This window comes from Cohnella sp. GbtcB17 (assembly GCF_019091135.1).
In the GTDB taxonomy this organism is placed as follows: Bacteria; Bacillota; Bacilli; order Paenibacillales; family Paenibacillaceae; genus Cohnella.
The window spans coordinates 5,791-63,461 of record NZ_JAGXJW010000011.1; the positions used below are offsets into that span (position 1 = coordinate 5,791).

Sequence of the window (57,671 nt, forward strand, 5' to 3'; positions counted from 1 at the left end):
CGACGCCACCCGCCCAGCCTCGCGCCTGATCGCACCAAAATGGTGCGATTGACGCGCATGCGCGACGCCACCCGCCCAGCCTCGCGCCTGATCGCACCAAAATGGTGCGATTGACGCGCATGCGCGACGCCACCCGCCCGGCCTCGCACCCGATCGCACCAAAATGGTGCGATTGACGCGCATGCGCGACGCCACCCGCCCAGCCCCGCGCCCGATCGCACCAAAATGGTGCAATCGCCACGCATGCACGACGCCACCCGCCTGGTCCCACGCCCGACTGCACTAAAATGGTGCAGTCGCCACGCATGCGCCGCCTCAAAAACAAAAAGAAACCTATCCTAGGCAAAGTGGAGGCACGCCCCGCCACAAACCAAAGGGATAGGTTTCTTTTGTATTCTCGATGACTCTCATAGCTACATTACTTGAGGATAGCCCCCGCCGTCAGCGCGTTTTCGATCTTTTCGTTGCCGATCAGGTATACGATGATCATCGGCAGGCTGGACAGCAGCATACTGGCGCCGATCAGCCCCCAGTCCGCTACTCCCACGTTCACGAAGTAGCTTAGCAAACCCACGGTGAGCGGGCGGAATTGGTCTTTGGAGGCGATGATGAAGGCGAGCGGAAACTCGTTCCATATGCGAATGAAGATGAGCACGCACTGCGTCATGAGCGCCGGCATGACGATCGGAAAAATAATTCTGAAAAAGGTCTGGTACACGTTCGCCCCGTCGATGCAGGACGCTTCCTCCAGCTCCTTCGGCAAGGAACGCAGGAACGCATACAGCATAAGGACACAGGAAGCGATCGCGAACCCCGAATACGGCAGGATTAGACCGAGATAGCTGTTTTTAATATGAAGCTCCTTGATCAGCTGGAATAAAGGGATGACCACGACTTCGATCGGCACGATGAGCCCCAGCGATACGTAGAACAGCGCCGCCGAATTGAACCTCCACTGCATCCGGCTGAGGCAATAGGCCAGCATGCTGCCCGTCGTCAGCGTGAGCGCGATCGTCCCCGCCGTATAGATCAAACTGTTCTGGAAGTAGGTGTAAAAGTGGTACTTGGACAGCGCTTCGCCGAAGTTATGCCAATCCCACGAGGTCGGGATGCCGAACGGATTGGCGTAAGCCTCGTTCTTGGACTTCAAGGACATCGTGATCATCCAGTACAAAGGAAACAAAAACGTACAGCCAACGACCACCCAGAATATTCGGCTCAACACTTTCAGATCAATCACTCCCTGGCTTAGAACTCCAGCTTCCCTCTCGCCACAAACCGCTGGATGATAAAAGAGATCACGAGACATTGAATAATGAAGATCACGGCAATGGCAGTCCCTTTGCCGAACTGGGAAGTGTCGAATGCCGTATAATACATCTGGTAGATGACGGTTCTCGAGGTATCCCCGGGTCCTCCGGCCGTCATGACGCGCACATGCGAGTAGAAGGCCATCGAGCCTAGCGTCGAGAGGATCAGCACGTACTTGATGACGTTTTGCAGCAGGGGGATCGTGATCTTCAGGCACACCTGCACAAAGCTGGCGCCGTCGAGCAAGGCCGCTTCGTAATAGTCTTTGGGAATCGTCTTGATGCCCGTATAGAACAGAATCGCGTTAAGTCCGATATATTGCCACAGGAACGACAACCCGATGCTCGGCATGACCGTTTTCTTTTCCGTCAGCCACGAGTGCGTCCAGTCGCTTAGTCCGATGGAATGAAGGATGCTATTGAACAGTCCCCAGTTCGGCTCGTAGAATGCAAGCCAGATCTGGGCCACGACCGTAACCGACAATATGGCGGGAAACATGGCGGCCGTCTTGAAGAAGCGGCGCAGCCTTGGCGTTTGCACATCCATAAAAAGCGAGAGCATCATGGAAAGGGGCAGCCCCAGCAACAGCGATATGCCTACGATGAGGTACGTATTTTTATGTGCGGTCCAGAAGGAAGGCGTCGATAGCACTTCCCTGTAGTTATCCAATCCGACGAAGCCCAGATTGCGGAAGCCGTCATGGTCGTGCAAGCTCATCCAGATCTCCGGAAGCAGCGGGTATACGCAGAAAACGGTAAACAACAGCAAGGCCGGCGCGGTAAACACGAATATAGATAGCTTGGTGCTGAAGTACTTGTTCATGGCGCTCTCCACCGTTTATTTTGTGTCTAACCCCCTGCGGGTTCGCCGCAGGGGGATTAGCTGTTGCCGGTCCGTTAATTTTTAAACCACGTGTTCTCGCTCCAGAGCTTGTTCATCGCTTTGTTGAAGTCCGCGGCGGCGTATTCGCCCGTCAGCAGGTTCGCGCCTTGCGTGGACATTTCGGCCGACGTCCGCGCATCCAGCGAGTTCAGCGCCATCGAAGCGATCTTGTTCGGGATCGGATTGTACCAGTCCACGAACTTCTGCATCAGCGGGCTCTTGTCCGCAGGCGGGTTGCCCGTCTGCAGGGCGATAGGCGCTCCGGTCGTCTCGAAGTAAAGCGCGTCCGCCATGGCGAGGAATTCGGCCAGCTTGACCGCCTCTTCCGGATGCTTCGTCTTGCCGCTGACCGCGTAGCCGTTAAGCGGAGAGCCCCAGAACTGAACATTCTTCGTCGGGTCGTATTTGTCGCTTGCGGCCGGGAACGGGAAGAAGTCGACCGTCTCGTCCTTCGCGAGGTTCGGCAGCTCCCAAGTGAACATCATGAGCATAGCCGCTTTCTTGGAAGTGAACATCTCCATCGCCGGTCCGTAATCCAGGTTGGCGATGCCGTCCGGGAATACGCCTTCCTTAACCAGCTTCTCGATGCGGGCCGCGCCTTCCTGAACGGACGGATTGTCGAAGTCCGTTTTGTTGCCCACGAGGTCGGACATCGCCTGCGGGTCGCCGATCTGGATCATCTGCTGCAGCAGGAAGAGCTTCGGTCCCCAGCCGTCCTTGCCTGGCGTGACCGCCGGCACCATGCCTTTGCCCTTGAGCGTCTTCGATACCTGGAGCAGCTCGTCGAACGTCTTCGGCACCTGAACGCCCGCTTGCTCGAACATATCCTTGTGATAGAAAATGAGCGGCGTAAAGTACGTGTCGGCCCCCGAAGCGAGGCTGTAAATCTTGCCGTCGACATGCTTCAGCGCATCCGGCACCGCATACTTGCTCAAGAAGCCGTCCTGGGAGATATAGGGCGTGAGGTCCATAATGCTGCCCGTGCTCTTCAGCGGCGTGAAGTAGCCGGCGTCGTTCCAGAAAACGTCCGGCATATCCTCCGACGCGTTCAGCGTTTTTAACTTGTTCGCCATATCCTCGCCACCGCCGCCGGGCTCGAATTCGACCTCGAGGTTCGGCAGCGCTTCCGCGATTTTCGGCTTAATGTACTTGTCCATGATGTTATTGCGATTCTCGTCGGTCGTGATCGTGATGACCCTCATTTTGATCTTCTTGCCGTCCGTTCCCGCGCTTTCCTTGGCGCTTTCCGTGGGGGCTGCTTCCGAGCTCCCCGCTGCGACCGACGGGCTGTCGGACGGCTTGCTGTTGCCGTTTTCGTTTCCGCTGCCGCATGCCGACAATACGAGCAAAGCGCCCGCCATAAGGATCGCAGCCTTTGCCATTGAATTGGTTTTCATCGTTTGCCTCCCCTGCGTATCGACCTCGTCTACGGTTGATTCGTTCCTTTGAAAGCGATATCAACCTTGAATTCATCTTACGAATGTTCCCAATTTTAGTACAGAGATTATTCTCGGCCCGGAAGTAAAATTAACGGCAAAAGCAAGCTGCCGAGAACGCGGGCCAGCGCCACTTCGCTCCGCTGGCCCACGCCGGCCCGCCAGGTAACGTCCTACAGCGCCTCTTCACCCCGCTAGCCTACGCCGACACGCCATGTGGCGTCGTACAGCGCCACTTCGCCCCGCTCGCCTCGCACGTTCCGCCAAGTACCGTCCTGCAGCGTCTCTTCGCCCCGCTCGCCCACGCCGACGCGCCAAGTAACGGCGCCCGCCGCTCCAACGCCAAACGGGATGAAGCGCGGCGTCGGCCGGCTTCATCCCGTTTCGTTCGAACCCCTTCTCACCCGATGTTGTTCACGTACTTGCTCGGCGGAATGCCCATGAACTTCTTGAAGCACTTGCCGAAGTAGTTGGCATCCGCATAACCGACCCGGGCCGCTACGTTCTGGATGACCTTTTCCCCCCGGTCGAACAGCTCCTTGGCTTTCATCATCCGCGTCTCGGTCAGATAGTCGTTGATGGTGACCGTCGTCTCCTTTTTGAACACGAAGCAGAGATGGTTGTAATTCATATGTACGCTCTTCGCAATATCTTCAATGCGCAGCTCCTCGTTGCCGTAATGGCTGCCAATATACGCCTTAACCTCCTCGATGATCTTGGCGGACCGATTCGGTTTCCGGCCGTGCACATGGTCCATCACTTTCAGGATCAGCGTGCGGATCCAGCTCTCGAGCTCGCCCAACGTTTTCATCTGCTGGACGAGCTGGAGCAAGTCGGACTGCGTCGAATGTCTGAAGACGTCTTCGTAGCTTTGCGACGCTTCGGCCAGAAACTCCACGCACGTCGATACGATCTCGATGCCGGCGAGCAGCAGCATGTCGATCGAAGCTTGCTTGGCGCGGACCTGTTCGAAAAAAGCCGCGAGCCACGCCTCCGCCTCCGTCCGGTTTCCGATCCGCATGCACATCAGCAAGCCGCTTCTTTTTTCCACCGGATACAAACTGACGTTCATGCCGGTATCGGCCGTGTGGGAATAAGCGAATACTTCGTTGCCCCCCATTAAGAAACGGCGCTTCAAGGCGACCAGCGCATCCTTGTAGGAGGCCGCCACCGCCGCAGGCGACCGGCAGCCGCTCCCGATGCCGATCGTCGCCGAGCACGGCAAATCCCGAATTTGATCCCGAATGCCTTTGCATAACTTCTCCAGCCCCTCAAACGAGCCGTCCGGCGATCCGACGATCAACACGAGGCGGTCTTCGTAATCGCGGCAAACAGCGCTTTGATAAGCGCCTTCCATCTCGCGCTGCGCGATGTCCTGAACGGCCGCCTGGCGGGCCAGCAGATCTTCCTCGCGATTCCAGTCGCCGCACGGATCAAGGTCGATCACGACCGTCGCAAAATACGGCCCATCCAGCTTGATTCCCAGGGACGCCAGCCGTTCCGGCCCCGGTACCGACGCCTGCCCGCTGCCCTGCAGCCAGCCGTGCAGCACCTGCTCTCTCCAGGCGGGCAGGCTTTCGCTCGCCTGCTTCCTGAGGTCTTCAAGCTCCATCCGGCCCAAGCGCTCCGTTGTAATCTGCTCTTTCATGTCCAGCAACGCATCCCGGAGCTCTCCCTCGTTGATCGGCTTGAGCACATAATCGAATACGCCCAGATGCACCGCTTGCCTGGCATACACAAATTCGCTGTGTCCCGACAGCACCATAAATTTCGTTTCCTGATCGCGCTGCTTGGCCTTCTGAATGAACTCGATCCCGTTCATAATCGGCATATTCATATCGACCAGCACCACGTCCGGCTGCAGCTCGGGCATCAGCTCGAGCGCCTCCGCCCCGTTTTTGGCTTCTCCCGCGATCTGAAAGCCCAACTCCGTCCACGGCAGCGATATCTTCAAGGCCTGCCTGAAGTAATATTCATCGTCGACGATGAGCACCTTGTACATGACCGAAACCCTCCCGTCCCGCCGTTCGCGGCGAGTGTTCGTAACGCAAGTCTGCTGCACGCACGATAGGCTAGTGACGCCTGAGCGGCAGAACGATTTTAATTTTCGTATAGACGCCGTATTCGCTTTCGATCTGCAGGCCGTATCGTTCTCCGTACAGCGTTCTGATCCGATGGGATACGCTGCGGATGCCGAAGCCGCCTTTATCGTTGACGCCGGAATCCGCCGCCGTCAGCTCTTTGATCCGTTCCTCCTGCATGCCGACGCCATTGTCGAGAATCTCGATATGCACGTCCTCGCCGACGCGCCTTCCGCCGATACGCACGAAGCCTTTTTCCTGCTTCATCTTCAAGCCGTGGTAGATGGCATTTTCCACGATCGGCTGCAAGGTCAGCTTCGGGATGGAGTACGGCATAATTTCATCGTCGACGTCCATCGTGTACTCCATATACTCCACATAGCGCAGCTGCTGGATCTCCAGATAGCTCGCCGTTAAGCGCATTTCATCCTTGATCGATATAATATCGTTGCCGTTGCTTAACGAAATCTTATAAAAATCCGCCATATATTGCGCAGCCGTAATGGCTTCTTTGCCCATGTTCAGCTTGATGAGCGAGACGATCGTCTCGACCGTATTGTAAAAAAAGTGGGGCTTGATCTGAGATTGCAGCAGTTTAAATTCCATCTCGGCCTTCGTCCGCTGCTTCTCCGTATTTTCCGCCATCAGCGCCTCGATCCGATCCATCAGGTTGTTGAAGCCGTCGCTTAAATAGCCGATCTCGTCTCTGGATTGGTAGGCGCTGCGGACCTGCATCTTGCCCGTACGAATCTCTCTCATCGTCTTGGCGAGCCGGAAGATCGGACGCGTGATCGAACGAGACAGCAAGAAGGAAACGATCAACGCCATCAGCAAGCACACCGCCCCGATGCCGATGATCAACTGATTGATCTTTTTTCGTTCCAGGGTGATGTCGTCGATGGGAACCGTGCTTACGATCGTCCAATGCAGCGGTTGAAATCGTTGCGTCGATACGAGCAGCCGCTCGCCTCCACTCGTCTCGGTAAAGCTGACGTCCTTTTGGCCGAAGTCGGGAATGTCGATGCCGAATACCTCGTTAAAGTTCCGGTACAACAAGCTTTTGTCTCTGGCGGATATCATGTTGCCGTCGGAGTCGAGAATATAAAACTCTCCGCCCTTATGGTTTTTGCCCTCTTCGTAGATGGCGGTGATGACCGCTTCCTTCACATACAAAAATACGCGGCCGATCGTCTTGCCCGTATCTTTATGAACGACCGTCTTCGATACCGCAAATACGTTGTCCTCCCCTTCGTACAGAAATTTAAACTTGATCAAACCTGTCCAGACCGGCGCATACGTACGGTCGGCCGCTTCGTCTCCGTCGCCGAAAATGCGGGAGGCCACCTTGTTGTCCGCAAATCCGACGTCCACCCACTGGCGATTCGACGTCAGGATGCTGACCGCTTTGATCTTGGTATTGGGCTCCACGATGTTGCTGATCGTCTCGGAGAGAATTTTGTTCATCGAAAGATTGCTCAGTCCCGCAACGGGCTTGTGCGCGTAGCCGTCGTGGTTCAGCAAATAATCGTTATACAGCACGTTTTGCAGCCGATAATCGCTTGCCAGTATTTTGGAGTAATCCTCGATCGTGGATAACAAGGTTTGCAAGTTATTTTTGATGAGGAACAGCTCCCGGGCAGAATCGTTGACGGCCTTCTCGATAATGGCTTTCTGCGAGATGCTGTTGGTAAAGAGCGATTGGGCGGAAATAAACACGACGATGATCAACAGGTTCGCGATAAAAATTTTATTTTTAATGGATATGCCGCCTACATACCTTGTAAACCCTTTCATTTCTCGGCAGCTTCCTTTCCCCGGGAAGATCAAGTAAGCGGTTTACGATCAAGTATTAACAGCGCAGCCCCGTCTGTCAACTTGAATTTTGTTAAAACTCCATTCGACTGAATGCGACACTTGTGGCCTTGAGTTGCGGTTGGCGCGTAGCGGACGGACCGAGGGGCCGTTATTTTTGTTCCTTTCGCAGTTTGAGGCCTTTCGCGGACTCAGGCGCCGCTATTGCGAGTTTGCCGCCCTTTTTTAGCGTGGATACGGGGAAATAACGGCTCTTGAGTCCGAAACGTTCGCTATGGGACCAGTTTTATGAAAATAGCGTCTTCTGAGTCCGATGCGTGTGCGTTCCGCTCGCTCAAAAAAATGCAGGGCGCCCGGGGACGCCCTGCATTCAACAATATTATAAACCGGTTCAATTTCCGTTAATGTAACCGGCCTTCACGAGCAGCCTGCGCACCATGGCCGCCGTCTACGCACGGGTGATGCCTGCACCCGGATTCAGCGGAGTGCCAGCTTCGCACGGACGTCTCTCCCCGAGACCCGCCGAAATAATGAAAGGGCTGTCCGTCAGCCGCCATCGGCGCTGTGCGAACACCCCTGCTTCCATCCTATCGGTAATTCTATACGTGCTCCGCGATCGTCCTGTCGGAGCGCTCGCCGGACGAGCTAGACTTGCTCAATCTCCGTCTGCTGCTCCGCTTCGTCAGTCGCCTTGCCGAAGCGGCCCAGACGGTCCAGCGTTAACTTGTAGCCGTCGTTGCCGTAGTTCAGACACCGCTTCACGCGGGAGATCGTCGCCGTGCTCGCTCCCGTCTCCGCTTCGATCTGATTGTACGTCTGACCCTTGCCGAGCATCCGCGCGACCTCGAGTCGCTGGGACAACGACTGAATCTCGTTGACCGTACACAGATCGTCGAAGAAAACGTAACATTCCTCCACCGACTTCAGTGTCAGAATGGCCTCGAACAATTGGTCGATCGACTTGTCATTCAGCTTCTTCAGCTGCATTCGGGCACACCTCAGTTTCTAACGAGTAGCTCCGTCGTTGGAACGGAACATGAATAGCAGTTCACTCTATTGTACTGCGTTTGGTTAAGTAGTTCAACCGGTAACGTATTCGCGCTTTACAGAGCTAAAATCGGGCGAAAGCCGCAAATTTAACTTCTGGGCGGGCATTCGTCCATTCGGCGCCGGGCCATCGCACATATGTTGTATCATCGGACGCCGCCATAGGTTGATCCTGCCCTGCGGCATGGGCGGGCGCGGCGATTCAGAGCAGAGAAGGAAGTGATCGCATGAACCGCATACCGTCTTCGTACAATCGCAACTGGACCGGAGGCTCCGGCGGACTCCCCGTGCAAGGCGGCGGAGCCGGCCTCGACTCCTTCGGCGGGCTCGGCGGTTTTAATGCGGGCACCGCCGGCGGTGGCTTTCCGGGAGTCGGCGGCGCGCCGGTCTCCGGACCGCCGGCGCTGTTTGGGGCCGCTCCCGTCCAAGCCGCGCCGGCCGCGAAGGGCGGCGGGCTCAGCTCGCTGCTGAGCGCGGGCAACCTGGAGAGCGTCAAGGGCTTCATCGACAAAATGGGCGGCATTGAAGGCTTAATCAGCAACATCGGCAAGATCCAGAAGATCATGTCTTCCGTCCAGCAGATCGCGCCGCTCATCAAGCTTTTCACGTCCAAAGGCAAAAAATCCGAGGCCGACGACGAGGACTACGTCTCGCGCCCGCGGCGGCGCAGACGCAGGCGCTCGTCGCGGCGCCGTTCCGGTAGCGGCAGCGGCAGCCGCCGGCGGCGCACGAACGGCGGCGCCAGGAGGCGAACGGGCAGCAGGCGACGGTGAAGCCCGCGGCTGTGAAGCTCGCGGCTTAGAGGGCGCGGCGATGCGGACGGGCGGCTTTGATGGAGCCGCTCGTCTGCACGATGTCCACCGGTCGCCTTCCGTTGTCGGCGGCAAGTCGGCGCCGAAGGACTGAGCAGCCGCTATTTCGGCTTATTTTGCACTCTTTGTTCGATTACGGACTCAGCCGCCGCTATTCCTGACTCCGAAGCCGATTTTCCGCTTTGGAACGCCGAATAACGGCTACCGGGTCCGCTTCACCGACGAAAAGACGGCGTTTTGCCGAAATAGCGTCCTCTGAGTCCGCCACCCAAGCCAAATCCGCCTGCCACCATCGTACCGACCTAGCAACGCGGCTACACCTCACGCTCTACCCCAGAACCGCACAATTCTTGTGCGGTTCCTAGCCATTCACGCCAGTTACTCCACTAACCACACGCCGCCGCATGCCCCAACCTCAACCGAAGAACGACAAAGACCGCTCCAACCGGAGCGGTCCTTGTCTCTGACCTATTGCGCCTCGTACTCGACGAACGGGTCGTCAATTACGATGCGCGCGGCTTCGGCGTCGCTGACGCCGGTGTACAGCGTAGCGGTGCCGTCGCCGTTGCGGCGCAGGCCGCCGCTGAACAGCACGTCCTCAAGGTCGGGCCGCTTGGCCGGCCCCTCGGGGAACAGACTGCGCGTAGCGATCAGCTTGAGCGGCGTATGCGCGCGCGTCGCCGGATCGAACGCGAACACCATCGGATAATAATGACGAATATTGCCATAGTCCATCCAGGCCACATGCCCGAGCACGCCGAGCTGGCCGTTGTTCAGCAGATGAATCTCGTTGGCGCCGCCCCACTCTACCTTCAGGAACTGGCCTCGCAGCACTTCGGCGTTCGCCATCAGCTCCTCGGTCAGCTCGTCAAGGTCCGAGATCTCGGCGTAGCCGATCATCGCACGCGCGTCTCCGACCGGCATCGGCCGCGTGAAGACGCCGATCTTGCCGTTCTGCTGATCGATGAGGCGCACGTCCTTCATCGTCAGCGGCCCTTGCGCGAACTCCCGCAGCTCGCGGACGCGATAGCCCCGGTAGAATACCGTGCGCCACGTCGTCACGTAGTGGGGGTCGTCCGGATCGAAGAACACCTGAACGCCGCCGAGCACGAGCTCGCCCCGAACGAAGGTGAAAAAGGGATCCTGCAAATCAAAGACGGGCGCGCTTTCGCGTGGCGTCCACTTTCCGTTTTTCTCCACAAAAAACATGATCGAAGAACGCTCGCTCGCACGGTCTTCGACGCGGCCGGCGATGACCCATTCCCCTTCGTCGAGGAACGGCGCGGTCACGTTGTACACGTCGCGTCTGCCCACTCCGGCGAAGAAAAGCTTCTCGCCCCTGGCGTCCGTCCCTTTAAGGCGGAACTCCTTGAGCAGTTCGACGCATGATTTGGCTTGCTGTGCGGATGCTTGGATCATAGGCGTAAATTCCTCCAGACTCCGTCCCGTGGAGAACACCATGTTTCTCTATATTTTAATGTGGTAACGGCTGCATTGGCGCGTGCATCGGTGCCCATTTTTTTATTGAAACAGGCTCAATACCGCGTATATGGCCGCCGCGATCAGGGCCGAAATCGGGATCGTGATGATCCACGTCATAATGATTCGGCCGGCCATGTCCCAGCGAACGCTCGAGAAGCGCTTGGCCGCGCCGACCCCGAGGATCGAGGAAGTAATCGCGTGCGTCGTGCTCACGGGCAGATGAGTCAGCGTCGCGGTGAAGATGACCGCCGCCGAGCTCGCGTCCGCCGAGAAGCCGTTGATCGGCTCGATCTTGAAAATCTTGGTGCCCATCGTCTTGATGATTTTCCAGCCGCCGACCGAAGTGCCGAGCGCCATCGCGAGCGCCGCGGAGATCTTGACCCAGAGCGGCACGTCGAGATGATCCTGCCAGCCCGCGGCCACAAGCGCCAGCGTGATGATGCCCATCGCCTTCTGCGCATCGTTCGTGCCGTGGGTGAACGACTGCAGCGCCGCGGTCAGAATCTGCCCGGTCCGGAACACCTTGTTCACATGATGCGGGCTCGTCCTCGCGAAAAGATGCTTCAGCAAGAACATAATTATATACCCCAAAACGAACGCAATGATTGGCGAAAGAAGCAATCCGATGACAATCGTCGAAAATCCGCCGACATTAATGCCGTCCCAGCCCTCGGAAGTGACCGCCGCGCCGGCCAGCGCGCCGATCAGCGCGTGCGAGGAGGACGACGGGATGCCCCTCCACCAGGTGATCAGATTCCAGATGATGGCCGCGATCAGCGTCGCGATGACGACGGTCAGCCCGTGCTCCAGCTTGAACGGATCCGTCACCTTGCCCCCGATCGTCTTGGCGACTCCGGTGAACGCCAACGCGCCGATCAGGTACATGACCGCGGCCAGCAGGATGGCCACGCGGGGCTTGAGCGCCCGGGTCGATACGGAGGTCGCTATGGCGTTCGCTGTGTCGTGAAAGCCATTGATGAAGTCGAACCCCAGCGCCAGGATGACGATGATGACGACTAAAATGGTAATATCCATGCGAGTATTCAGTCCTGTCCCGGGCGCATCAAGAATTGCGCATAATAATGGATTGCAGCGTGTTGGCGACATCCTCGCAGGAATCCGTCGTCTGCTCGAGCCGCTCGTAGATCTCCTTGAGCTTGATCAGCTCGATCGGATCCGTGACGTTCAGGAACAGCGTCTTCACGCTCTCGCGCAGCAGGTCGTCGCCTTCGTTCTCCAGCTCGTTCAGCTTCACGCAGTGTGTCTGGATGGCGAGCAGCTTCTTCTGGCCGAGCAGGTAGATCGCCGACTTGATCTCGATGGCCGAACGGTTCAGGCAGTCCGCGAATTTGCGGATGCTGCCGTCGGGCTTTTTCACATGATACATATCGAAGCGGGAGGCGACGGCCTCGATGCCGTCCAGCACGTCGTCCAGCAGCTTGGTCAGCTCCAAAATGTCCTCGCGCTCGATCGGGGTGATAAACGTCTTGTTCAGCTCGGTGATGATCAGATGCGCGAACTGATCACCGCGGTGCTCGTAATCCTTCATTTCCTTCGAAAACGCGCTAGGGTCGGGAATATCGCTGCCCACGGCGGCCAGAAACCGCTCTGTCGTTTCCATGATCAGATCGGCCATATCCTCGAGCGTTTTAAAAAAAATGTCTTTTTTCCGGAACAAGTTTAAGCCCCTTCTTTCACCAATGGATGCCTAGATTTTACATGCTTCGACACGCTTTTACACAGCGATGACACAAATTGCCTAACATATTTTATCACAGCGGACAAGCATGGTATAGGGTCTGACAAAGCAAGGATACGATTAGTTTAGCCTTACGCCGATCTTCTAATCCCCAAGGGCATCCCTGCGGAACGCGCGGACCGCTCCCTTCCCGGCCGTTCGAACGAGTTGCTCGAAATCAAGGATCGTGTCCAGACTCCTATTCTTATAAGCATTTTCGATACGCAGGCTTAGATTTTCCTCAAATTTCGCCGACCGTTCGCTAAAAAAGGTACGCATGTGCCGTCTGCCCGCAACCGATCTCCGTACGCGCAAAAAAGCCGCAACGACGGCGGCTTGCGCTAATCGTTGCGGCCGAGCTGGCGCATCATTCTCATGGACTGCTATCAGGGACAACGCTTCCTCCGTCGCGACCTGCGCACGCCGTCCGAATCGCGGCGCGCTGCCTCACGATGGCGCAGCCTTCCTCAAACCCTCTGCAGCGTCGGCGGTCGATCGCTCCATACCGTGCTCGGGATCTCCCGACGCAGTACAGGCATGACGTCCGCCGCGAAGCGCTCCACCTGCTCGCGCTGCTCGGACTCGGTCAGCCCGTCGACGCTGATCGCCAGCACCTGGTTGCCGAAGCCTTCGTAGTATCGCAATATTTTCTCGATGACGCTGTCCGCGCTGCCGACGAGCGTCGACCCGCGCTCGATCGTGTCTTCGAGTCCCGTGAACGGCGATTGGTTGTGCTGCGACGAGGCCGTTGCGCTGAACGCGTCGTAGTAAGGCCGATACCGCCGGATCGCCTCTTCCTTCGTATCGGCCAGATAAAGCTGACCGGCGCCGGCGCCGACGAGCGCATCCTTCGGATCGTGGCCGTAGTAAGCCCATCTTTCGCGATAATGGTCGATCAGCGCCTGATACTTGGCCATCGGGTGGAACGTGTTCGACGAAAAAATCGGCTCGCCGTACTTCGCGGCCAGCTCCGTAGACAGCGGGCTCGAAGCGCTGCCGTGCCAGACGGGAATCCGTCGTTGAAAAGGTCTCGGATAAGTCGTCACCTCGCTGAGCGGCGGGCGGCACTTCCCTTCCCAGGTCACCTTCTCCTCCGCCCACAGCCGCTTCAGCAGCGCGTACCGCTCCGCGAGCGATTCCCACTGCTCCTCCTCCTTGATGCCGAACAACGGATAATGGCGGGGATCGTTACCCTTGCCGATGATAAGCTCGAGCCGGCCGCCGGAGAGGTGGTCGAGCGTGGCATAATCCTCGGCGACGCGCACCGGATCGTGCACGCTCAGCACCGTCACCGTCGTCAACAGCCGGATGCGCGACGTGCGCGCGGCGACCGCGGTCAGCACCACCGCCGGCGACGACGACAGGAACGGCTCGCCGTGCCGTTCTCCGACGCCATAGGCGTCAAAGCCCAGCTCCTCGGCCAACGCGGCCTGCTTCAGCACGTTTTGAAATTTCTCCTGGTCGGTCAGCGTCTCCCCGGTCACTGCGTTCGGGATGTTCATCAGCAGGCTGAATAAGGCAAATTTCATGGCGGACCTCCTCGGGATTTGGCGCTTGCACAGTTATCCACACTATTACAGGTAATTTAGTCAGAATTACAGATGCAACTACTATACGCCTGTCGCGACGCAGCGTCTAATAGAGTTTTTGAATGCATCGATCGATATTCAAGAAGCGATCCGCGAGTAGAAGCCAAACGGCATATGCGTTTCGGAATAAAAAAACGGAACGAAGCGGCACGCTGTCCGCCTCATTCCGTTCCCGGTTCGGCCCCGTTCGCCGGGTCGCCTCCCCTTCCCTATAACATTACTGTCCGACGTACACCTTCAGCCAGCCGTCGCCGATGCCCGACTCGTCAATCCACTTGCCGCCGCTGTACTTGCCGTACTTCAGGCCGGCGCTCACCTCGGACGTGCTCCACTCGTAGTTGGCGTAGTCCGAGTTTTTGGATTGACCGAGCACGATCGCATACGTCGTACCGCTCGCAAGATTGCCGTAGGACAGCGGTACGCTCACGACGGCGAAGTCTTCGCCGATCGCGGACGCTTTGACGGTCGCAGTCGCGAGTGCGCTGCCCGTCGGCTTATTGTCCTTTGTCGCGTACAAAGTTACGACGAGGTCGGCTGGATTGTTGTATTTCTTCACCTTAACCTCTACCTTGGTCAGCTTCTTGTTGGCGTTGGCTGCGAAAGTCTGATAACGCTTGATCTGATCGCTCGTCTCGCCGAACGTGTAGCCGTCCGTGCCGTTATGCGAGATGTCGATGACGGACGAGGAAGATTGTCCCGGCGTCGTCGCGGTGACCAAAGCAGTCCAGCCGCTCGTGCCCGCGGCGTTGACCGCGCGCACGCGGTACTTGTGCGTCGAGCCGGCCGCGAGGCCGCTGTGCGTGTAAGTTGCGCCAGTCGTCGACACGTACGTCGGCGAACCGTCGATCTCGATCTGGTAGCCGGTCGCGCCCGTTACGGCCGTCCAGCCGAGCGAGATCGACGTGCTGCTCGTTGCCGTCGCGGTCAGCCCCGTCGGCACGGCCGGCGGCTGCGGCTGATTCTGGCTCGTCGTCGCGGTCGCGAGGGCGCTCCAGCCGCTCGTGCCCGCGGCGTTGACCGCGCGCACGCGGTATTTGTGCGTCGAGCCGGCCGCGAGGCCGCTGTGCGTGTAAGTTGCGCCAGTCGTCGACACGTACGTCGTCGAACCGTCGATCTCGATCTGATAGCCGGTCGCGCCCGTTGCGGCCGTCCAGCCGAGCGTGATCGACGTGCTGCTCGCTGCCGTCGCGGTCAGATCCGTCGGCACGGCCGGCGGCTGCGGCTGCGGGTTGGCGCTTTGCGCGACATACAGTTTCGTCCAGCCGTCTCCAATATCCGACTCGTCGACATATGCCGAGCCGTTGAACTTGCCGAACTCGATGTCGTTGCTCACATTATAGCCCGCGAGCCACTCGTAGATGTTGTTTTGGCTGCTCGGAGTAGTCTGGCCGAGTACGATCGCGTACTTTTTGCCCTTCTGCAGGCCGCTATACTTCAGCGGCGCGGACAGCGCCTTGAAGTCCTCGGTCACTGTATTGGCCGCGATCTTCGCGGTGGACAGCGCATTGCCCGTCGGCTTGCCGTCGGCAGCGGTCGCATACAGCGCTACCGTGGCATCGCTCGCATTGCCGAACTTGCGCAGCATGACCTCGACGCTCGTCAGCACCGGATACATGTCGGCGATAAATGTCTGATAGCGTTTGACCTGGTCGTTCGCCTGGCCGAACGTATAGCCGTTATCGCCGTTATGCGAGAGATCGATCACATTGGTTGGCGGCGCTACCGGCGTCGTCACTGTCACAGGCGCGCTCCATGCGCTCGTGCCGCCGAGGTTGACGGCGCGCACCCGGTAGGTGTGCGTGGAGACAGGGTCCAGCCCTTTGTGCTTGTAGGCGGTCTGCTTGGCGTTGTTTACGACCGTGCCGTCCACTTCAAGCTCATACTTTTTCGTGCGATCGGCGGCATTCCAACTGACGTTCATCACAAATGCGCTTGCCGGTTCGGCTTTGAGGCCGGTCGGCGTTTCGGGAGGCAGCGGCGGCACGGACGTGGTCCCCATCAGGAGCGGGCTCCAGGCGCTGGCGCCGATCGCATTTTTCGCCCGCACGCGATACGAATGCTCGGTGCCCGGCTGCAGGCCGTCATGCGTGATGAAAAGCGTCTGCACATTTTCCCGTACCGCGCCGTCCAGCTCGACATCGTAGCTCGTCGCGCCCGGCGAGCGGCTCCAGTTCAACTGAATCGCCGTCGTGCTCTCCGCAGCGGTGGCGGTGAGGTTCGCCGGCGTCTGCGGGGCCTGCGCCGCAAGCGCGGGCTCGGGCACGAACTTGGCGAGCAGCTTGATATAACCGGCCTGATAATAAATGCCGTTCTCGGTAATCTCCCACGATCTCTCGGCCGGATCGTCGTTCGAGATGGCATTCCAGTCCTTGTACGTCTTCTGGGCCGGCTGATTAAGCGGCGGAGACTGGCTGCCCGTGTATTGCTCGCTCGGACCGCCCGGAAGGAAGCCCGGAGGCGCGTTGTCCCACTGCGTTTTGTCGGCGAACCAGCTATGGTAGATTTGCTTGATCGAATTTTCCGCGCCGTACGCATCCATGTTGGTCAGGTACGTGAAGGCGAACGGATTGACGCCGTGGAAATAGTGCAGTACGTTTTGAGCTTTCTTATAGAAGTTGTCCCGCTTCTCCGGATTGAGATCGTATTGATAAAAATCATAGGAGGAGGCGCCCGAACGCGCCCTTACCTGCAGGCTGCCCCAGTGATAGGAGAAGTCCGGTACAAAGGAGCGATACAGATCGTCGTTGTCCTCGAACGACTGGGAGAAGTCGTGCAGATCGCGGCGCTCCAAAATATGCGCCTTGACCGCCGGATCGGCGTTCGGCAGCGTCGTATAGAACATAACGCCATCGGCCTGCTCGCCGTAATACAGTCCCCAGTACGCATCGGACATCGGCCAGGTCGTCGTATAGTTGGCTTTAAAATAATCGTGATAGAGCTGATCGCCCGTCAGCGCAAACAGATAAGCGGACGCGACCGTCGCTACCTGGGCCTGCCTGTCAAGCGCCATATCGGCGTCACCAGCCTCTACGTCTCCGTTGTCCACGTTCGTTTCCTTCGGATTGTTCTGGTACCATTCCCACGCCTTGATCGCCCGCTCACGCAGGTCTGCCGCGTAGCTGGCCAGCTCCGGGAACTGACGCAGCGTGACCGCCGCATGCGCGAAGTTAAGCGCCGTGACGACCGTCGAGGCGGACGTCTTGGGCAGATAGTAGCGCTGGAAGGTAATTCTACTCGGCCTGTCGTTATAATCGCCGGTTTTGCCATGGCTCGGAAATCCGACCTTCATCAGCACGCCGCCGTCTTCATCCTGCATCTTCTTCAGCCAATCCAGCTCCCACTTCACCTCGTCGATGATGTCAGGGATGCCGTTGCCGGATTCAGGAATGTTGTAGTCGTCGGTAAAAATGTCCGGCTTCTGCTCGTACGCCGACAGCAGCTCGTTGATCGGCTGCGCTGTATAGGTAACGTACTTGTTATAGTCGCCGGCATCCATCCAGCCGCCCGACAGATCGCGCTCGGTGGCGGGATTGTCGCGGTCGAACACGCTGCGGGCCTGCGAATCCTGACCCGGACCGATGAGCGCCGCGTCGTCCGCGAACGCCGCACCGGCGTGCTGCGCCAGGTGAGGCGTACCGATCCGCTGGTAGTAATACGTCTTGATCGCCGCCTTCAGCACGTCCTTATAGACATCGGGCGAGATCGTAAAATTATAGGACTTGAAGTGATTATCGACATCGTAAATGTAGTAGTCTCCGACTGCCGTCACCTGGGAAAAGTCGAACCACCAGCCGCGGTCGCCCGACTTCTCCTGCGTGATGCCGCCGTTCCATACCTTCGGCACGCCGCTGAACACGACTTCGTCGTCGGATACGCGGCGTACCTGCATCGTGCTGCCCGGCGTATACGAATCGGCGGCATTAAAGCCGACCTGCGGATCGACGAGCACGGCTACCTTGTCTCCGTCCGGCTGGTAGCCGAACTGGTCGATCATGATGTACTTCTGCACGGTGACGCCGGGCAGCGCCTCCGCTGCGCTCGCTCCCGTCGCAGACCAACTGCCCGCGATCAGACACAAGCATAATAAAGCCGCCCAGATGCTGCGTTTACTGCTTAACATCGAATCTCCTCCATTTTACGGTGAGGACGGTAGGCCAAGATCAAATGGCTCATCCTCGCAGCTTTTCAACCTGAAGTCATTCTAGCCGTAGGGGATGTCATGCGGACAGTTACGAGAGTCATCGTAACCGTCATGTGACAAGGGGTTGATCGACCTACAATCTCCATAAAAAATACCGCCGGGCAACTCGCCAGGCGGCATGAATCTATAGACACTTTTCCGAGCTCGCTCAAAGCGCGGATTACGAACCTACGCGAATCCCCGCTCCAAAAACGCAGCGGCCAACCGCGCGTGCAGCTTGGCTCCGAGCGCGATCGCGCGCTCGTCCAGATCGAACGACGGGTGGTGGAGCGGATGGACGATGCCCCGCGCCTCGTCGCGCACGCCGACGAGCAGCATCGCGCCGGGCGCCTTGTCGAGATAGTAGGCGAAGTCTTCGCCGGCAAGGCTCGGCTGGTCGAGTACGCGAACGTGCTCCGCGCCGAACACGTCCGCGCCCGTGCGCTCCGCCAGCTTGACCGCGGCGGCATCGTTGATCAGCGCCTTGCCCATGCGAAAGCTTGGCTCTACCGTTCCGCCGAAGCGGTCGGCGCAGGCCGCGGCGCAGCGCTCGAGCACGGACCGAATCCGCTGCACCGTGGCGTCGCCAAAGGCGCGGTACGTGCCGAGCACCTCCGCCGTGTCGGCGATAACGTTGCCCGCGGTGCCCGCATGGAGCTTGCCGAAGGCGAAGGACACCGGCTCGAGCGGGTCGGACGCGACCGCGACGGCGCTGTTCGCTTCGACGGCGAAGTGTGCGGCCATGAGCAGCGCGTCGGCCGCCAGATGCGGAGCGCCGTGATGGCCGGATCTACCGCGGAACGTGAAGCGGAAATGCGTGGAAGCCGCCATCGCTTCCCTCCGGTGAACGGCTAACCCGCCGGTATCCAGCCCCGGCCACACATGAAGCGCGAAAGCTGCGTCGATCCCATCCGCCGCCCCGCTCTCGACCAGATCGCGCCCGCCGCTGCGCAGTTCTCCGTCGACCGGACTCGGCGCGGCACCCTCTTCGGCGGGCTGGAAGACGAACCGAACCGTCCCCGCCAACCGTTCGCGCTGGCGGCTGAGGCCGTACGCGGCGGCCAGCAGCATCGCCGTATGCGCGGCGTGTCCGCAGGCGTGCATCGCGCCTTCGATCTCGGAACCGTAGTCGCGACCCTCGGTCTCCCGGATCGGGGGCGCGTCCATGTCCGCTCGCAGCAGTATCGTTCGTCCCGGCCTGCCGCCGCGCAGCGTGCCCACGACGCCTTTGCCGAAGTGGTCGCCGACGCCCTCCCGCACCTCCAGCCCGTACTCGCGCAGCAACTGTGCGACGCGCGCGGCCGTTCTGCCGACGTCGAACAGCAGCTCGGGCAAACGGTGAAACTCCCTTCGAAGCGCGATCCACTCCGTCTCCCGCTCCTCGATCGCGCGACATACGGCATCGATGTTCAAATCCGATCCTCCCGCGACGGCGTGCAGAACTCCATCCCAGCCAGTCGCTTCGGGACTGCGTGACGCTGACGCAGACGCCAGTTTCTCCGACAATACCATTTTTCCCACCCGCTTACTATGAATTATATGGTCACGACTGTACCACCCAGCCGTCCATACGTCAATCAGCGGGCTTATCGGAATTTTCTATCGGACCGCGTCTCCTTTCTATCGAGGCTTCGATGACCCCTTAGGCTTCCGTTCGCAGCACAATCTTGCCGCGAGCCCTCCTGCTCTCGCTCAGCGCGTGCGCCCTAACCGCTTCCAAGAGTCGCATCTCGGCGCCGATCTCGACATGCAAATCGCCTGCGGAGAGCAGCTCCCCGATCCATTCAAGTCGGGCCGCTTCAAACGGCGCCATCAGCAGCTTCTGCACGCGGACGCCGATCGTCTCCGCCAGCGCCTGCGAGTATTGCCCCCACCCGACAGGAACCAGCGTGCCGCCTTGGCGAACGGAACGGACAAGCGCGTCTGTCCACTCGCCGCCGACCGTATCGATGACGGCGTCTGCCGCCCCTTCGAGCTCGACCCAATCGTCCGTCGTGTAGTCGAAGACTTCGTCGGCGCCCAGCGACTGGGCAAACGTACGATTGCGGCCGGACGTTACGGCGATGACGCGCGCGCCCTCAAGCTTCGCGAACTGCACGGCGTAGTGGCCGACGCCGCCCGACACGCCGTTGATCAGCGCAGTCTGTCCGGGAGTCAGAATCGACTGCTCATGCACGGCGGTCCATGCGGTAAAAGCAGACATCGGAACGCCTGCCGCATGGACGTAGTCCAGCGCCGCCGGTAGCGGCGCGAGCCGAGACTCGGGTACCGCCGCATACTCCGCGTAAGCCCCCGCCGTCGCCGTCATCCCGAAGACGCGATCTCCGGCGAGGTATCGCTCAGCCCCCGGGCCCGTCTCCTCGACGACGCCAGCCAGATCGTAACCCGGCGTGAACGGGAGCGTGAGCGACAGGCCGAACTTCTCCGCCGCCCAGCCCGAGCGCATCTGCCAGTCCCCGGGGTTGACTCCCGCCGCGCGCACGCGTATGAGCACTTCGCCGGGCCCTGCGGCCGGACGAGGTACCCGCTCGAAGCAAAGCGCTTCGGGCGGGCCGTATTCATGAATGCGCACGGCGTTCATCATTGCCGTCCTGCATTCGTCCATCTCGTTTCCCTCTTTCCGCTCCATTGTGCGCCAACTGCGCGCTCGCTTATAATGTAGCGTGCCGAACGCATCGCGTTCAATCGACAATGACGGCGATTCGGCCATTAAAGGACACAACCCCGATATTGTCGGGAAACGGAGGTCGCGGATATGAGCGTTGATGGGGGTGCAGTCACGAGTACGGCCGAAGGTCAACGGGATCGGCGAGCCAGAAGAACGGTCAGACTGCTGAAGCAGTCGTTCCGCGAATTGGTCGAGGAAAAGGGATTCGATGCCGTGACGGTGCGGGATATCGCCGAGCGGGCGGACGTGAACCGAGGTACTTTTTACGCGCACTTCCCGGACAAATACAGTCTGCTCGATCTGGTCATCCGCGAAAAGCTGCAGGCGATGCTCGGCGCCCGGCTCGGGCCGGACGCAGGCTGGCGCCGCCGCGATCTGCGGCTTGCAATTGTGGCCGTGCTCGCCCACTTCCAGGATGTATACGGCGGCTGCCGGCGGCGCGAGTCGCTGCACCCGATGTTCGAACAGGCGGTCCAGCAGGAGCTGGCCGCCTTGTTCAGAAGATGGCTCTCCACCGTGCCCGCCCCTCCCGAAGCTTGGCCTGTCCCTGCCGCCACCGTCGCGTCCGCGATCAGCTGGGCGATCTTCGGAGCGGCCAACGAATGGGCCCGCGAAAAACAAGCCGTGTCTGCCGAAGACATGTCCGATCGCTTGCTCGCCGTCGTCCTCGGCGGCGCCGCGACGCTGACGCCCGGCGGGCTGCCGGATTGATCGCGATCGGCAGCCCTATGCGTCTCTACTCGACGTCGGGATAAACGGTTGTTCCACCCTCGTCGGTTTGGATTTTAAGGCTGTAATCCTTTCCGGAAGCGAGCGCGTCCGGCAGCTTGCCCTCCACTTTCCACTCACCGTCGCGCACGTCGGATTTTCCGGTCCATAGGACGGCGTCGCCCTTCGACAGCGTCACGGTCGCCGATTGCGAACGGCTGCCATGCCCGCTCACCGCAAAAGCCGTCCCTGGCTTCAACTTTTCCGGATACTCGTATTTCTGAACTGGCGGCATCCAAACCTTGTAATCCTCATCTATAAATCGATAAAGCTGAGAGGATTCCGCAAATACGGTTTCGACCCTGCTTGATTCGGATGCATGATCCTCTATGACCACGCGGTCAAACGCATCTTCACAGCGTAAATTCACGTTGCCCATCTCAAACTTTGTTGTCGTGCAGCGCCAAGCCGGCCGTACGACGATCAGTCGTCCGTCCTGAAGTTCTACGTTAACCGCCATGCTGTGGTCTTTGATCGGGCTGGCGAGCCCTGCCCCTTCGATCGGCCGCGCCGCTTCGATCCAGCCGATCAGCTGCGAGATGCGCTCTTCGTCGCGATCCGGGTACAGCGTCGCAGCCAAATCGGACCGGAGGGGCCATGTCATATAGACCCACTTGACGTCCGAAGCTTCGGCTCGCTCGTTCAGCGAACGGGACGCCAACTGCGGCTTCGGTTCGGCCGAAGGCCCTACGCTTACGCTCGGCACAGGCGCGTACGACTGCGCGGCCGGACGCTCTCCTCCCGTCGCACCCGACTGGCAAGCCGCCAATAACAACGAAAGCAGCATTGCCGCAGCCAACCAACGAGTACCGCTTCCCCTTCTTCTATTCTCGTATTCCCGCCTCATCGCTTCATCGCTCCTCTATCGATTAAACGACGCGCAGCGCTTCAAAGTTGCCTCAACTTAAGACAGACAAGTTCACTGGTTCCCCGGCATCCCGTACAACCGCCTGAACTGCTCCGGGCTGAGCCCCGTCGTCTTCTTGAACACGGCTCCGAAGTAGCTGGCGTTGTCGAAGCCGACGTCTCGCGCGACCTCGTGCATCCGCCGGCCCGGCGCGCCGAACATAAGCTGCTTCGCCCGCCCGACGCGCTGAAGATTGACGTACTGCAGCGGCCGCATCTGGACCGTCTTCTGGAACAGCCGGCACAAATACTGCGGCGACACCCCCGCCGCCTCCGCCAGTTCGCCGAGCGAGAACGGCCGGTGCAGATTGTCCTCGATGTATGCGACGATCGGCTTCATCCGGTTCATGTCCTGCTCCCGGTTGCCTGCCGTCTGCATGCGCCCGAGTTCGAGCAGCAGCGCGTACATGCCGTGCGATCGCTCCAGATTCGCCTCGTACGAGAGCGAGTCGCCCTCCAGCATCGCCGCAAACGGGCCCAGCAGCCCGCCCTCCGCCAGCCTGGCCCCTCCGGAAGCGCGCCAGCCGGCGTACCGTAGCAGCGCGCCAGCCTCCCTGCCGTTGAACGCCACCCACGCCATCTCCCACGGCTTCGAGACGGGGCGGTACGAATGCCTGACGCCAGGATACAGCACGAACGCTTCGCCGGGCCCGACGCGGACGGTCCGTCCCTCGACGATATATTCGCCGGCTCCCTGAATCGTCTGATGCAGCTGATAGTCGGGAAAGCCCTCCTCGCGTTCGGTCTCCGGCTGGTGCTCCCAATAGCCGATCGATGTCACGTATACCGGCAGCAGCGATGTCCGGTCCGTGCGGCTGAACAGCATCTTGCTTTTCATCTGACATTGTCCGTTTCATATTTTTATAGTTGCGAATAAAATCCTTTTATATAACCACTCTACCATACGAACTATAATGTGAATATATTAACGACACCTATTGAAGAGGAGCGCTGCCAGTGCGTCAGAAGCTGCAATACACGCCGCCGGCCAACGGCTATCCCGAATGGAACAACAACCCTGACATCTTCCAGCTGAACCGGTTGGAAGCGCATTCCCATATGATGGCCTACGCCTCTGCCGAAGATGTGCTCGCCGGAGATCCGGCCGCGTCGCCTTACTTCCTGCCCCTCAACGGAACCTGGAAGTTCTCGCTCGCGGACACGCCCGATCAGCGCGCGGCCGACTTTTACCGGACGGATTACGACTTGAGCGGCTGGGCGGACATACCGGTGCCTTCGCATTGGCAGTTCCAGGGCTACGATTATCCGCAATACACGAATATCCGATACCCGTGGTCCGAGCGCGAGCCCGAGCTGAAGGCGCCGTTCGCGCCTACGGCCTACAACCCGGTCGGCTCCTACGTCCGCTCGTTCGAGGTGCCGGCTTCGTGGGCGGGACAGCCCGTGTTCTTAAGCTTCCAGGGGGTTGAGTCGGCATTTTACGTCTGGGTCAACGGCGAGCTGGCGGGCTATAGCGAGGACACGTTCACTCCTGCGGAGTTCGACATTACGGCCTACCTGGTCGAAGGGGAAAACAAGCTCGCGGTCGAGGTGTACCGCTGGTGCGACGCGAGCTGGCTCGAGGATCAGGACTTCTGGCGGCTGTCCGGCATTTTCCGCGACGTATACCTGTACTCCGCTCCGCCGCTGCGGGTGTCGGACTTCTTCGCGAAGCCGACGCTTGACGCAGACTATCGCGACGCCGTGCTGACGGTGGACGTGAAGCTGGAAAATTACTTCGGGCACCGCTACGACGCGAGCCGCCTGGATCTGCAGCTTTACGACGCGTCCGGGCGCGCCGTGTGGGATGCCGCCCATTCGCTGGCCGTCGCCTCCGCCTCCGAGGAATCGCTCGCGCTGGCGCTGTCCGCCCCGGTGACGGCGCCGCTCAAGTGGAGCGCCGAAGCGCCTCATTTGTACACGCTGGTCCTGTCGCTCTACGGCGACGACGGCGCGCTGCTGCATGCGACGGGCTGCCGGATCGGCTTCCGTACGTTCGAGCTTAAGGACGGGCTCATGAAGATTAACGGAGAGCGGATTCTCTTCAAGGGCGTCAACCGCCACGAATTTTCCTGCGATACCGGGCGAGCGCTTGGCAAGGCGGACATGGTTCGCGACATCCTGCTCATGAAGACCCACAACGTCAACGCCGTCCGCACGTCGCACTATCCGAATCAGCCCATCTGGTACGACCTCTGCGACGAATACGGCCTGTACGTCATCGACGAGACCAATCTCGAGACGCACGGCAGCTGGGAATACGGTCAGGAGGAAGAAAAGGAGTTTAACGTGCCGGGCAGCAAGCCGGAGTGGCGGGACAATGTGCTCGATCGCGCCAACTCGATGATGCAGCGGGACAAAAACCATCCGTCCGTCGTCATCTGGTCGCTCGGCAACGAGTCGTTCGGCGGCGAGAACTTCATCGCGATGCACGATTTCCTGAAGCAGGCCGATCCGTCCCGCCTTGTGCACTACGAGGGAACGTTCCATCACAGAGCTTACGATGCCGCGTCCGACATCGAGTCGACGATGTACGCCAAGCCGGCGGACATCGAGCGCTATGCGCAGAACAAGCCCAAGAAGCCGTATATCCTGTGCGAATACAGCCATGCGATGGGCAATTCCTGCGGCGGCCTGCACCTGTACTGGGAGCTGTTCGACAAGTACGACATCCTGCAGGGCGCGTTCATCTGGGACTGGGTCGACCAGGCGATTCGGACGCACACGCCCGACGGCATCGAATATCTCGCTTACGGCGGCGACTTCGGCGAGTCCCCGCACGACGGCAACTTCAGCGGCAACGGCCTGCTCTTCGCGGACCGCACGGTGACTCCCAAGCTGCTCGAGGTTAAAAAGTGCTATCAAAACGCCGTATGGACGGCGATCGATCTGCGCGAAGGACGCTTCAGCGTCCGCAACAAGCACCTGTTCACCGACCTGTCGGCGTACGCGCTGCGCTGGGAGATCGCGATCGACGGCGCGACGCGCGAGAGCGGCGCGCTCGAGCTGGCACTGGCGCCGGGCGAGACCGCCGAGATCGTCGTGCCTTATGCATGGGACGCGCTGCCGGGCGACGGCGAAGCGACGCTGCTGCTGTCGCTCGTGCTGAAGGCCGATACGATTTGGGCGGAGGCGGGTCATGAAATCGCTTGGGACCAGTTCGTGCTGAAGGCGCGGGAGACTGCGGGAACCGGTGCCGGTTCGGCTGCCGATGCGCAGGTTGCCGCAGCCGGTGAGGGCACTCCTGTCGCAGCAGCCTTGTTAGTCGCTGCCGAGTCCGGCGGCGCGCTGACGGTAACGGGCGAGCGATTCGCGGCGCGATTCGACCGGACGAACGGCGCGCTCGTCTCTTATGCGGTTGACGGCCGCGAGCTGCTCGTCGCGCCGCTGCAGCCCTGCTTCTGGCGCCCCGAGACCGACAACGACCGCGGCAACAAAATGAGCGAGCGCTGCGCGATCTGGCGCGACGCGGGCAGCACGCTGCAGCTCGTCGGACTGGATGCGCGCGCGGCGGGCTCGTCGCAAGTCATGACCGCCGCCTATCGGCTGGCGAACGATCCGTCGAGCGCGGTTACGCTGCGCTACGAGATCGGACCGGACGGCGCCGTCGAGGCGACGCTGGAGCTGAGCCCGGGCAGCGACGCGCTGCCGGAGCTGCCGGCGTTCGGCCTGATGTTCGAGCTGGACGGCGCGCTCGACACGGTGTCCTGGTACGGCCGCGGCCCGCACGAGAACTATTGGGACCGCCGCACAAGCGCGCGCCTCGGCCGCTTCTCCGGCAAGGTCGCCGAGCAGTTCGTGCCGTACCTGCGTCCGCAGGAATGCGGCAACAAGACCGACGTGCGCTACGCCGAGCTGACGGGCGAGGACGGGCGCGGCCTGCGCTTCGAGAGCGCGCTGCCGTTCGAGCTGAACGCACTTCCGTGGTCCCCGGCCGAGCTGGAGGCGAGCGACCACGCTCACAAGCTGCCGCCGAGCCGCGGCAGCATCGTGCGCGTCAACTTCAAGCAGATGGGCGTCGGCGGCGACGACAGCTGGGGCGCCCCTACGCACGAAGCCTATACGCTCCCAGCGAACCGGCCGTATACGTTTCGGTTTACGTTTAAGCCGCTTTGATCGACCGCTCCAACGCTTTGCAAACAAGGCTCGGCTACGCGTGCATGCGCGTTGCCGGGCCTTGTTTGCGCTTGAGACAGCCAGCGCCCGCCAGCCTCGTTCCTACTCGCCATCCACGCCGACGTCCCCCTGACCGCTAGCTAATTAGTTGTCAAAAGGCATTTATTTCATCCAAATGCCGACTAAAAACAAGAATAATGATCAAAAGGCAGTTAATTACGCCCCCGCCGCTAAAATCGCACCCAACCGACTCCATTAACTGCCTTTTGACAACTATCGCTCCCCCAATTCGTCCGCAAACGAAATTAGCTGCCTTTTAACAACTAACGCTCCGCGCCACGGCCCCGCGCCACGAAAATAGGCACCGTCAGGACGCTCCTCCTGCGATGCCTCTTCCGTTTTACTTGCCGTACACGTTTACTTGCGATACACGATTACCTGCCATACTTGCTTACTTGCCGTACACTTCCTGTCCCAGCTTCTCCGCGGCCGCCATGATCTGGTCCCCGTAGCCCCAGAACGCGTTAAAGTCGATCACGTAGATTCGCTTGTTCTTGATCGCCGGAATGTCCTGCAGCGCAGGGTTGGCATACGCCGCTTTGAGCGTGGACTCAGGGTCCTGCGCGCCGGTGTAATAGGACAGCAGCAGTACGTCCGGCTTCTCGGCGACCAGCTGCTCAATGCTGACCTCGTAGCCGTCGACGCCGCTGAAGGCGTTGTTCAGCTTGATCAGGGACAGCGTGTCGTGCTGGAACGAGTCGTGCGAGCCGCTATCCACACTAAGCGTACCGTCGCCGGTATCGTTGACGATGGCGAACTTCTGCGCGGTCTCGCCTTCGTACTTGGCCTTTAGCGCTTCCGCCCGCTCCTTCAGCTTGGCGATATGTGCCGCGGCTTTGTCTTGTACGTCGAAAATCTGGCCGATCTCTTCGATATCGCGGTACAGGCTGGCAAGCGTCGCGCCCTGCAGACTGGCATTGTTCACGTATGTATGGATGCCCAATTCGTTCAGGCTGTCCACCGAGCCGTTGCCCCAGTCCGCGTCCGCGAAGAGCCCCGCGCGTCCGATGACGAGATCCGGATTCGTGCCGACGACCGGCTCCTTGCTGACGTAACCTTGTGCGAGCACCGGTACCTTCTTGAATGCCTCCGCCGACACTTCGGGATCGGCTGCGCCGTTCAGCGCGGCCACGCCCACCAGCTTGTCCCCGAGACCCAGCTTGATGAGCAGCTCGGCGACCGGCTGCGTATTGGCGACCACGCGCTCCGGCGCCTTGTCGAAGGTCTGCTGCTTCGGCTTTTGGCCCTCTCCCTCGCTCGACAGCGTGTAGTTTTCGATGATGAGCGGGTAGACGGTTTTCCCGTCATCTGCGGGAGAGCCTTGCGGACTCGACGGTGCGGATGCGGACGGCGAAGCTTTGGAGGAAGCCGGAGCCGGTGAAGAGGAAGCCGCGCCCTCGTCATTGTTTTTGTTCCCGCAGCCTGCCGCCAGCAGCATCAATGCCGTGATAAGAACGAGCGCGAGGATGAAAATTGGTTGTCGTGGCTTGCGCATAATGAACCCCTTTTCTGTGCGTTTCGATTGATAATGATTATCATTATTCATGAGAATCCGTGAATTTGTCAACAGAATTTGTAAAAACAATTGACAACGATTATCAATCTCATCTATGCTGAGGCTGACTTCATCCGACCTTAAGACACCGAAAGGAACGTTTCTTTATGTCGCGCACGCAAACGGCGTTCAGCGCCTCCGTCCAACAATCGGCGATCTCCTCTCGCGCCGGATTTCTGCTCCTCCAGCTCGGCCTCGTCATCGTTGCCGTCCTTTCCGTCATCGTCGCCGTGGCGCTGGGACAGGTGGACATCCCGGTCGCGGATTCGTACCGCATCCTGCTTTATCACATGACGGGCATCCGAATCGGCGACGTGCAGGAGCTCGTATCCGGTTCGAATGTCAGCATTATTTGGAATATCCGTTTCCCCCGCGTGCTGCTCGCGCTTCTCGTCGGCGCCGGCCTCAGCATGTGCGGCACGGTCATGCAGGCTACGGTGCAAAACCCGCTCGCCGATCCATACATTCTCGGTATCTCGTCGGGCGCTTCGCTCGGCGCAACCTTCTCCATCCTGGTCGGCTTCGGCGCCTCCAGCCTGCTCGGACAGACGGGGCTCGCTTTCTGGGCATTCGCCGGCGCGTTCGGCGCCTCGATGCTCGTCCTCACGCTGGCCGGCATCGGCGGCAAAATGTCATCGGTCAAGCTCGTGCTGTCCGGGATGGTCATCAACGCCCTGTGCACCGCTTTTACCGACTTCATCATCTACTTCGCCAACAACGCCGAGGGCATCCGCTCCGTCACCTTCTGGTCGATGGGCAGCCTGGCCCCGGCCTCATGGGATCGCCTCCCGCTCGTCGCCATTGTCGTGGGCTGCGCCATCCTGCTGTTCCTGCTGCAATTCCGCATCCTCAACACGATGCTCCTCGGCGAAGAAGCCGCGGTAACGCTTGGCGTCAACCTTTACTTTTACCGCCGGATCTATCTGGTGCTCGCCGCCGTCGTCACCGGCGTCCTGGTCGCGAGCTGCGGCACGATCGGCTTCGTCGGGCTCATCATCCCGCATCTGGTCCGGGGACTCGTCGGTTCCGATCACCGGCGTCTGATGCCGACTTCGATTCTGATCGGAGGCATTTTCCTCGTCTGGACGGACGTCATCGCCCGCACCGCCATTCCAAAGGCAGAGCTGCCTATCGGGATCATCACCGCCATGATCGGCGCGCCGCTGTTTATGTACATGCTCGTGAAAAAAGGCTACGAGTTCGGAGGAAAATAGAGATGAACCTGGACGTGAAACGCCTGTCCGTATCGCTCGGCCGCGCCGACATCGTGAGCGACCTTTCGCTCAAGGTGCACGGCAAGCAGTTCGTCGGTCTCATCGGCCCGAACGGCTGCGGCAAGTCGACGCTGCTCAAGAGCATCTATAAGGTGATCAAGCCCAATACAGGCGAAGTTACGCTTGCAGATACGGACCTCATCAAGTCTTCGCCCAGGAAAATCGCTCAAATGATGGGCGTCGTCGGACAGTTCAACGACCTCAGCTTCGACTTTGCCGTGCGCGAGATGGTGCTGATGGGCCGGACGCCGCACAAGCGCATGCTCGACGCGGACAATGCCGCGGATCTGGCGCTCGTGGATCAGGCGCTGTGGCAGGTCGGCATGGAGCACTATGCGGATCGCAGCTATCTGTCCCTGTCCGGCGGCGAAAAGCAGCGGGTCATCCTGGCGCGGGCGCTCGCCCAGGGGCCGAAGTTCCTCGTGCTCGATGTGCCGACCAACCATCTGGACATCAAATATCAGCTGCAGATTTTGAACATCGTTAAACGGCTCGATATCGGCGTCCTTGCGGCGCTGCACGACCTCTCGCTCGCGGCCAAGTATTGCGACTACTTGTACGTCGTGAAACAGGGACGCATCGCGGCGGAAGGCCCGCCGCAGGAGGTTATCACGAGGCGGATCATCGCGGACGTGTTCGAGGTGGAATGCGAGACGTATACGAATCCGGTGACGGGGGAGCTGGGGATTGCGTATTTGTCGTCGTAAACGGGTACGGACATGAGGCGTGCGGTGTTTCAAGCGAACTTGTTGGGACGCTTGTGCGATTAGTTCCCAATCGAGAACTCAACGGCACCGGGGACATGAACCTTCGGCGGTTTGTTCCCAGCTAAGAACAAAGAGACTACTTGGCAGTGGAGCTCCCACGATTTGTTCCCAATCGAGAACTCAACGGCACCGGGGACATGAACCTTCGGCGGTTTGTTCCCAGCTAAGAACAAAGTGACTCCTCGGCGGTCGCAAGAGCAGTGCGAAGCGCGCCCAAACGCAAACAACAAAAAAAAGGACGAGGCAGGATGATTCCCGCTCGTCCGTTTTCGCTTTTTTGCAACCGTGAGTCATACCTCCGGCTGCACCGCATGCCGCAGACCGGCCTGCTCGAGCAGCGGGATGACGCTCTCGCCGAAGTAGGCGAGCTCCGGCTCGTAATCGTAGAACGTGATCTGGATGCCGTCGATGCCGGCAGCATGAAGCTGGCCGAGCTGCTCCGCGACGTCCTCCGGCGAGCCGACGACGTGCAGATGGCCGCCCACGGCGCGCCCTCTGGCGCTGTGTTCGAGCCAGGACTGGCTGTCGCCGGCCTTGTGACGCGCCGAGAAGCTGCCGATCGCGCCGAGGTCGGCATGATCCATGATCGCCTGGTAGTAGGCAAACGCTTCCTCGCGCGTCGGGCGCACGATGATGGTCGGATTGATGATGACGCGGATCTTGCGTCCGAGCGCGGCGGCGGCGTTTTTGACCGTCGCCACATGCGCCGGCAGCTTGGGCAGCGCGTCGGCCAACTTCTCCCCAGCCGGGCTCGAGACGAAGACGACGTCGGAGTACTTGGACGCGTAGTCGAAGCCCGCAGGCGAGCCCGAAGCCGTGGCCAGCACGGGACGTCCGTACAGCGGACGCGGGGAAACGTACGCCTCCTCGAGCGAGTAGAACTCGCCCTTGTAGGTCAAATTGTCGACGCCCGACCACAGCGCGTTGCAGATACGCGTGAACTCGGCGGATTGCGCGTAACGGCGGTCGTGATCGCCGCGGGTGACGCCGAACATTTTCGGCTCGTTTTCCGCGTAGCCCGTCACGATGTTCGCCCCGAAGCGGCCCTGCGAGATATGGTCGGCGGTCGCCAGAAATTTCGCCAGGTGCATCGGATGCCAAGGCCCATACAAAATGTGAATGGTGCCCATCAGCAAAATGCGGCGCGTCGCAGACGCCAGCGCGACCGCGGAGACGAACGGGTCGAGGAAGTTTTCCCGGTAGCCGGTCTCCCCGCCGAAGCCGCCTTTGGGCAGCCATTGCGACAGGCCGAAGGCGATGTCGAAGCCTAAGTTTTCCGCTTGCTGCGTCAGCCGCTTGTTGTACTCGAACGACCAGTCGGTGCCCCGCGGCAGCGTCGATTGAGACCAGCCCCCCGTCTGCAGCGGCAGGAACAAGCCGAGCATGAGCGGCTGGGAGAACGCCCGCGACAGCGGGCTGTCCGGCAGATTCTGGGGCTCTTCCGGCTTCCAGAGCTGCTGATCTTGTTGATTGGAGGCGCTCATCGCATCCCTCTCCTATCCCCTATGGATGATATTGACTCAACTATGCCAGACCGACGGGTGGAACACTTCCTCCGGCGCCAGTCCCCGCTTCAGCAGGCCGTCCTCGCGCAGATAGCCCATGAACTTGCCGATCTGCGCCCAATTGGCGGACGCGCCGTATGGCCAGATATCGTCGTTCATCAGCTTCGACGAGCGCTCCACCGACTCCCAGCCCCACGGGTCGGAGCTGTTGTTCTTGATCGTTTCAAGCTGCGCGGCGATGCCCTCGTTCTTGATATCGAGCAACAGCTCGTACAGGAGACGGGGCAGCTCCGGATAGCGCTCGGCCGTCTCCGTCTTCAGCGATACGAGGTGCATGATCGGAAAAATGCCGGTGCGCTCGTAATACGCCCGTTCCTCGTCCCACACGTTCGGGATGAGCCGGCGGATGACGCCGCCTTCGCCCGAAGCCGGGAACAGATGCGCCGGCGGGCGGCGCGCCGACATGATCGCATCGACGCGTCCTTCGGCCAGCGCTTCGAAGATGTCGCCCTCGGCGAGCGTAGCCGGGATGTCCACGGGTACCCGCTCCGGACGGAAGGTGAACCACTGCATCTCGTCGCCGCGGATCGCCCACTCTTCGCGGAACATGCCCCTCACCCACACGGCTGCCGTCATCTGGAATTCGGGAAACCCGAAGCGTTTGCCCTTCAGCTCGGAAGGATGGTGCAGCGGGCTGTCCGCGCGCACGTAGATCGCATTGTGCCGGAACGAACGCGAAAGAAAGACGGGAATGGCCGTCAGGCGCGTATCTCCGCCGCCCTTGGCGATCAAGTACGAAGAGAGCGACAGCTCGGCCACGTCGTACGTTGCCTCGGATATTTGGTTGATAAAAATTTGCTCCACCGTTTCCCGCTTGGCTTCGATCTCGAAGCCGGCCGGACGGCGGGCGCCGGACAGCAGCTTCAGCGTGCGGTCGCTTTCCGACATCGCGACCGTCAGCTTCGGTTGGGTCATGTTCCGTCCGCTCCTTCCTTTTCCGCTTCTTATATGCTTCTTACATGGTCAATTTTTCGCTTAATCCAGCTCCGTCGCCAGATCGCGGATCCAGGGACGCCCCTTGAGCGGCTCCACGCAAACTTCGCTGCCGGCCTTGGCGCGAATGCTGCACAGGAAGCCGGCCTTGCCGTCCACGAGCGCCGTGCATTCCTTGCAGGCGTTGGCCGATCGACAGGAATAGCGCACGGTCAGGGACGGATCGCGGTGCTCACGGATCCAGAAGATCGCATCGAGCAGACTCATTCCTTCACGGTAAGGCACGTCGTACGAGACGACGGCCGGCTCTGCACCGGCTTCTCCGCGCGTCACCTGCAGCTTGATGTCGGACATGTTCGCTTCCTCTCCTTCCTTATCGGACGATCGCATCAGACGCTCGCCGGGGGCTGCGCCTCCGTCAGCGTCCAGCCGCCCGATTCGCCGTCGAGCGACAGGCTGTAGCTCTCGGCGGCAGGCAGCGTCTCCTCATAGTCGAGGCGCACGTGCGCGCCGCGCGATTCCTTCCGCTGCAAGGCGCCGATGACGATCGCTTCCGCGACCTTCAGCATGTGGTCGGCCTCCAGCTTTTCGACCGGCGGCAGCGCGAGCTTGCCCGGCTGTGCCAGCGCGATCGCGTCCAGCTCCGGCCGGAGCGCCCGCACCTCTGCCAGCGCGGCCGTCAAGCCTTCCTCCGTGCGCAGCGGTCCCGCGCCCTTCCACATGATCCGCTGCAGCTTGCGCTTGAACGCCTGCAGCGAGGCGCTGTCCCGCTCGACCGCCGCGGGATGCCAGAACGCCTCAAGCCGCCGACGCTCCGCTTCCAGCGCCCGGCCGACGATCGCTTCGGCATCCGCAGCCCGGCCTTCGTGCGCGCGGGCCGCCGTCTCCCCGGCGATCCGCCCGGTCACGAGCGCCTCGGTGATCGCGTTGCCCGACAGCCGGTTCGCACCGTGCATGCCGTAGATGAGCTCGCCCGAGGCCAGCAGACCGGGCACGCGGGTGCGCATTTGCGCGTCCACCCGTACGCCGCCCAGCATGAAGTGCGCCATCGGCGCCACTTCGACCATGTCCTTCGTGAGGTCGACGCCCTGATTGCGCAGGATGTCGATGACCGGACCGAACGCTTCCTTAAGCTTGTCCTCCGGCACCATCGTGAAGTCCAGGTACGCGCCCCCGTGCGGAGAGCCGCGTCCGGCCTCGACCTCGCGGAAAATCGCGAGCGTCGTCTGGTCGCGCGCCGCGGTATATTTGCCGCCGACCTCGCCGTTGTAGCGGTGCATGAATTCTTCAAGCTCGCCGTTCAATAGCCGCCCGCCCAGCTTGTAGCGGAACGGGACCCACATGATCGGATCGATACCGACGAGCGGCGGGAACAGATGGGCGATCGGGAAAAACTGCACCATCTCCATGTCCCGCAGCTCCGCGCCGGCCTCCGCGGCCAGCACGTAGCCGTCGCCGGTCATATTCGTCGAGGCGCTGTTGCGCTCGTACACCTCGGTCAGGCCGCCGGTCGCCAGAATGACGGAGCCCGCGGCGATGCCGACGGGACGCATGCCTTCCATCTCGAACCCGACGGCGCCGACCGCCTTGCCGTCCTCGACGACGATTTTCGTGATCATTACGTTTTTGAGCCGGCGAATCTTCTCGTCCTTCCAGATCGCCCGCTTCAAGCCGTTCGACGTCGCGCCGCCCGTGTTCAAAATATCCACGTACACGCAGCGGGCCCGCGAATGACCCGGCGCAAATGCCTGCGAGCGCTTGCCGTCGGGCGTCCGCGCCCACTTCACGCCGTAGCCTTCGGCTTCCAGAATGACTTCCGCGCCGCGATCGACGATCGCGCGCACGATCTCCGGGTCGGCCAGCCCGCGGCTGCCCTTCATCGTATCCTCGAAGTGAACGTCCGCGTCGTCCGGCTCGGCTTCGCCAAGCGCCACCGCGACCGTCATCTGGGCGAGGATCGTGGCACCGCCCCGGCCGATCAGGCTCTTGTCCGTCAGGATGACGTCGGCCCCTTCGTCCGCCGCGGCTCTGGCGGCCATCATGCCGGCCGCGCCCGAGCCGACGATCAATACATCGGTTTGCAGCTGAATCGCATCCACGCGCGCCGCTCCTCTCTGTCGTTCGTTTTGTATGAGCCGATCAGCTGCCGAAAGCCCGCACCTCGATGCCGGACTCGGACAGCTTGCTCCTGATTCTGCTGGCGAACTCGACGGCGCGCACGCCGTCGCCGTGCACGCAGATCGTGTCCGCCCGGATGGCGACGTCGACCTGCTGCTGCGTCATGACCTTGCCTTCGGCGACCATGCGGACGACCTGCGCAAGCGAACGTTCCTCGTCCGTGATGACCGAGTCCGGCAGCCGCCTGGACGTGAGCGAGCCGTCGGACTGGTACGTCCGGTCGGAAAATACTTCGCTCGCCGTACGCAGACCGACGCGCTCGCCCGCCGCGATCAGCTCGCTGCCCGCGAGGCCGAACAGGATGAGCGACGGATCGACCCGGTAGACCGCCTCGGCGATCGCATTCGCAAGTCCCGCATTGCGGGCGGCCATGTTATAAAGCGAGCCGTGCGCCTTCACGTGCTGCAGCTTCGCGCCTTCTGCCCGAACGAAGCCCCACAGCGCACCGAGCTGGTAGACGACCAGATCGTAGGCTTCCTCCGGGCTGATGTCCATGTCTCTGCGGCCGAAGCCGATCAGATCCTGCAGCCCCGGATGGGCGCCAAGCGCGACGCCGTTGTCCAGTGCGAGACGCACGGTCCGGCGCATCGTCGCCGGGTCGCCGGCGTGGAATCCGCAGGCGATGTTGGCCGACGTCACGTACTTCAGAATCTCTTCGTCCCGCCCCATTTTGTAGGCGCCGAAGCTCTCTCCCAGATCGCAATTCAAATCCACCGATTTCATCGCAGGGGTTCCTTCCTTTCGCTGCGTCCCGCAGGCCGATGCGCCGCGCGCCCAGCCGTCCGGAACGGTTATTGAATGCCGCCCGTCCGCGGCCCCTCGTCCGCGCGCGAGACGATTCCGTCGCGCGCAGACGAAGAGCCGCCGTACGGCGGCCGCGCCCCGGCGCACATGCGCTGCGTAAGCACCATTTTGGTGCTTACGGGCGCTGCTCCGGTCTCGCGGTCGCGCACTTGCGCTGCGTAAGCACCATTTTGATGCTTACGGGCGCGGCTCTGGCCTCGCGGTCGCGCATTTGCGCTGCGTAAGCACCATTTTGGTGCTTACGTGCGCGGCTCTGGCCTCGCGGCTGCACACATGCGCTGCGTAAGCACCATTTTGGTGCTTACGTGCGCGGCTCTGGCCTCGCGGCGGCGCACTTGCGCTGCGCAAGCACCAGACGCAGAGTCGCCGTACGGCGGCCGCGCCCCGCTTCAAGGACCGGAGCGCGGCACCGACGGCGCTGCTTCAAACTTTCATGCTTATATGCTTTTGCCGATTGCAGGCTAACGGCCGCTTGCTTAGAGCCACTTGCCCAGCCCGTCCGTACCCGGCTCGGACAGCGCGTCCAGGTCGGCCAGCTCGATATGCTCGCGCGGCACGACGGCGCGCTTCGGGAACACGATCGGCGGCGCCGGCTTCGTCGCGTCGACGATCGCCGCCGCGGACATGCGCGGCGTATTCTTGCCTTCCTTGCTGTACTCCCAGTTGGTCGGCAGCAGGCCGCCCGGTCCGTTCCACTTGGGGATGACCAGCAGATCGCGCTCCGCGTCGAAGCGGGTGCCGATCGCCCATGCCACCTCCTCGCCCTTGAAGACGTCGATGTCGTCGTCCACGACGACGATGTGCCGCAGATTTTCCTGCTCGGTGTTGAGCGCGGCGAACGCCGCCTTTTTCACGTCGGCCTCCCGCTCCTTGTGAAGCGAGATGTAGCAGTGCATCCGGGCGTAGAACGGCACGTGCACGGTCTTCAGGCTCGGCACGACTTCCTTGACGGTCTGGTAGATGCTGCCCGAGCGCGGCACGCCGCCGACGACTAGATGCTCCCGGCTCGAAGCGACGATATCCTGGAAAATCGCGTTGTTGCGATGTGTGATCCGCTTGATGCGGATCGTCGGCACCGAGCCGCCGCCCAGGTAGTGGCCCGGCCATTCGCCGAACGGCCCTTCCGCATGATCCTCGTCCGGCAGAATCTCGCCCTCGAGGATGATCTCCGCATGCGCGGGGACGAGCAGGTCGGACGTCTCCGCCTGGACGAGCTCCAGCGCTTCGCCCATCAGCGCGCCGGCCGCCTCGTACTCGCCGCCGATGCCCTGCACTCGCGACACCGAGCCCATGACGAAGCCCGGGTGATGTCCGAGCGCGATCGCAATCGGCGCGGGCTTGCCCAACTTTTTGTACTTCTTGTAGATCAGGCCGCCGTGATGCGCGCCGAGGAACCAGACGCCCATGTCGGTCGCGTTAAAAATCTGGTGCCGGTAGATGCCCGCATTGATCAAGCCGGATTCGGGATCGCGGATGATCATGACGCCGGCAGACAAATAAGGACCGCCGTCCAGCTCGTTGTGCACGGGGATCGGCAGCTTGCCCAGGTCGACGTCCTGCTCCGCAACGACGTTCTCCTTGACCTTCGCCTGCGACCGCTCGACGACGACCGGGGCGATCGGCTTCTGGAGCTTCTCGCCGTATACCCGAGGGATGTCCTGCACCTCGCAGCCCAGATACAGCGCGATGCGCTCGTATTCCGTGAGTAGGTTGGACACGCAGGCGAACTCGGCGCCTTTGACGTTATTGAACAGCAGCGCCGGGTATTGTCCTTTCTCCGCGAGTGCTGCGGCGTAGCCGGTGATCCCGAAGCGGGGATCGACCTCCTTGTCCACGAGCCGCACGCTGCGCTTGTCGAATTCCGCCAGTTGGCGGAGGTACGTTCTCAGATCCTGGGCCATGCTGCCATCTCCTGTTCGTTAGGGAAGTAATGAAGAATCTACTGCATCGGCGAACGGAATTTCCTTTTTCAAAATGCCTTGGTCAAGCTGCGTCTTCTGCACGTAGTCCGCGCCGCCCTGGGTCACCTTCAGCCCTTCGGGCACCTTGGTCAACTGGGTAGCGACGGCCTTCTTCAGCACGTCGGCCGGAACCTTGTCGAACAGCTTCTGCACAGTGGCTGCCGCGCTGTCCGGATCCTGCTGCGCACGTGCGTTGACTTCGGTGGTTACCTGCAGGAATTGCTTCATCAGATCCTGGTTTTTGGCGACCCAATCCGTCTTCGCCATGATGACGATGCCGGCGAACTCGAACGGCGGATCGTACAGCACGCGGTAGTTGCCCGTCGCGACCATCTGCGACAGCGTCGGCTCGGACACCATGCCGCCGGCCGCTTGGCCACCCTCGATCGCCGCCAGCATCGTCGCGCCGCTGCCGCCGTTGATGAGCTTCACGTCTTTTTCCGGATCAAGCCCGGCTTCCTTCAAGCCTTCGCGCAGGCCGGTGTCGGACAGGCTGCCGACCTTGGTGACGGCGAGCGTCTTGCCTTTCACTTCGGCCAGCGATTGATAAGGCGCGTCCTTCTTCACGACGAGCGAGTAGCCGACGCCGTTGAAGATCTCGGCATATGCCTTGACGCCGAGGCCGTTCTGAATCTGGCGCAGGACGTGCTCGTAGGAGCCGAGCACGACGTCGAGACTGCCGCCGACGAGCGCTTGCACCATGTCGGAGCCGGCCGTGAAGTCCTTCTCGTCGATCTCGATGCCGGCTTTCTCGTAGGAGCCGTCGTTGATCCCGATCTGGGCGACGATCGGCGTCATGCCGCCGCCGACGAGACCGAGACGGATCTTGCCGCCGGCCGGCGCCGCAGGAGACGCTTCGCCGCTGCCCGAGGCGGACGGCGAAGCCGATGCCGTTGAGCCGGCGCCGGAGCTTGCGCTGGCGTTCGAATTGGAGTTGGAATTGCCGCACGCAGACAAGACGACCAGCATGATCGACAGCAGCAGCAGCGCGAATGATTTTTTCTTTTTCACGGAAATAGCCCTCCTCTTAAATATGAAGCTTGTGCTTGGATATATATCAAGCCGCTCCGTTTGTCGGGTCCAGCGTAATGTAGGTCTTATAAAAAGGAGAAGCTTGCCCGGGCGGATGCCCTTTAGCGGTGACGGAGCAGGACGCGCTCCAACAGCAGCACGCATTGCTCGAGAACGACGGCGATCAGCATGATCAGCACGAGTCCGGTGAAAATGCCCGTCGTATCCAGCATGTTCGACGAGTATGTGATGTAGTAGCCAAGTCCCCGGTTGGAGCCGACGAGCTCCGCGATGACCGAGCCGATGAGCGCCATGCCGATGTTGAGCCGGATGCTGGTGAGAATCCAGACGGTGATCGACGGGAGGACGACCCAGCGCAGCTTGTGCGACCACTTGGCCTTGTACGTGCTCATCATGTCCATCAGGTCTTTATCGATGTTGCGCATGCCCTCGAACGCGTTGTAAAACGCCACGAAGATAACCATCGCCGTGACCATCAGAATCTTAGAGGAGAGTCCGATGCCGAACCATACGATGAACAGCGGCGCCAGCGATACGCGGGGCAGACTGTAGAGCGCCATCATGTACGGATAGATCCATCGTTCGAAAATACCGCTGAACGCGAGCCCGATGCCGAGCAGCGTGCCGCCGACCATCCCGATCGCGAGACCCGCGATCGCCTCCTGCAGCGTCGCGCTCATGTGATACCACAGATCCCCGTCCCCGAGCATCTCGACGATCCGGCCGCCGATGAGAGACGGCTTGCTCAGCCAGAAAGCGTTGAACGCGCGGCCGGACAGCAGTTCCCACGCGCCGATCAGCAGCACGAACACGACGATGCGGCCGGCCCATACGGACGTCTTGGAATACTCGCGTTCGCGAAAGCCCGAGCGGGTCGCGCGCTTCGAAGTTGCAGCCATCAGTCGATCCCTCCCGTACCGCCGCCGGACATCTGCATCCAGATTTCCCTTTGCAGCTCTTTGAACACCGGATCGAACCGGATGTCGTAAAAAGGTCTTGGCCGCGCGAGCCGGATATCGAACTCGGCCTTGATCCGCCCAGGGCGGTCCGTCATGACTATGACGCGGTCGGACAGCGCGATCGCTTCCTCGATGTCGTGCGTGATGAACAGCACGCTCTTGCCGACCGACTCCCAGATGTGCAGAAACTGCTCGCCGATCTTGACGCGGGTCTGCGCGTCGAGCGGACCGAACGGCACGTCCATCAGGTAGATGTCCGGATCGTAGGCGAAGGTGCGCGCGAGCGCGACCCGTTTGCGCATCCCCCCGGATAGCTGCTTCGGATAGAAGTTCGCGAAGCCTTCGAGTCCGACCATTTTCAGCAGCCGGTTCGCCTCCGCGACCTGCTCCTTGTCGGGCAGTCCCTTGATCGCCAGCGGCAGCCGGACGTTGTGCAGCACCGTCTTCCAGGGGAGCAGCGCGTCGTTCTGAAACACCATGCCGACTCCGTCGGGAACGTCGTCGATCGGCTTGCCGTCAATATAGGCGGCTCCCGCCGCCGGCTGCAGCAGACCGGCCGCCACCTTGAGCAGCGCCGACTTCCCGCAGCCGCTTGGGCCCACGACGGAGACGAATTCGCCGTCCTTCACGTCCAGATCGACGCCCCGGAGCGCGACGGTCCGCTGTCCCTTCGTATGATATTCCACGGCCAAATCCCGTATCGAGAGCTTCGGCTCCTTGTCGTTTGCCATCGGCTTACACCCTCCCGTTCCCGCTGGCCTGCATGCGTTCCAGCCCGCTGCGCAGCGTTCGAATTCCGTTCTCACGTACCAGATACAGCCGCTGCGCCTCCTGCAAGGAAACGCGCCGGAAGCGGACCGTGCCGCCCAGATTGGTCTGGGCCAGCAATGGCAGATCCACCGATGCCACCTGCGCGATCTTCGGGTACCCGCCCGTCGTCTGCCGGTCCGCCATGAGCGCGATCGGCTGGCCGTCCGGGGGCACCTGCACCGTCCCGAACGTCACCGCCGATGAGATGAGCTCCCGCTTTTCCTTTAGACGCAGGCCGTCGCCCTCACCGGATAGCCGGTATCCCATCCGGTCGGAATCGGTCCGTACTTTGAAGGCGTCGGCGAAAAACCGCTCCGCGCTCTCCGCTTCGAACAGCGCCATCTCCTGTCCCGCGACCGCCCGCACCTCCGGGTTCGCCGCATAGGACGGCAGCAGGTCCGGCGCGACCGACCAGCGGCTGAATGCGACGCCGTCCGCCTGCGCTTCGTCCGCGAGCAGCGACGCGAGCTTTTTGCCGGCCGCGTGCAGCGCTCCGACCGGGAGCCGGTCGCCTTTTTGCAGCGCCCGGCCTTCCCAGCCGCCGATTCCCGCACGCAGATAGGTGGAGCGGCTGTTCATCTTCGCCGGCGCGTCCACACCGCCCGCGACCGCAAGGTAAGCGCGGCAGCCGTGCCGTGCGGGACCGAACCGCAGGACGCTTCCTTCCGGTGCGAAGACCGTCTTCCACAGCGGCAGCGTCCGGTCGTTCAGCTGCGGCGACAGGTCGCCGCCGCAGACGGAGACGAGCGCAGCCTCCGCGAAGTAAATCTCCGGCCCCAACATCGTGATCTCGAGTCCGGCCGCCTGCTCGTCGTTGCCGACCAGCAGGTTCGCCACCCGCAGCGCGAAGGCGTCCATCGCGCCGCCGACGATGACGCCGTACTGCTGGGCGCCGTGCCTGCCGAGATCCTGGACTGTCGTCAGCAGCCCGGGCTTTACGATAATCATGCTCATCGCAGCGCCGCCTCCCGCCTGTCGAATTCCTCCCGGGAGATGGGCCGGAACCGGACGATATCCCCCGCCCGCAGCAGCGTAGGCGGCATGGCGTCCGGCAGGAACAGCGGCTCGGGCGTCTTGCCGATGAGCTGCCAGCCGCCGGGCGTCGCGATCGGATACACGCCGGTCTGGTCGCCGGCGATGCCGACGGTCCCCGCGGGGATCGACAGCCGCGGCGTCTGCCGGCGCGGCGTGGCGATACGCTGCGGCAGTCCGCCAAGGTAGGCGAAGCCCGGTGCGAAGCCGAGCATATAGACGAGATAGTCGGCGGAGGCATGAATGTCGATGACCTCTTGCTCCGTCAATCCGTGGGTCGCCGCCACCTCGGGCAGATCGGGACCGAGCTCCCCGCCGTAGCAGACGGGAATTTCCGTCACTCTCGGCGCGCTTTTCGCCGCGTCCTCCAGCTTCGTCAGCTGATCGCCGAGCCACCTGGCGACCAATGCGAGCGGATCGGCGAGCTCGGACGATTCGGCAAGGCCGACAAACCCGCCAAGTCCCGCCAACGCCTCAAACGGATCGAAGTATACCGTCACGGACAGGAAGGCGGGCACGTATTCGATCATCCCGGGGAAACGATGCCGCTCCAGGTGCTCCGCCAGCTGCCTCACCCGGTCGTGCGTCTGGCGGCAGATCGTCTCACCGAGCTGCACCGTGACCGCCGAGTCGCCGAGCGGCAGCAATTTGGCCTCGACTGCGCCGTATTTTTCGTAGTTGTCGGCCAAGCCTTCCAATTTCACCATCACCTTGTATAATGAATCCTGTACGACTAAATCCCGAATTTCGGGATATCAATCCCAAATTTCAAATCTTTTTAATACGATCATTATAGTAGGTAATTAAAAAATAGCAAGTAGCAATTCGCATCTTGGCGTCGGATGACAACAATCGCATACCCAAGCGCTGCAGGTTCAGGTTATACTTACCGAATAAAGGCGGCAGGTTGGGCGCGAGACGGTGCGGATATCAGGAGGAAGTCGTGGATAATAAAAGTAAAAACAAAACGGTTATCAAATCGATGGATCTATTGAATTTGTTTTTGAATCATAACAAGCTCGCCATGAACGACATCATCCGCCTGTCCGGCGTCCCCAAGTCTTCCGCCCACCGGATGGTCGGCTCGCTCGCGGACATGGGCTTCCTGACCAAGGATGCGGACGGTATGTATGCGCTCGGCCTGCTGTTCCTTCAATTCGGCAACCTGGTCGCAGAGCGGCTCGACATCCGCCATGTCGCAGTGCCCGACATGCTGCGGCTGCGGGACGGCATCGACGAGGCCGTCCACCTCGCCGTACGCGACGGCGACTTCTCGATGTACGTCGAGAAGCTCGACACCGACCATCCCGTGCGGCTGTTCACGAAGATCGGCCGAAAGGCGCCGCTTTATGCGGGCGCCTCGTCGCGGATTTTGCTGGCCTTTATGCCCGATGCGGAGCGGGAGCGTTACTTAAGCGAGGTCCGGCTCGAGAAGATCGGAGACGGCACGATCGTCAGCATGGGCAAGCTGCGAGAGACGCTGGCCTTGACCCGGAAGACGGGGTACAGCTTCAGCCGATCCGAGCTGGAGAACTACACGGCGGAGCTGTGCGCCCCCATCTTCGATCACGCCGGCCGGATGGCCGCCGGGCTCAGCATCGCCGGCCCGGAAGTCCGGTTCGGCGAGGACCGCCTGCCCGAGCTCATCCGCACCGTCAAGCAGACCGCCCACGACATCTCGCGGAAGCTCGGCTACGCAGGGCCGCCGATCGCGCTGTAGCGGCGGTCGACTGGCGCAGGAAGGCACGAGTCCGTTTGCTCACCCGCCGCTAACGGGATGCGAGCGAATAGCGCAAAATTGCGCTATTGTCGCTCGCACCGCCCAGCCCGCTCTTCCGCCGCTAACCAGATACGCACGGATAGCGCGAAATCGCGCTATTGTCGCTCGCGCCGCCCCTGTCCGCTCCTCAGCCGCTAACCAGATACGCATGAGTAGCGCAAAATCGCGCTATTGTCGCTCGCACCGCCCAGCCCGCTCTTCCGCCGCTAACCAGATACGCACGGATAGCGCGAAATTGCGCTATTCTCGCTCGCACATCCCCACCCCGCTCTTCCGCCGCTAACCAGATACGCACGGATAGCGCGAAATTGCGCTATTCTCGCTCGCACCGCCCAGCCCGCTCTTCCGCCGCTAACCAGATACGCACGGATAGCGCAAAATTGCGCTATTCTCGCTCGTACCGCCCAGCCCGCTCCTCCGCCGCTAACCAGATACGCATGAGTAGCGCAAAATTGCGCTATTGTGACTCGCCCAGCCCAGCCCGCTCTTCCGCCGCTAACCAGATACGCACGGATAGCGCAAAATTGCGCTATTGTCGCTCGCACATCCCCACCCCGCTCCTCAGTCGCTAACCAGATACGCACGGATAGCGCAAAATCGCGCTATTGTCGCTCGCACCGCCCAGCCCGCTCTTCCGCCGCTAACCAGATACGCACGGATAGCGCGAAATTACGCTATTCTCACTCGCACAGTCCAGCCCGCTCTTCCGCCGCTAACCAGATACGCACGGATAGCGCAAAATTGCGCTATTGTCGCTCGCACATCCCCACCCCGCTCCTCAGTCGCTAACCAGATACCCACGGATAGCGCAAAATCGCGCTATTCTCGCTCGCACCGCCCCAGCCAGCCAGCTCGCCCGCATAGCCTCCTCCCGCAGCGCAACTTCGGATGTCGATAGCCCGAAATGCAAAGAAGCCGCCCCAGAGTCATGTTCATGACTTTGGGGACAGCTCCTTTTGTTGCGTCTCGAATCATTTCCCGCCCCCGCCTCGCACGGACGGGAGCAGCAGCAGGAACGGCACAAGCGCCGCCCAGCCCGCAAAGAAAGACAGGGCGAACACAGTCGGCAGCCCCGCCCGCTCGGCCAGCGCGGCCCCGATGAGCGGCGCGGCGATGCCCCTGAAGCCGACCAGCGACAAGTAAATCCCGCTGAAGGAAGACAAGTAGCGCCCCGACGAGCGTGACAAATAGTTCATCCACGCCAGGTCCATGCCCGCCGAAGCGATACCCGCCGCGAACGCGCCGGCCGCGGCGGGCCAGAAACCCGGCAGCAGCCAATAGGCCAGCGGCAGCAGCGTGCCCGCCGCCGCGCACCAGGACAGGACCGGGATCGCCGTTCGCTTGTCGATGACATGCCCCCAGATCGGGTTGAACAACAGCGCGGCGGCCGTCGTCGCCATGCTGATCAAGCCGATCTGCCCGTTGTCGAGGTTCATTTTGCCGACCTGGTACACCGGGTAGACCGATGCCGGCAGCAGCATAAAGAACTCGTAAATAAATACGCCGGCGAGCAGCAGCTGGAAGCTGCGGTCCGCGCGAAGCGCGGAGAGCGTCTCCGTCCAGCGCGCTCCCCCGGAGGAAGCCTTCTCCTCTTGCGTCGACTCCGGCTCGCGAATGCGCGCGAACATGCAAATGCCGACGACGCCGAGGACGAATCCGACGAGCGCCGCCGTGCGAAAATCTCCCGCCAGCCATTTCCCCGACACGTAAGTCCCCGCAAGCGTCGCCAGCCCCGCGGACACCCGGACGATGGACATGTACGTCGCCCGCTTGCCTTCCGGATAGATGGACCGCATGAGACCGACATAAGCGGGCGTTGCCACGCCCTGGAGCGCAAAAAAGAGCAGCGTCAACGCGGCCAGCGATAGCGGATCGCTAACGAACGCCATCGGCAGCAGCGCAAGCCTAGCCGCTCCGTGGAACAGAAAGACGAGCCTTACCTTGCCGTATCCCGCCGTAAGCTTCCCCCAAAATATCGCCAGCAAATTCGCTGCCGCCGCAGCGGAAGCGATCGCCGCCGTATGCCACGCGCCGCCGCCGAAGCGGAGTGCCATGACCGCCAGATACGGGACAATCATCCCGATGCAAAGGCTGTTCACGACCGCGGCCGCGATATCGATCCGCCAATTCCTGCGCAGCAGCGCATGAGCCACTTCCGGCGCCTGCGATTCGGAAGCTTGCTCGTCGGCTTCGCTCATGCCGGCTCCTCCTCCCCGCTATGCCCCGCTCGGGTTCCGCGACTGCGCGGGCAGCTTCAATCGCAAACGGGGCTCCGCCATCCCCGCCGGCACGAGCGCGTACGCTTCGCTGTATGCTTCGCCCTCCGTGAGCCAGTTGCTTGGCGCATAGTATGGCGTCAGCACCGGCAGCTGGTGGAGCGGTCCGAACGTGTTGCGCCGCGTCAGTATCCATTTCACTTCAAGCTCACTCTCGCCCGAGATCGGCACTTCGTACGGATGCCAGACGACGGTGTGTGCGCCGGTATGCCTTCTAGTCTGTGTCTCGCCGGTTTGCGCTTCGCCGCCCGTGCCTGCGTCCGTACGTGCCTCCGCTTCGCGAACGACGATCGCGGCCGCGCCTTCGCCGAACGCAGCGTACAGTTCGCCGCCGGCATGCGCCGTTCCGAGCGCTGCCGCCGCGCGCGCCACTTCTTCCCGACTGATCCTGTACGTGATCGCCCCGCCGTAAAAAGGCAGTCCCTGCCCAAAAACATCGCCCGCCTCCAGCCGCTCCGGCAGACGCATCAAGGTCGGCTGCGTCCCGTTCAGAACGACGCCGAAGCCGCCGAGCAAGTAGAGATTCTCCAGGTCGAAGTCGGCGTGCAGGTCCGCGGACACCTCGAGCAGATTGTTGCCTTGCCGCAACAGCTCGGGCGCAATACGGAGCTTGGCGAAGCAAGGATCGATCCACCACCCTGCAGCTGACGAAGTGTCGACTGAGATGCCGTTCAGCTCGATCTGGAGCAGATCCGGCCGTTCAGCAGCCAGACAAATCTCGCCCTGCGGCGGCGCCTCGACTTCGAATGCGAAACGCAGCGACAATCGCGTCCCCTTCCCCGCGGATTCGGCCAGATATTTGCGACGGTACCAAGGCTGGATCATGTCGCCTGCCCGCAGCGGCAGCCCAAGCTCGCGGCGCGCCGCGACGTCGATCTGCAGCACTTCCTGGGCGGGACGCCATTCGCCGTCGTCCAATCGCCATTCGGCTCTGTCGAGCACGCAAACGTTGGGCTCCTCCAGCTCGTACGTGAACGGCCCTTGAAGCGGAACCTCCGCGACGTCGGCATACCGTACCGCCGCAGGCAGCGTCTCCTCCGAGTCAATCTTCCCGCAGCTCAAGACGAAGACGCGCTCGCCGGACGGGGGAAAATCCGTCGTCAACACCAGCTCGCTGCCCTCGCGCACCGCCTCCACGGCAAATCGTTCGCCCGTGAGGCAGTTCCACTCCTCGACGGCCGCGTCGCTCTTCCCCAAGTCGTTCACCCCCGAGTCGCTTGCCCCCGCGTCGCTCGCCCCCAAGTCATTCGCCCCCGAATCGCTCGCCCCCAAGTCGTTCGCCCTCAAATCGCTCGCTCCCCCGCCGCCAACCGGCGCCTGCAGCCGGATCGTGACATTGCGCAGTTCCTTCGTCCTGTCCATGTTCATCAGGACCGCGATCACCCGGCCTTCCGTCCGGCGAACCTGCGCGTGAATGTCCCGCAGCGGTTCGCCGTCAGCGCCCCGCGCGGACACAGTCGCGCCAGCGGCGGCTCCCGCGCGCAGCAGCGCCGCCAGCTCCGCCGTCTCGCAGCGGATTGCCTGCCCGCCGGCGGCAAATGCGGCACAACTCTCGCTCGACAGCGCGTCCACATAACCCGGCGCCTCGCCCGCAAACACGACCCGGCCGCCCGCCGCCGCAAACTGCTCCAACAACCGCAGCGTATCGCTCCGGATCGTCGTCATGCCGGACACGAGCACCGCGCGATAGACCGCGCGGCCCACCCGAAGACGCGGCTTCCCGTCTTCCCCCGTTTCGACGCATGCCAGCCTGGACATCATTTCCTCGTCGCCGTAATCGAAGTCGATCCGTTCGCCCGCCAGCAGATGGTACAACGCCGCGAACTTACGCTCGAGCTCCTGAACCGCCGACGACACCGCCGAAAGGCCTCGCGACCAGCCCGGATAGGTCTGGCACCAGACGCTCTCGACCGGATGGACGACCAGCAACTCGCACGCAGGCTCCCCCTGCGACAGCAACAGTCCGAGCCGTGCGTAGTAAGTCTCCACGGTCTCGTACTGCCGCCACCAGGCGGACTGGTAGAAAATGCTCGCGGGGTAATCGCGCTTGGCCTCGCCCGCCATCGTGTACCAGGACAAGTGATGGCAGCGGAGATTAATGCCGAGCAGCGCCTGCCAGTCACCCACCGCCTTGTGCCCTTGCAGCGTCATCTGCCAGCCCGTGCAGCCGTACAGCTCCGACATGAGCCAGGGCCGCCCGAGCTGGCGCGCCGCGGACGAGAGCTGCTTGACGATCCAGTAGTTGACGTTGCCTTCGGTCAGCACGTCCACGCCGGGATGGCTCATATGCTCGTAAAAGCGCATGACCGAGCCGACCATCGCGGTCTCGGCCGTCAGGCTGTCCTCGTGCAGCGTGTGTCCGGTCAATGCGATCCCGTTCGCCTCGCACCAGTCGCCGATCGGCTTCGCGAAGCTTTCCATGAACAGCTCGGTCAGCAGTTCCGCGTAGTGCCATTTGACCTGCGAGACGGCGCGGCCCTCGACCTGCAGGAACAGCTCCGGCAGTCGCGGCGCCAGGTCGTAGCCGAACCGCTCGCGAAAGCGCTCGAACAGCGATGCCGTCCAGGGCGCGAGCCATTCCGGATCTGGATTGGCAAGCCCGAAGCCGTCCAGCAGCGCGCCGCGGTGAGGCTCATCGGTAAAAATGCCTTTGATGGAGCGCCCCAGCCGATCGCCGCACGCATTTTTGTAGGCTTCATGAGTCAGCTCGATAAAGCGGTCCACGGCTTCGCGGTTCATCGTGTCGACGTACGTGTAGCCGTTATAAAAGCTCTCGCTCGCCTGCTCTTCGACAGTGAAACAAAGCGCCCACCGGCCTGGCGCGGGCCGCTCTCCGTCCGCAAGCTGCCGCACTTCGCAAGCTGCGAGTCCGTCAAGCGCACACTCGAACAGGGCCAGCGGCGGCACCTGAGGCGGGATGAATGCCTCCGCGCCGCTGACGCGCAGCCGGATGAACTTCCGGCGGTAATCGGGCTCCCGCGTAACGAGTCCGCCGGCGGTCCCGCTCGGCCACCGGTCCTCGTCGTAGAGCCACGCCTCCATGCCAAGCCGCTCTGCCTCGTCCGCGCACGCGTTGATCAGCTTCATCCATTCCTCGCCCATGTATTCGGTCGCCAGCCCCGTCCGCGAATGCATGAAGAAGCCGCCAAAGCCCATCTCCTTGAGAACGCCGATCTGGCGGATCAGCTCCTCCTGCCGCAGCTCGCCGTTCCAGGACCAGAACGGCTTGCCGCGGTAATCGACGGGCGGACGCTCGAACTGTTCCTGCAGCAGGTCGCTCATCTCGATCCGCTCCTCTCCGATTGCGCCTCCAGCGATTCGCCGCCCCGGCGGATCCTTGCCGCGACGCCTGCGACAACGACCTCGATGTCTTCCGGAACGTGAATCTCGCCCGTCAATTCTCCTCCCGTCTCGCGCCGCCAGGAGACGGCGATCGTACCGCGCGGCGTGTGCACGGTGCCCGAGCAGCTCGCGATGCCGCCGACCGCCGTCGGCTCGAAGCGTACAGCCGCGAACCCCGGCGACAAGCACGTCACGCCCAGCACCGTCTCGGAAATCCACTTGACCGGCGTGCTAGACCAGGAATGACACAGGCTGATCCGGTACGAGCCGTACGACTCGTAGGTCGTCAGCGCGTCGTGGTAGTCGTCCCCCGCGTACGAATCGGTGTAGGTCTCCCAAAAGGTCGTAGCGCCGCGGTCAAGCATGCCGCCCCAGACCTGCTCGATGATGCCGTAGGCGCGGTCGTGCATGCCGTACCGCGAGCAGCATTCGGCGAACTGGTAGGCGGACAGCGGCGTCACCGGATCGCGAAGCTCGTAGCTCGAGAGAAACGCTCGTGCCCGCTCATCGCCCACCATGCCGGCCGAGATGCCGAGCGCCTTAACCGCCAGCCTGTTGTCCGGACGCATGAATTCGTCCTCGTGCGTCAGCGGTTGCGGAGGCAGCTGTCCGATACCGAGCGCCGGCAGATCCGCCGACAGCCTGCCTAGCGCGGAGAGCGTCATGCCGTAGATCGCCTGCAGCCCCGAAGCCCGTTCCTCCTCGGTCAGCGGCACCCATTCGATCAGGATGCTGCCCTCCGGCGACAGCCGGCCCGTCGATTCATCCGTATTTTCGAACACCCATCCCGCATGACGCCGCAGCGGTTCGCTCATTTCAAGCGCAAACGCGCGGTCGCCCGTATAAAAAACATATTCGGCCACGGCCTGAATCCACCACAGCGTGTATTCGCAGATGCCGTTCATCCATTTGCCATGCGGCGTTCCCTCGCCCAGCTCGCGGAGCGCGCGCCGGATGACGGCCGTGTCGTCCCACAGGAAATAGCACGAGCGCGCCGCCATGTACAGGTCGAACGTCCAGTTGAGCCGATCGCGCTTGATGCCGTCCCAGAGCCCGATCTGATGGCAGATCCGGCTCGTATGGGCGGATACGTCGTAGATAAGCGGCAAGCGGGTGTCGGCGGACGCGAACGAGCCGGTCTGCTCCAGCGCGACCTGCACCGCCTCGAATCGGACCGATGCGGCGAACGCCGCTCCCGCCTCGCCGAGGAAAAACAGGCGCACGAAGCGCATGCCTTGCGGCAGCGTATGCAGCGACTCGCCCGGCGCGGCGCTGAACCATTCCGTAATGCAACCGTCGTAGCGTTCCAGCTCCTGCATCGATTCCGCGCCGTTCCAGAGCACGGTAAGCGCGGAGGTCCCTTCGTTGACGAGACGGATTCGCGCGTTGTGCTCGCGCCCGAGATCGACCGTCGCCTGCGGCAGCGAGGCAAGATCGAGCCGCTGCTGCGCCTCCCGGCGAAGCTTCCATTCGTTCTGCTTGCGGAGGTGGTAGAACAGCTCCAATCGCTCGGGCACCGGCTCCGCCAGCGGCGCTCCGCCGATACCGGCCAGCGTGCCGCCGAAGCGCCAGGCGCCGTCGCCCGTCGGCGAAGCGTCAACGCCGGAGCCCGTCGGCACTTCCGCATCCGTCAGCGGCGTCGCGACGATGTCGCCGTAGCCGCCGCGCACGAACCAATCCGGCGACGACTCGAGGTCGCCGAACGGCTCCTCGCCGAGCAGCGCGACGACGTCGGCGCGCTCGCCGTCTGCGAGCCAGTCCTCGCCGCTCGGCAGCCACACTCCTTCTCCTTCTACGAATCCGATAAAACCGACCGTGCGCGCGTGCAGGTAGGCGTTGACGTCGGCAATCGGATAGACGTCGTTGGCCAAGATCTCGACGCTGAACGTGTGCCGGCCCGCCGGGATCGACGCGGGGAAGCCGGCGACGCTCGCAAACGTCGCGGCTGCGGCCGGAGATTCGGAGATGCGGCCGACGATGTCGCCGTTCCAGCGGACGACGGCCGCGCCCGTAAGCGCCATGCGAAACGCGGCGCCCTCCACAGGCGCGTCCGCATTAAGATGCGCAGTCAGCGTCAAGCTGCGTTGTTGATGGCGTTCCCGATGCCAAATCCACTTGGGAAGCGCGCGGTTGTTAACGATGTCCAAGGTCAGTCAGCCTCTTTCCGGGCAATACGGTACGCGCTCACGCCTTCACGGCGCCGGTGACCATGCCTTCTATGTAATACTTCATGCCGAACAATATGAGCAGGATCGTCGGCACGCTGCCGACGATATAAGCGGCGAAGGACAGTCCGATGTCCGTCCGGCCCGAGCGGTTGAGCCCGACCGCGGCCATCGTGAACGTCTGGTGCTCCTGGCTCAGCACGATAAACGGCCACAGGTAATCGCTGTATACCGCAAGGAAGGTGACGATCGCGACGGTGACGAGGATCGGCAGACTCAGCGGCAGCGCGATCCGGGAGTAGACATAAAATTCGCCGCCGCCGTCGATCCGGGCCGCCTCGGACAGCTCCTGGGGCAGCGACTCGTAAAAGGTGCGGCACAGCATGATGCCGAGCAGCTGCGTGCCCGCGATGTAGGGCAGGATCAGGCCCAGGTAGCTGTTCGTGAAGCCCAGATTGTTGATAATCGCATAGAGCGGCACGATGTTGAGCAGCGAGGGAATCATCATGACGCCGATCAGCATCAGGTACAGCAAGCCGCGCAATGGGAAACGGTGCCGGGCGAACACGAAGCCGGACAGCGAACCGAGCAGCACGGCGCCCAGCACGGTGACGAAGCAGACGTATAGCGAATGGCCGATGCTGGCTTTGACGGCGTCCCAGGCGGCCGAATAATTTTCCCATTTGAGCGCGGACGGCAGGCCCCAGAAGTCGACGAGAATCTCGATCTGGTCCTTGAACGAAAAGTAGATCAACAGAAAAAAGGGCACGAGCGTGGCGACGAGAAGCGCAACAAGCACGGCGGAGCCCGCCCATTTCGACAAGCGCGCGGTCATGGCAGGACCTCCTAGTAGTCGGTTTTGAGAAACTTCATATTAAACAGCGTCAGCGCGAGAATAACGAGGAACAACGAGACGCCGATCGCGGAGCCGTAGCCGTACTGCGAACTGCCGAACGCGGCGTTGTACATGATCATCGCCGGGTTGGACGGCGCGACGCCGGGGCCGCCGCCCGTCATGACCATGATCTTGACGAAGTCTTGCAGGCTGCCGATGATCGTCAAAATGGTCACCACTTTGAATTGGGGCACGAGAAACGGCAGATGAATCCGGGTGAAAACCTGCCAGCCGTTCGCGCCGTCGATCCGGGCCGCCACGATCTGCACCTGGCTCATGTTGCCGATGGCCGCGTAGAAGATCAGGAACGGAAGACCGGCGATAAACGGGAAATTGTAAAAAACGATCGCCCATAGCGCGGTGCCGTCTTCGCCGAGCCAGGCGTGCGTCCAGCTCTCGAGGCCCGCGAGCGTCAGCAGCTGGTTCAGCAAGCCGTTGTTCGGGTCGTAAATGTTCTGCCACAGCAGAATCGTCACGATGCCGGGCAGCAGCATGGGTAAAATGAAGCCGGTTCGGAACGTGTATTTGATTCTCGGTCCGCCGATCAGAAAGATCAGTTCGGCGGCGATCAACGGGAATACGATCGCTTTGACGACGTCCGTCAGCGTGTATATCACCTGGTTGACGGCGCCCGTCCGGAAGCTCGAATCGCCGAACATGGTCCGGAAGTTATGCAGGCCGGTCCACTTGGACTGTACGAGGTTCCAATCGGTGAAGGAATGGAAGAACGCGAGGATGACCGGATAATAAAGAAAAACCGCGATAAACAAAAAAGAGGGCAACAGAAATAAATAGGATAGCCCGTATCGTTTCCATCGCACCGTATTCATGGCATCAGCTCCTTTGAAACGGGACTCGCGCCGGCCCTGGCGGCCGGGAGCGCCATCGGGCGCCCGCCGGACCGCTTGCGCGCGGGTTTAGGGGTTGGTCTTGGGATCGAGGTCGAATTTGTTGTCCGCGATAAACTTTTCGTTCGTCTTTTTCGTAAATTCCGCTTTCTTCTGCAGGAACTGCTCAAGCGTAATTTTGTCGTTGTAGTATTGCAGCTCCAGCGACTTTCCTTCGGCTGTCGCGTTGGGCTCGGCGGCCGGGTTGCCGTTCGCGATCTGGCCGATCGAACCGTTCATGTTGCCCGCGACCTTAAAGCCGTCCAGGTACGAATTGACGACATCGGGCAGCGTGACGCCCTTGACGAGACTCGGTCCTTGCACGAACTGGCCGGCTTCAATCGTCGTCGTGAACACCTTTTGCGCTTCTTCCGGCGAGTACAGGAACTGCAGGAAGTCCTCGGCGCGCGCGACCGTGTCGGCGTCCTTCTTGGCGGTGACGGCGAGCTGGTGGCCCGGCACGAGTATGCCGCGCGGGTCGCCCGGGAAGTTCGGATCGGCCTCCTTGAAGCCGGGGAACTTGAAGGTGCCCCATTCGAAGCCCTTGTCGCCCAGCGACTGCTGATCCTTGAGAATCTGGCCGACCTGCCAGCTGCCGTTCCAGTAGGCGGCCGCCTTGCCCGAGATGAACAGCTGATAGGCGTCGGCGTCCTTCATCGTTGCGTAGCCAGGCTGCAAATACGTCGACAGCTGCTTCAGCGTGGACCATATTTTCTGCTCCGCCGGACCTTGCGCATCGTACTTGCCCGACTTCCACAGCGCCATAATCCGCTCTGCGTCGACGACGGCGCCGATGTCGAAGAACGGGTCGTTCGGATCGTATTTGACCTTGCCGTTGATCGCCTCGACCTCCGGCGTGTTGCGGGCATCGCCCGGCTGCACGAGGATGTCGGGAATCAGCGGACGGTTCGCCCAATCCTCGAACGCGCCCACCATCCAGCCTTCGTAGTCGGAGCCGGTCGCTTGCGACATCGAGAGCGGGATGATCTTCTGATCCTTGAGCTTTTGCAGGTCTGCGAACAGGTCCTCCCAGGTCGTCGGCGTCTCGGTGATGCCCGCCTTCGCGAACAAGTCTTTGTTGTAATAGAAGCCCGTGCCGACGAGATCGAACGGCAGCATGAAGATGTCGCCTTCGGCGGTGTAGGCGTATGGCCAGTAATCGCCGTTGATGCCGTCGTAAAGCGTCGTGCCGTTGTTGTAGGCATTGGGCGCCTTAACGAAATCGTTCAGCTTCAGGATGTAGCCTTTCTTGACGTTGTTGGCCGGCGTATCGCCGAGCAGGTTGGCATGCACGATATCCGGCGCATCGTCGCCGCCTGCCGCCATCTTGGCCTGGAAGGACGTCTGGTAGGTCGTGTTGTCGGACACGATGTCGATCTTGACGGTCGTCTCCGGATGAAGCTTCTGATAATCCTCCGCCGCCAGCTGGAGGCCTGCCGTATAGTAGTTGGTGATCGTGGAGAAAACGATCGTTTTCTTGGCTTTGGGCTCGCCGGCCGATGCAGAAGCGGTCCCGGAGGCGGATACGGATGGAGATGCCCCTGCATCCGAGGCGGAAGACGAAGCATTGCCGTTGCCGTTCGAGCCGGAGCAGGCGGAGAGCGAAGCGACGGCGAGCGAGGAAGCGAGCAGCAAAGCCGTTTTTTGACGAACATTCATTTGTGAAGTTCCCCTTTCCAAATGAGTTTTAATAAAACGTTTTTATTAACGGTTGCCAGACAGCGCTAAAATTCGAGAAAAAATGCCGCGATTACGGAATTCGTCTCCCTTGACGATTTTCCCGTGTTCGTTTTCCGCGCTGTAAGCCCTTTCTTTTCCCTTTCGCAATCAGCATATCATTTTCCGCAACGCATTCTCAACATTAAAATAAAACGTTTTTATAACTCCAAAAAACCGCGTCGCATAAGGGTTTTTGAGAAAAACGCCTATTAAAACGCTGCCAAAATCGGCATGCTTGGATGAATTCGATGCCTATATCCGCATGATATATGCTATATTGATAAAAACGTTTTAAGCGAGGTTGCAGCCGATGGTTACAATCAAAGATATAGCGCGGGAAGCCGGCGTCTCCATCTCAACCGTTTCGTTCGCGTTTAACGGCACGGCGCCCGTCGCCCCCGAGACGAAGGCCCGCATCATGGAGGTCATCAAGCGACTGAACTATCAGCCGAATTCCGCGGCCCGCGGACTCGTGACGCGCAAGACGAACAGCGTCTGCCTGTTCACGCCGCATCCCGCCACCGACTTCTTCTCCTTTTCCGGCAACAATGACTTCAACGGCCTGCTGCAGGGGATCGGCGAGGTGCTCGACCACAAAGATTACAACCTGCTGCTCGCTTGGGACAGTCTCGGCCATAAGACCAAGACGCCCAAACTCGTTAAGCTGATGCGCGAACGGGCGATGGACGGCGTGCTGATCTGCTTGCCCGAGCATGACTTTAAGACGATCGAGGAGCTGACCGAGCAAAATTTCCCCGTCGTCATCGTAGGGAGCAACAGTCAAGCGAACCGCGTCAACTCGGTGGATGTGGACAATTACGAGATTTCGTATAAAAACACGCGCCATCTGCTCGGACTCGGTCATCGCCGGATCGCCTTCATCAGTCCCGGACCGCTTAATTACCTGGTATGCGAAGACCGGTACGAGGGCTTCAAGGACGCGATGGAGGAAGCGGGACTGCGGCTTAGGGACGACTATTTGTACATCGGCGACGAAAAGGAACAGAGCGGCTATAAGGCCGCGGAGCACTTCCTGACGCTGAAAGAACCGCCCACGGCACTCGTCGCGGGGCGGGATGCACAGGCGGTCGGCGTCATCGACTACGCCCGGGCGCACGGCACCTCGGTGCCCGGCGATCTCGCGATCGTCAGCTTCGAGAACAGCGCCGCCGCCGTCAAGTACGGCATCTCCTCCGCCACCACCAATCTGTACGAGATCGGCAAGGAAGGCGCGCGTCTCATGCTGAAGCTGCTCGGCCGCAAAAAAGACCGTGCCCCGCAAAACATCGTCATCCCCTCCGAGCTGGTCGTGCGCGAGAGCTGCGGTGGGCGCGCAGAGGTTCTAAAGAGCGATGCGGTGGCAGAGATGGACGAGGACTAACGAGGCGTTGGAACCGCCGGGAAAGATCGCAGATCCGCCCTGGAGGTCCTAAAAACGCAAAAAGGGATGAGGCAGAGCGGCGCTCTGCTTCATCCCTTTTTGCGTTTGGCTCGAAAGCTGTGTAGCTGTCCGGTTAGGGCCGCAGCTTCGCCCGCTGCAGTCGCAGCGCGTTCAGCACGACGGACACCGAACTCAGCGCCATCGCCGCGCCCGCGACCCACGGCGCGAGCAGGCCGATCGCCGCCACCGGGATGCCGACCGTGTTGTAGCCGAGCGCCCAGAACAGGTTTTGACGGATGTTGCGCATCGTGAGCCGGCTCATCTCGATCGCGTCCGGGATGCTCGCAAGATCGCCCCGCATGAGCGTGACGTCCGCCGCCTCCATCGCGACGTCCGTCCCCGTGCCGACCGCCATGCCGACGTCGGCCGTAGCGAGCGCCGGCGCGTCGTTGATGCCGTCGCCGACCATCGCTACCTTTCGGCCCGCCGCCTGCAGCTTTTTTATCTCGGCCGCCTTGCCCTCCGGCAGCACTTCCGACAGTACGCGGGAGATGCCGACCTGCGCCGAGATCGCCGCGGCCGTGCGGGCGTTGTCCCCCGTAATCATGACGACCTCGATGCCCATCGCCTGTAGTCGGGCGACCGCAGCTGCGGAAGTATCCTTCACCGTGTCCGCCACCGCGATCGTTCCTGCATACAAGCCGTCGACTGCCGCGAGCATCGCCGTTTTGCCCGCTTCCTCAAGCCGTGTCATCGTTTCCGATGCCGCCACTCCGATCGTCACGTTCTCCCGCTCCAGAAGACGGCGCGTGCCGATCAGCACCTGCCTGCCCTCCACGGCCGCACGCACGCCGTAGCCGGGCAGCGCCTCGAACGATTCGGCATCCGGCAGCGCGATGCCGCGCTCGCGAATGCCCGCCACGATCGCTTCCGCGAGCGGATGCTCGGAGTTTTTCTCCGCCGCGCCGACGAGCCGCAACAGTTGGGAAGCCTTATCCCCTTCGCTCAGATACGCCTCAGCATCTGCGGTTTCGTCCGAGATGATGACATCCGTCAATTCCGGCTTGCCCCTCGTGACGGTGCCCGTTTTATCGAGCACGACCGTATCGATGGCCTGCGTCATCTCCAGGTGCTCGCCGCCCTTGAACAGGATGCCGAACTCGGCCGCCCGGCCGGAGCCGGCCATGATCGAGGTCGGCGTCGCCAAACCAAGCGCGCACGGGCAAGCGATGACCAGAATCGCGATCGCCTTCTCCAGCGCCCCGGTGAAGTCCCAAGGCTGCACGAAGAAATACCAGACGAGAAACGCCGCGACCGCAATGCCGACAACGATCGGCACAAAGATGCCCGATATCGCGTCCGCCACGCGCTGAATCGGCGCCTTGGAGCCTTGCGCTTCCTCGACGATTTTGACGATTTGCGCGAGCGCCGTGTCCTTGCCGACCTTGGTCGCCCGGATGCGCAGTCT

Annotated in this window: 41 protein-coding genes (1 of these 41 running past the window's edge); 7 read left to right on the forward strand and 34 right to left on the reverse strand. The window is 61.5% G+C overall.

Annotated elements, in window-relative coordinates; genetic code table 11:
* Positions 1-418 precede the first annotated feature (418 nt).
* From KVT38_RS07910 to KVT38_RS07935, 6 genes are all read right to left on the reverse strand, one after another.
* Positions 419-1,240, reverse strand: a complete 822-nt coding sequence (locus KVT38_RS07910; RefSeq protein WP_368859065.1) for a carbohydrate ABC transporter permease — start codon at positions 1,238-1,240, stop codon at positions 419-421.
* 8 nt (positions 1,241-1,248) lie between these two features.
* The gene (locus KVT38_RS07915; protein ID WP_217593151.1) at positions 1,249-2,133 is read right to left on the reverse strand and encodes a carbohydrate ABC transporter permease; all 885 of its coding nucleotides are present in this window, start codon (positions 2,131-2,133) and stop codon (positions 1,249-1,251) included.
* Positions 2,134-2,207: 74 nt separating this feature from the next.
* Positions 2,208-3,590 carry an ABC transporter substrate-binding protein gene (locus KVT38_RS07920; protein ID WP_217593152.1) on the reverse strand — a complete coding sequence of 461 codons (1,383 nt, stop codon included), beginning with the start codon at positions 3,588-3,590 and terminating at the stop codon, positions 2,208-2,210.
* A 439-nt stretch (positions 3,591-4,029) separates the two neighbouring features.
* Positions 4,030-5,631 carry a response regulator gene (locus KVT38_RS07925; protein ID WP_217593153.1) on the reverse strand — a complete coding sequence of 534 codons (1,602 nt, stop codon included), beginning with the start codon at positions 5,629-5,631 and terminating at the stop codon, positions 4,030-4,032.
* A gap of 70 nt (positions 5,632-5,701) precedes the next feature.
* Positions 5,702-7,504 carry a cache domain-containing sensor histidine kinase gene (locus tag KVT38_RS07930; RefSeq protein WP_217593154.1) on the reverse strand — a complete coding sequence of 601 codons (1,803 nt, stop codon included), beginning with the start codon at positions 7,502-7,504 and terminating at the stop codon, positions 5,702-5,704.
* Positions 7,505-8,167: 663 nt separating this feature from the next.
* Positions 8,168-8,509, reverse strand: a complete 342-nt coding sequence (locus KVT38_RS07935) for a YerC/YecD family TrpR-related protein (RefSeq protein ID WP_217593155.1) — start codon at positions 8,507-8,509, stop codon at positions 8,168-8,170.
* A gap of 287 nt (positions 8,510-8,796) precedes the next feature.
* On the opposite strand from KVT38_RS07935, the gene KVT38_RS07940 reads away from it, so the two are divergent.
* On the forward strand, positions 8,797-9,342 hold the full coding sequence (locus KVT38_RS07940) for an aminotransferase (protein WP_217593156.1): 546 nt from the start codon (positions 8,797-8,799) through the stop codon (positions 9,340-9,342).
* Between the two features lie 507 nt (positions 9,343-9,849).
* Here the strand turns inward: KVT38_RS07940 and KVT38_RS07945 are convergent.
* The 7 genes from KVT38_RS07945 to KVT38_RS07975 form a co-directional block, all read right to left on the reverse strand.
* The gene (locus KVT38_RS07945) at positions 9,850-10,797 is read right to left on the reverse strand and encodes a DUF1861 family protein (protein WP_483298166.1); all 948 of its coding nucleotides are present in this window, start codon (positions 10,795-10,797) and stop codon (positions 9,850-9,852) included.
* A gap of 105 nt (positions 10,798-10,902) precedes the next feature.
* Positions 10,903-11,898 (reverse strand): inorganic phosphate transporter, encoded by a 996-nt coding sequence (locus KVT38_RS07950; RefSeq protein ID WP_217593158.1) that lies wholly within the window; start codon positions 11,896-11,898, stop codon positions 10,903-10,905.
* A gap of 28 nt (positions 11,899-11,926) precedes the next feature.
* Entirely contained in the window at positions 11,927-12,541 is a 615-nt protein-coding gene (locus KVT38_RS07955; protein ID WP_217593159.1) for a DUF47 domain-containing protein, read from the reverse strand.
* 527 nt (positions 12,542-13,068) lie between these two features.
* Complete coding sequence (locus KVT38_RS07960; RefSeq protein WP_217593160.1) at positions 13,069-14,130, reverse strand: LLM class flavin-dependent oxidoreductase; 1,062 nt, start codon at positions 14,128-14,130, stop codon at positions 13,069-13,071.
* Positions 14,131-14,407: 277 nt separating this feature from the next.
* Positions 14,408-18,310 carry a glycoside hydrolase family 9 protein gene (locus KVT38_RS07965; RefSeq protein ID WP_217593161.1) on the reverse strand — a complete coding sequence of 1,301 codons (3,903 nt, stop codon included), beginning with the start codon at positions 18,308-18,310 and terminating at the stop codon, positions 14,408-14,410.
* A gap of 249 nt (positions 18,311-18,559) precedes the next feature.
* Positions 18,560-19,783 (reverse strand): M20 metallopeptidase family protein, encoded by a 1,224-nt coding sequence (locus KVT38_RS07970; RefSeq protein WP_254639078.1) that lies wholly within the window; start codon positions 19,781-19,783, stop codon positions 18,560-18,562.
* A 229-nt stretch (positions 19,784-20,012) separates the two neighbouring features.
* Positions 20,013-20,975 (reverse strand): NADP-dependent oxidoreductase, encoded by a 963-nt coding sequence (locus KVT38_RS07975; protein WP_217593163.1) that lies wholly within the window; start codon positions 20,973-20,975, stop codon positions 20,013-20,015.
* A gap of 150 nt (positions 20,976-21,125) precedes the next feature.
* Here KVT38_RS07975 and KVT38_RS07980 point away from each other — a divergent pair, with 150 nt between their 5' ends.
* Entirely contained in the window at positions 21,126-21,749 is a 624-nt protein-coding gene (locus KVT38_RS07980; protein WP_217593164.1) for a TetR/AcrR family transcriptional regulator, read from the forward strand.
* Positions 21,750-21,774: 25 nt separating this feature from the next.
* On the opposite strand, the gene KVT38_RS07985 is transcribed toward KVT38_RS07980, so the two are convergent.
* Entirely contained in the window at positions 21,775-22,593 is an 819-nt protein-coding gene (locus tag KVT38_RS07985; protein ID WP_217593165.1) for a hypothetical protein, read from the reverse strand.
* Between the two features lie 132 nt (positions 22,594-22,725).
* Positions 22,726-23,550 (reverse strand): AraC family transcriptional regulator, encoded by an 825-nt coding sequence (locus KVT38_RS07990; protein WP_217593166.1) that lies wholly within the window; start codon positions 23,548-23,550, stop codon positions 22,726-22,728.
* A gap of 119 nt (positions 23,551-23,669) precedes the next feature.
* Here KVT38_RS07990 and lacZ point away from each other — a divergent pair, with 119 nt between their 5' ends.
* A complete protein-coding gene (lacZ, locus tag KVT38_RS07995; RefSeq protein ID WP_217593167.1) occupies positions 23,670-26,828 on the forward strand; it encodes a beta-galactosidase, LacZ type in 3,159 nt (1,052 codons plus the stop codon).
* Between the two features lie 451 nt (positions 26,829-27,279).
* Here lacZ and KVT38_RS08000 read toward each other — a convergent pair whose 3' ends face one another.
* A complete protein-coding gene (locus tag KVT38_RS08000; protein WP_217593168.1) occupies positions 27,280-28,383 on the reverse strand; it encodes an ABC transporter substrate-binding protein in 1,104 nt (367 codons plus the stop codon).
* Between the two features lie 167 nt (positions 28,384-28,550).
* On the opposite strand from KVT38_RS08000, the gene KVT38_RS08005 reads away from it, so the two are divergent.
* Positions 28,551-29,657 (forward strand): FecCD family ABC transporter permease, encoded by a 1,107-nt coding sequence (locus KVT38_RS08005; protein WP_217593169.1) that lies wholly within the window; start codon positions 28,551-28,553, stop codon positions 29,655-29,657.
* Between the two features lie 2 nt (positions 29,658-29,659).
* Positions 29,660-30,424: an ABC transporter ATP-binding protein gene (locus tag KVT38_RS08010; RefSeq protein WP_217593170.1), complete on the forward strand. Its 765-nt coding sequence runs from the start codon at positions 29,660-29,662 to the stop codon at positions 30,422-30,424.
* A gap of 350 nt (positions 30,425-30,774) precedes the next feature.
* Here KVT38_RS08010 and KVT38_RS08015 read toward each other — a convergent pair whose 3' ends face one another.
* From KVT38_RS08015 to pxpB, 11 genes are all read right to left on the reverse strand, one after another.
* Positions 30,775-31,968: an LLM class flavin-dependent oxidoreductase gene (locus KVT38_RS08015; RefSeq protein WP_217593171.1), complete on the reverse strand. Its 1,194-nt coding sequence runs from the start codon at positions 31,966-31,968 to the stop codon at positions 30,775-30,777.
* A gap of 36 nt (positions 31,969-32,004) precedes the next feature.
* On the reverse strand, positions 32,005-32,964 hold the full coding sequence (locus KVT38_RS08020) for a substrate-binding domain-containing protein (RefSeq protein WP_217593172.1): 960 nt from the start codon (positions 32,962-32,964) through the stop codon (positions 32,005-32,007).
* Between the two features lie 60 nt (positions 32,965-33,024).
* Positions 33,025-33,336: a 2Fe-2S iron-sulfur cluster-binding protein gene (locus KVT38_RS08025; protein ID WP_254639079.1), complete on the reverse strand. Its 312-nt coding sequence runs from the start codon at positions 33,334-33,336 to the stop codon at positions 33,025-33,027.
* Between the two features lie 35 nt (positions 33,337-33,371).
* Positions 33,372-35,081 (reverse strand): FAD-binding protein, encoded by a 1,710-nt coding sequence (locus KVT38_RS08030; RefSeq protein WP_217593174.1) that lies wholly within the window; start codon positions 35,079-35,081, stop codon positions 33,372-33,374.
* A gap of 40 nt (positions 35,082-35,121) precedes the next feature.
* Positions 35,122-35,883: a LamB/YcsF family protein gene (locus KVT38_RS08035; RefSeq protein ID WP_217593175.1), complete on the reverse strand. Its 762-nt coding sequence runs from the start codon at positions 35,881-35,883 to the stop codon at positions 35,122-35,124.
* Positions 35,884-36,440: 557 nt separating this feature from the next.
* Positions 36,441-37,865: a UbiD family decarboxylase gene (locus tag KVT38_RS08040; protein WP_217593176.1), complete on the reverse strand. Its 1,425-nt coding sequence runs from the start codon at positions 37,863-37,865 to the stop codon at positions 36,441-36,443.
* An 18-nt stretch (positions 37,866-37,883) separates the two neighbouring features.
* Complete coding sequence (locus KVT38_RS08045) at positions 37,884-38,936, reverse strand: ABC transporter substrate-binding protein (RefSeq protein WP_368859066.1); 1,053 nt, start codon at positions 38,934-38,936, stop codon at positions 37,884-37,886.
* Positions 38,937-39,058: 122 nt separating this feature from the next.
* The gene (locus tag KVT38_RS08050; protein WP_217593177.1) at positions 39,059-39,856 is read right to left on the reverse strand and encodes an ABC transporter permease; all 798 of its coding nucleotides are present in this window, start codon (positions 39,854-39,856) and stop codon (positions 39,059-39,061) included.
* A complete protein-coding gene (locus KVT38_RS08055; RefSeq protein WP_217593178.1) occupies positions 39,856-40,647 on the reverse strand; it encodes an ABC transporter ATP-binding protein in 792 nt (263 codons plus the stop codon). The genes KVT38_RS08050 and KVT38_RS08055 overlap by 1 nt, the downstream gene beginning before the upstream one ends.
* 4 nt (positions 40,648-40,651) lie before the next feature.
* Positions 40,652-41,680 carry a 5-oxoprolinase subunit C family protein gene (locus tag KVT38_RS08060; protein WP_306795299.1) on the reverse strand — a complete coding sequence of 343 codons (1,029 nt, stop codon included), beginning with the start codon at positions 41,678-41,680 and terminating at the stop codon, positions 40,652-40,654.
* Positions 41,677-42,465 carry a 5-oxoprolinase subunit PxpB gene (gene pxpB, locus KVT38_RS08065; RefSeq protein WP_217593245.1) on the reverse strand — a complete coding sequence of 263 codons (789 nt, stop codon included), beginning with the start codon at positions 42,463-42,465 and terminating at the stop codon, positions 41,677-41,679. Before pxpB ends, KVT38_RS08060 begins: the two co-directional genes overlap by 4 nt.
* Before the next feature lie 275 nt (positions 42,466-42,740).
* On the opposite strand from pxpB, the gene KVT38_RS08070 reads away from it, so the two are divergent.
* A complete protein-coding gene (locus KVT38_RS08070; protein WP_217593246.1) occupies positions 42,741-43,478 on the forward strand; it encodes an IclR family transcriptional regulator in 738 nt (245 codons plus the stop codon).
* Between the two features lie 1,031 nt (positions 43,479-44,509).
* Here the strand turns inward: KVT38_RS08070 and KVT38_RS08075 are convergent.
* The 6 genes from KVT38_RS08075 to KVT38_RS08100 form a co-directional block, all read right to left on the reverse strand.
* Positions 44,510-45,736, reverse strand: coding sequence for an MFS transporter (locus KVT38_RS08075; RefSeq protein WP_217593179.1), 1,227 nt, complete (start codon positions 45,734-45,736; stop codon positions 44,510-44,512).
* A gap of 18 nt (positions 45,737-45,754) precedes the next feature.
* Positions 45,755-49,096, reverse strand: coding sequence for a glycosyl hydrolase (locus KVT38_RS35350; protein WP_217593180.1), 3,342 nt, complete (start codon positions 49,094-49,096; stop codon positions 45,755-45,757).
* A complete protein-coding gene (locus KVT38_RS08085) occupies positions 49,093-51,303 on the reverse strand; it encodes an alpha-L-rhamnosidase C-terminal domain-containing protein (protein ID WP_217593181.1) in 2,211 nt (736 codons plus the stop codon). Before KVT38_RS08085 ends, KVT38_RS35350 begins: the two co-directional genes overlap by 4 nt.
* Before the next feature lie 37 nt (positions 51,304-51,340).
* Positions 51,341-52,156 carry a carbohydrate ABC transporter permease gene (locus KVT38_RS08090; RefSeq protein ID WP_217593182.1) on the reverse strand — a complete coding sequence of 272 codons (816 nt, stop codon included), beginning with the start codon at positions 52,154-52,156 and terminating at the stop codon, positions 51,341-51,343.
* Between the two features lie 11 nt (positions 52,157-52,167).
* Positions 52,168-53,046 (reverse strand): carbohydrate ABC transporter permease, encoded by an 879-nt coding sequence (locus KVT38_RS08095; RefSeq protein WP_217593183.1) that lies wholly within the window; start codon positions 53,044-53,046, stop codon positions 52,168-52,170.
* Between the two features lie 87 nt (positions 53,047-53,133).
* Positions 53,134-54,762 carry an ABC transporter substrate-binding protein gene (locus KVT38_RS08100; RefSeq protein ID WP_217593184.1) on the reverse strand — a complete coding sequence of 543 codons (1,629 nt, stop codon included), beginning with the start codon at positions 54,760-54,762 and terminating at the stop codon, positions 53,134-53,136.
* 370 nt (positions 54,763-55,132) lie between these two features.
* Here KVT38_RS08100 and KVT38_RS08105 point away from each other — a divergent pair, with 370 nt between their 5' ends.
* Entirely contained in the window at positions 55,133-56,203 is a 1,071-nt protein-coding gene (locus KVT38_RS08105; RefSeq protein ID WP_217593185.1) for a LacI family DNA-binding transcriptional regulator, read from the forward strand.
* Between the two features lie 133 nt (positions 56,204-56,336).
* On the opposite strand, the gene KVT38_RS08110 is transcribed toward KVT38_RS08105, so the two are convergent.
* Positions 56,337-57,671, reverse strand: the 3' portion of a protein-coding gene (locus tag KVT38_RS08110; protein ID WP_217593247.1) for a heavy metal translocating P-type ATPase. Its footprint extends 1,146 nt past the window's final position; the window shows 1,335 of its 2,481 coding nt (coding positions 1,147-2,481); its start codon lies beyond the right edge, outside the window; its stop codon occupies positions 56,337-56,339.

Excerpts from the sequence above, each read along its gene's own strand:
- KVT38_RS08100 (WP_217593184.1), bottom strand. The coding sequence starts at position 54,762 with ATGAATGTTCGTCAAAAAACGGCTTTGCTGCTCGCTTCCTCGCTCGCC.
- KVT38_RS08050 (WP_217593177.1), bottom strand. The coding sequence starts at position 39,856 with ATGGCTGCAACTTCGAAGCGCGCGACCCGCTCGGGCTTTCGCGAACGC.
- KVT38_RS07915 (WP_217593151.1), bottom strand. The coding sequence starts at position 2,133 with ATGAACAAGTACTTCAGCACCAAGCTATCTATATTCGTGTTTACCGCG.
- KVT38_RS08035 (WP_217593175.1), bottom strand. The coding sequence starts at position 35,883 with ATGAAATCGGTGGATTTGAATTGCGATCTGGGAGAGAGCTTCGGCGCC.
- KVT38_RS07990 (WP_217593166.1), bottom strand. The coding sequence starts at position 23,550 with ATGAAAAGCAAGATGCTGTTCAGCCGCACGGACCGGACATCGCTGCTG.
- KVT38_RS07940 (WP_217593156.1), top strand. The coding sequence starts at position 8,797 with ATGAACCGCATACCGTCTTCGTACAATCGCAACTGGACCGGAGGCTCC.
- KVT38_RS08055 (WP_217593178.1), bottom strand. The coding sequence starts at position 40,647 with ATGGCAAACGACAAGGAGCCGAAGCTCTCGATACGGGATTTGGCCGTG.
- KVT38_RS07930 (WP_217593154.1), bottom strand. The coding sequence starts at position 7,504 with ATGAAAGGGTTTACAAGGTATGTAGGCGGCATATCCATTAAAAATAAA.
- pxpB (WP_217593245.1), bottom strand. The coding sequence starts at position 42,465 with ATGGTGAAATTGGAAGGCTTGGCCGACAACTACGAAAAATACGGCGCA.
- KVT38_RS08075 (WP_217593179.1), bottom strand. The coding sequence starts at position 45,736 with ATGAGCGAAGCCGACGAGCAAGCTTCCGAATCGCAGGCGCCGGAAGTG.
- KVT38_RS08060 (WP_306795299.1), bottom strand. The coding sequence starts at position 41,680 with ATGAGCATGATTATCGTAAAGCCCGGGCTGCTGACGACAGTCCAGGAT.
- KVT38_RS08000 (WP_217593168.1), bottom strand. The coding sequence starts at position 28,383 with ATGCGCAAGCCACGACAACCAATTTTCATCCTCGCGCTCGTTCTTATC.
- KVT38_RS08020 (WP_217593172.1), bottom strand. The coding sequence starts at position 32,964 with ATGACCCAACCGAAGCTGACGGTCGCGATGTCGGAAAGCGACCGCACG.
- KVT38_RS07980 (WP_217593164.1), top strand. The coding sequence starts at position 21,126 with ATGAGCGTTGATGGGGGTGCAGTCACGAGTACGGCCGAAGGTCAACGG.
- KVT38_RS08025 (WP_254639079.1), bottom strand. The coding sequence starts at position 33,336 with ATGTCCGACATCAAGCTGCAGGTGACGCGCGGAGAAGCCGGTGCAGAG.
- KVT38_RS07985 (WP_217593165.1), bottom strand. The coding sequence starts at position 22,593 with ATGCTGCTTTCGTTGTTATTGGCGGCTTGCCAGTCGGGTGCGACGGGA.
- KVT38_RS08015 (WP_217593171.1), bottom strand. The coding sequence starts at position 31,968 with ATGAGCGCCTCCAATCAACAAGATCAGCAGCTCTGGAAGCCGGAAGAG.
- KVT38_RS08095 (WP_217593183.1), bottom strand. The coding sequence starts at position 53,046 with ATGAATACGGTGCGATGGAAACGATACGGGCTATCCTATTTATTTCTG.
- KVT38_RS07950 (WP_217593158.1), bottom strand. The coding sequence starts at position 11,898 with ATGGATATTACCATTTTAGTCGTCATCATCGTCATCCTGGCGCTGGGG.
- KVT38_RS07960 (WP_217593160.1), bottom strand. The coding sequence starts at position 14,130 with ATGAAATTTGCCTTATTCAGCCTGCTGATGAACATCCCGAACGCAGTG.
- KVT38_RS07965 (WP_217593161.1), bottom strand. The coding sequence starts at position 18,310 with ATGTTAAGCAGTAAACGCAGCATCTGGGCGGCTTTATTATGCTTGTGT.
- KVT38_RS07925 (WP_217593153.1), bottom strand. The coding sequence starts at position 5,631 with ATGTACAAGGTGCTCATCGTCGACGATGAATATTACTTCAGGCAGGCC.
- KVT38_RS08070 (WP_217593246.1), top strand. The coding sequence starts at position 42,741 with ATGGATCTATTGAATTTGTTTTTGAATCATAACAAGCTCGCCATGAAC.
- KVT38_RS07935 (WP_217593155.1), bottom strand. The coding sequence starts at position 8,509 with ATGCAGCTGAAGAAGCTGAATGACAAGTCGATCGACCAATTGTTCGAG.
- KVT38_RS08105 (WP_217593185.1), top strand. The coding sequence starts at position 55,133 with ATGGTTACAATCAAAGATATAGCGCGGGAAGCCGGCGTCTCCATCTCA.
- KVT38_RS07920 (WP_217593152.1), bottom strand. The coding sequence starts at position 3,590 with ATGAAAACCAATTCAATGGCAAAGGCTGCGATCCTTATGGCGGGCGCT.
- KVT38_RS07975 (WP_217593163.1), bottom strand. The coding sequence starts at position 20,975 with ATGGACGAATGCAGGACGGCAATGATGAACGCCGTGCGCATTCATGAA.
- KVT38_RS08090 (WP_217593182.1), bottom strand. The coding sequence starts at position 52,156 with ATGACCGCGCGCTTGTCGAAATGGGCGGGCTCCGCCGTGCTTGTTGCG.
- KVT38_RS08040 (WP_217593176.1), bottom strand. The coding sequence starts at position 37,865 with ATGGCCCAGGATCTGAGAACGTACCTCCGCCAACTGGCGGAATTCGAC.
- KVT38_RS08010 (WP_217593170.1), top strand. The coding sequence starts at position 29,660 with ATGAACCTGGACGTGAAACGCCTGTCCGTATCGCTCGGCCGCGCCGAC.
- KVT38_RS35350 (WP_217593180.1), bottom strand. The coding sequence starts at position 49,096 with ATGAGCGACCTGCTGCAGGAACAGTTCGAGCGTCCGCCCGTCGATTAC.
- KVT38_RS08005 (WP_217593169.1), top strand. The coding sequence starts at position 28,551 with ATGTCGCGCACGCAAACGGCGTTCAGCGCCTCCGTCCAACAATCGGCG.